General features: G+C 61.1%; 30 protein-coding genes and 1 pseudogene (1 of these 31 only partly in view). 9 read left to right on the forward strand and 22 right to left on the reverse strand.

Going from position 1 to position 57,671, the window contains the following annotated elements; all coding sequences use genetic code 11:
* Positions 1–122 precede the first annotated feature (122 nt).
* From truB to JAB6_RS14175, 13 genes are all read right to left on the reverse strand, one after another.
* On the reverse strand, positions 123–1,058 hold the full coding sequence (truB, locus tag JAB6_RS14115; RefSeq protein WP_070303331.1) for a tRNA pseudouridine(55) synthase TruB: 936 nt from the start codon (positions 1,056–1,058) through the stop codon (positions 123–125).
* A 2-nt stretch (positions 1,059–1,060) separates the two neighbouring features.
* Positions 1,061–1,477 (reverse strand): 30S ribosome-binding factor RbfA, encoded by a 417-nt coding sequence (rbfA, locus tag JAB6_RS14120; RefSeq protein ID WP_034760142.1) that lies wholly within the window; start codon positions 1,475–1,477, stop codon positions 1,061–1,063.
* 114 nt (positions 1,478–1,591) lie between these two features.
* On the reverse strand, positions 1,592–4,450 hold the full coding sequence (infB, locus tag JAB6_RS14125) for a translation initiation factor IF-2 (RefSeq protein WP_034760145.1): 2,859 nt from the start codon (positions 4,448–4,450) through the stop codon (positions 1,592–1,594).
* A gap of 46 nt (positions 4,451–4,496) precedes the next feature.
* Positions 4,497–6,062, reverse strand: a complete 1,566-nt coding sequence (gene nusA / locus JAB6_RS14130; RefSeq protein WP_034760148.1) for a transcription termination factor NusA — start codon at positions 6,060–6,062, stop codon at positions 4,497–4,499.
* The gene (gene rimP / locus JAB6_RS14135) at positions 6,059–6,547 is read right to left on the reverse strand and encodes a ribosome maturation factor RimP (protein ID WP_034760462.1); all 489 of its coding nucleotides are present in this window, start codon (positions 6,545–6,547) and stop codon (positions 6,059–6,061) included. Before rimP ends, nusA begins: the two co-directional genes overlap by 4 nt.
* Before the next feature lie 344 nt (positions 6,548–6,891).
* Positions 6,892–8,943: a 23S rRNA pseudouridine(2605) synthase RluB gene (gene rluB / locus JAB6_RS14140; RefSeq protein WP_070303332.1), complete on the reverse strand. Its 2,052-nt coding sequence runs from the start codon at positions 8,941–8,943 to the stop codon at positions 6,892–6,894.
* Complete coding sequence (gene scpB, locus JAB6_RS14145; protein ID WP_034760153.1) at positions 8,936–9,730, reverse strand: SMC-Scp complex subunit ScpB; 795 nt, start codon at positions 9,728–9,730, stop codon at positions 8,936–8,938. Before scpB ends, rluB begins: the two co-directional genes overlap by 8 nt.
* A 399-nt stretch (positions 9,731–10,129) precedes the next feature.
* Positions 10,130–11,149 (reverse strand): glucokinase, encoded by a 1,020-nt coding sequence (locus tag JAB6_RS14150; protein WP_034760157.1) that lies wholly within the window; start codon positions 11,147–11,149, stop codon positions 10,130–10,132.
* A gap of 377 nt (positions 11,150–11,526) precedes the next feature.
* Positions 11,527–12,489, reverse strand: coding sequence for a VTT domain-containing protein (locus JAB6_RS14155; protein ID WP_070303333.1), 963 nt, complete (start codon positions 12,487–12,489; stop codon positions 11,527–11,529).
* A 27-nt stretch (positions 12,490–12,516) separates the two neighbouring features.
* The gene (locus JAB6_RS14160; protein WP_070303334.1) at positions 12,517–14,208 is read right to left on the reverse strand and encodes an ABC transporter ATP-binding protein; all 1,692 of its coding nucleotides are present in this window, start codon (positions 14,206–14,208) and stop codon (positions 12,517–12,519) included.
* A 9-nt stretch (positions 14,209–14,217) separates the two neighbouring features.
* Positions 14,218–15,327 carry an ABC transporter permease gene (locus tag JAB6_RS14165; protein ID WP_070303335.1) on the reverse strand — a complete coding sequence of 370 codons (1,110 nt, stop codon included), beginning with the start codon at positions 15,325–15,327 and terminating at the stop codon, positions 14,218–14,220.
* A gap of 9 nt (positions 15,328–15,336) precedes the next feature.
* Positions 15,337–16,275, reverse strand: coding sequence for an ABC transporter permease (locus JAB6_RS14170; RefSeq protein WP_034760169.1), 939 nt, complete (start codon positions 16,273–16,275; stop codon positions 15,337–15,339).
* Between the two features lie 28 nt (positions 16,276–16,303).
* Positions 16,304–18,136: an ABC transporter substrate-binding protein gene (locus JAB6_RS14175; protein WP_070303336.1), complete on the reverse strand. Its 1,833-nt coding sequence runs from the start codon at positions 18,134–18,136 to the stop codon at positions 16,304–16,306.
* Between the two features lie 624 nt (positions 18,137–18,760).
* On the opposite strand from JAB6_RS14175, the gene JAB6_RS14180 reads away from it, so the two are divergent.
* From JAB6_RS14180 to JAB6_RS14190, 3 genes are all read left to right on the forward strand, one after another.
* Positions 18,761–21,541, forward strand: a complete 2,781-nt coding sequence (locus tag JAB6_RS14180) for a TonB-dependent receptor (protein ID WP_083292722.1) — start codon at positions 18,761–18,763, stop codon at positions 21,539–21,541.
* Positions 21,542–21,719: 178 nt separating this feature from the next.
* Positions 21,720–24,392, forward strand: a complete 2,673-nt coding sequence (locus JAB6_RS14185) for a TonB-dependent receptor (protein ID WP_083292723.1) — start codon at positions 21,720–21,722, stop codon at positions 24,390–24,392.
* Between the two features lie 355 nt (positions 24,393–24,747).
* Entirely contained in the window at positions 24,748–27,567 is a 2,820-nt protein-coding gene (locus JAB6_RS14190; RefSeq protein ID WP_070303337.1) for a TonB-dependent receptor, read from the forward strand.
* A gap of 88 nt (positions 27,568–27,655) precedes the next feature.
* Here JAB6_RS14190 and aroG read toward each other — a convergent pair whose 3' ends face one another.
* Positions 27,656–28,720, reverse strand: coding sequence for a 3-deoxy-7-phosphoheptulonate synthase AroG (aroG, locus tag JAB6_RS14195; RefSeq protein WP_034760477.1), 1,065 nt, complete (start codon positions 28,718–28,720; stop codon positions 27,656–27,658).
* A gap of 498 nt (positions 28,721–29,218) precedes the next feature.
* Between aroG and JAB6_RS14200 the strand changes: the two genes are divergently transcribed.
* The gene (locus tag JAB6_RS14200) at positions 29,219–32,065 is read left to right on the forward strand and encodes a TonB-dependent receptor (RefSeq protein ID WP_070303338.1); all 2,847 of its coding nucleotides are present in this window, start codon (positions 29,219–29,221) and stop codon (positions 32,063–32,065) included.
* Positions 32,066–32,203: 138 nt separating this feature from the next.
* Here the strand turns inward: JAB6_RS14200 and tldD are convergent, their stop codons facing one another.
* Genes tldD through JAB6_RS14215 form a run of 3 tightly spaced genes read right to left on the reverse strand, consistent with a single transcriptional unit; the run spans position 32,204 to position 38,674 of the window.
* Positions 32,204–33,664, reverse strand: a complete 1,461-nt coding sequence (gene tldD, locus JAB6_RS14205) for a metalloprotease TldD (RefSeq protein WP_058050878.1) — start codon at positions 33,662–33,664, stop codon at positions 32,204–32,206.
* Between the two features lie 21 nt (positions 33,665–33,685).
* On the reverse strand, positions 33,686–34,486 hold the full coding sequence (locus tag JAB6_RS14210; protein ID WP_034760185.1) for a carbon-nitrogen hydrolase family protein: 801 nt from the start codon (positions 34,484–34,486) through the stop codon (positions 33,686–33,688).
* 30 nt (positions 34,487–34,516) lie between these two features.
* Positions 34,517–38,674 (reverse strand): YhdP family protein, encoded by a 4,158-nt coding sequence (locus JAB6_RS14215; RefSeq protein ID WP_368072924.1) that lies wholly within the window; start codon positions 38,672–38,674, stop codon positions 34,517–34,519.
* Positions 38,675–38,892: 218 nt separating this feature from the next.
* Between JAB6_RS14215 and glnE the strand changes: the two are divergent.
* The 3 genes and pseudogenes from glnE to JAB6_RS14230 form a co-directional block, all read left to right on the forward strand.
* A pseudogene (gene glnE / locus JAB6_RS14220) lies at positions 38,893–41,685 on the forward strand (bifunctional [glutamate--ammonia ligase]-adenylyl-L-tyrosine phosphorylase/[glutamate--ammonia-ligase] adenylyltransferase); the annotation flags it as partial.
* A 13-nt stretch (positions 41,686–41,698) separates the two neighbouring features.
* Positions 41,699–42,475: a YoaK family protein gene (locus tag JAB6_RS14225; RefSeq protein WP_034760193.1), complete on the forward strand. Its 777-nt coding sequence runs from the start codon at positions 41,699–41,701 to the stop codon at positions 42,473–42,475.
* A 138-nt stretch (positions 42,476–42,613) separates the two neighbouring features.
* Entirely contained in the window at positions 42,614–42,808 is a 195-nt protein-coding gene (locus JAB6_RS14230) for a hypothetical protein (RefSeq protein WP_070303340.1), read from the forward strand.
* Between the two features lie 58 nt (positions 42,809–42,866).
* Here the strand turns inward: JAB6_RS14230 and gap are convergent, their stop codons facing one another.
* Both gap and tkt read right to left on the reverse strand, forming a co-directional pair.
* Positions 42,867–43,877, reverse strand: coding sequence for a type I glyceraldehyde-3-phosphate dehydrogenase (gene gap, locus JAB6_RS14235; RefSeq protein WP_010395244.1), 1,011 nt, complete (start codon positions 43,875–43,877; stop codon positions 42,867–42,869).
* A 77-nt stretch (positions 43,878–43,954) separates the two neighbouring features.
* Positions 43,955–45,952 (reverse strand): transketolase, encoded by a 1,998-nt coding sequence (gene tkt / locus JAB6_RS14240; protein WP_070303341.1) that lies wholly within the window; start codon positions 45,950–45,952, stop codon positions 43,955–43,957.
* Between the two features lie 196 nt (positions 45,953–46,148).
* Between tkt and JAB6_RS14245 the strand changes: the two genes are divergently transcribed.
* Positions 46,149–46,874: a 16S rRNA (uracil(1498)-N(3))-methyltransferase gene (locus JAB6_RS14245; protein WP_070303342.1), complete on the forward strand. Its 726-nt coding sequence runs from the start codon at positions 46,149–46,151 to the stop codon at positions 46,872–46,874.
* Between the two features lie 104 nt (positions 46,875–46,978).
* On the opposite strand, the gene JAB6_RS14250 is transcribed toward JAB6_RS14245, so the two are convergent.
* Positions 46,979–49,837 (reverse strand): TonB-dependent receptor, encoded by a 2,859-nt coding sequence (locus tag JAB6_RS14250; protein ID WP_139143388.1) that lies wholly within the window; start codon positions 49,835–49,837, stop codon positions 46,979–46,981.
* A gap of 656 nt (positions 49,838–50,493) precedes the next feature.
* Positions 50,494–53,490, reverse strand: a complete 2,997-nt coding sequence (locus tag JAB6_RS14255) for a carboxypeptidase regulatory-like domain-containing protein (RefSeq protein WP_051992113.1) — start codon at positions 53,488–53,490, stop codon at positions 50,494–50,496.
* Positions 53,491–54,581: 1,091 nt separating this feature from the next.
* On the opposite strand from JAB6_RS14255, the gene JAB6_RS14260 reads away from it, so the two are divergent.
* On the forward strand, positions 54,582–56,213 hold the full coding sequence (locus tag JAB6_RS14260; RefSeq protein ID WP_070303344.1) for an NAD(P)/FAD-dependent oxidoreductase: 1,632 nt from the start codon (positions 54,582–54,584) through the stop codon (positions 56,211–56,213).
* Positions 56,214–56,293: 80 nt separating this feature from the next.
* On the opposite strand, the gene JAB6_RS14265 is transcribed toward JAB6_RS14260, so the two are convergent.
* Positions 56,294–57,671: the 3' portion of a TonB-dependent siderophore receptor gene (locus tag JAB6_RS14265; protein ID WP_254671621.1), read on the reverse strand. Its footprint extends 1,439 nt past the window's final position; the window shows 1,378 of its 2,817 coding nt (coding positions 1,440–2,817); its start codon lies beyond the right edge, outside the window — the gene reads right to left on this strand; the stop codon is at positions 56,294–56,296.

The raw sequence follows: 57,671 nt of genomic DNA on the forward strand, positions 1-57,671 counted from the left end.
TATAGCATGTTGCGTTGCAACGCTATCTAAAAATGCTGGCGGCTCTTGCAGTCGGGGACGATTTGTTTAAAAAAGCGACACTGGTTGAAGAGTGTCGCTGGGTAATGTGACGTTGCTGTGACTTATTGGTGCGCCGTGGCAATGAGACGTTCCGGCGCCAGGATGCTGTATTCCTGCAACTGGCCCGTGCCCAGCAGTTTGCTGTCGTGATACACGCGCACCCTGCCCGGCTCGGCTGGCACGACGACGTCTTCCTTGCCCAGCGCGATGCGCTGGCCATGCAGGAAGCGCTTGGCCAATTCTTCCGTCAGCTGGACGGCAGGGAAACTCGACAGCAAGGCATCGACGGGAGCCAGCAAGCTCAGCGGCGCGGCATGCGCCGTCAACTCATCCAGGGTAACGACGCCGTCAAGCGTCAGGTTGCCCACGTGCGTGCGGCGCAAGGCGTTCAGATGGCCGCCGCAACCGAGGGCATGGCCGATGTCTTCGCCCAGCACGCGGATATACGTGCCCTTGCTGCACATCACGGACAATTTCAGGAACGGGGCTTCATAGCCGAGGAACTCGAGCTTGTGGATGGTCACCGGGCGCGCTTCGCGCTCCAGGGTGATGCCTGCCCTTGCATACTCATATAAGGGCTTGCCGTCCCTTTTCAAGGCCGAGTACATGGGCGGCGTCTGCAAAATCGGCCCGCGGAACTGCGCCAGCACAGCTTCGATCTGCTCTTCGGTGACGTTGACGTCGCGCGTTTCCAGCACGTCGCCTTCCGTATCGCCCGTATCCGTCGTCTGCCCCAGGTGCACCAGGGTTTCGTAGGTTTTGTCGGCTTCCAGCAAGTCCTGCGAGAACTTGGTCGCCTCGCCAAAGCACAGCGGCAACAAGCCCGTGGCGAACGGATCCAGGGTGCCCGTATGGCCCGCCTTTTTCGCGTTCAAGACGCGCTTGGCCTTGATCAGGGCGTCATTGCTGGACCAGCCGACAGGCTTATCCAACAGCAAGACGCCATCGACCAGGTCGCGCACCCGCTTGATGCCGGGCGGTTTCTTCGGACCCGCCACTGTTATTGCTCGTCCGCTTCTGGTTTAGCATCCGGCTCGGCGTCGGCCGCGCGCGTGGCGTTGGCCTTGTCGATCAGCAGCGACATTTCCATGCCGCGCGAGGTCGAGCTGTCGTGCACGAAATGCAGCATCGGCAGGGTGTGGATGTGCAGGCGCTTGCCTAGCAAGCCACGGATGAAGCCGGATGCGGCCATCAGGCCTTCGGTGGTGTTCTTGATGGCTTCCTTGCTGTCTTTCAACATCGTGAAAAACACCTTGGCGTGCGCGTAATCGGGCGTGATCTGCACTTCGGTGATGGTGATCATCGTGCCGACGCGCGGATCCTTCAATTCGTAGGCGACGATTTCAGCCAGATCGCGCTGGATCTGGTCAGCCACGCGCAAGCCGCGCGCTGGCATGGTTTTGCTATGTTTAGCCATGATTTTATGCTGTCCTAAGTGCCGCAGGGCGCATGGGTCAAACGGTTGCCCGTTGACCAATGCGCCCCACGTGTTTGCGCGGACATCACTATGTCCGCGCCATTACTTCTGTGATTACAGGGTACGAGCGATTTCCTGGACTTCGAAGACTTCCAGCGTGTCGCCAACCTGAATGTCGTTGTAGTTCTTCAGCGACAGGCCGCACTCCAGACCGGCGCGAACTTCTTTCGCATCGTCCTTGAAGCGTTTCAGGGAGTCGATCTCGCCGCTCCAGACCACGATGTTGTTGCGCAACAGGCGGACGGAAGAAGCACGCTTGACCACGCCATCGGTGACCAGGCAACCGGCAATCGCGCCCACTTTCGAGACCAGGATAACCTGGCGGATCTCGACTTGGCCGATAACGGTTTCGCGTTTCTCTGGTGCCAACATGCCCGACAACGCCGATTTGATCTCGTCGATCGCATCGTAAATGATGTTGTAGTAGCGAATGTCCACGCCATTCGACTCGGCCAGCTTGCGTGCCTGGGCATCAGCACGGGCGTTAAAGCCGATGATGACCGCTTTCGAGGCGACTGCCAGGTTGACGTCCGATTCCGTGATGCCACCGACGGCTGCGTGAACCACTTGTACGCGCACTTCGGAGGTCGACAGTTTCTGCAACGAGCCGACCAGCGCTTCTTGCGAACCTTGCACGTCGGTTTTGATGATCAATGGCAAGTTTTTCACTTCGCCTTCGGCCATCTGGTCGAACATGTTTTCCAGTTTCGCAGCTTGCTGTTTCGCCAGTTTCACGTCGCGGAACTTACCTTGACGGAACAGACCGATTTCACGCGCTTTGCGCTCGTCAGCCATGACGACGACTTCTTCACCGGCAACCGGCACTTCCGTCAGACCCTGGATTTCGACCGGAATCGAAGGACCCGCTTCAGCGATCGACTTGCCGTTCTCGTCCAGCATGGCGCGAACACGGCCATACGAAGAGCCAGCCAGAATCACGTCGCCGCGCTTCAGGGTACCGGACTGCACCAGGATCGTCGCGACAGGACCACGGCCCTTGTCCAGACGTGCCTCGACGACCAGGCCGCGCGCAGGCGCATCGACCGGTGCCGTCAGTTCCAGCACTTCGGCTTGCAACAGTACTTGTTCCAGCAGGTCGTCGATACCTTGACCCGTTTTCGCCGACACCGGCACGAATGGCGATTCGCCACCGTATTCTTCCGGCACGACTTGCTCTGCGACCAGTTCCTGCGTCACGCGGTCCACGTTGCCGCCTGGTTTGTCGACCTTGTTGATCGCCACCACCAGCGGTACGCCGGCTGCTTTCGCATGGGCAATCGCTTCTTTCGTTTGCGGCATCACGCCATCGTCGGCGGCAACCACCAGAATGACGATGTCGGTTGCCTTGGCGCCACGGGCACGCATCGCGGTAAACGCTTCGTGGCCCGGGGTGTCGAGGAAGGTGATCATGCCGCGTGGCGTATCGACGTGGTAAGCGCCGATATGCTGCGTAATGCCGCCCGCTTCGCCGGAGGCAACCTTGGCGCGACGGATGTAATCGAGCAGCGAGGTCTTGCCATGGTCGACGTGACCCATGACGGTGACCACCGGTGCGCGTGGCTTGGTTTCGAAGTGCGCGTGTTCGCCCACATCGGCCAGCAGCGCTTCCGGATCGTCCAGTTCGGCGGCGAACGCCTTGTGGCCCATTTCTTCCACCAGAATCATGGCGGTTTCCTGGTCCAGCACCTGGTTGATCGTGCACATCTGGCCCAATTTCATCAAATGCTTGATGACTTCGGAAGCCTTGACGGACATTTTGTGCGCCAGTTCGGCCACGGTGATCGTTTCCGGTACGTGCACGTCCTTGACGACGGCTTCCGTAGGAGCCTGGAAGTTCGATTCACGGTCGTCATGGTGCGTCGGGCGACGGCCCTTCGCGCCACCGCGCCAGCTGTCACGGCCGCCTGGGCCGCTATTGCCGCGTGGCTTCGGACCACCGGTGGTGCCGCGTTTTTTCGCGTCATCGGACCAGGTGGACGACACATTGGCCGACTTGATCGATTTTTTGTCTGCAACAGCAGGCTTCTTGTCGCCCGGCTTGTCGCCAGGTTTCTTGTCAGCAGGCTTGTGCAGGGTGCCTTCCGGCGCCTTCGGCTTGACGGGAACCGGTACGGGTTCCGGTGCCTTGATGGCGCGGCGTGGCGCGTTCATCATGGCCTTGATCTGGGCAACTTCGTCGGCAACGGCCTTGCGTGCACGCTCGGTGGCTTCCGCTTTGTCAGCGGCTTCCTTGGCGGCGACAGCAGCGGCAGCCGCTTTCTTCTTCGCTTCTTCAGCGGCAGCAGCTTTTTTCGCTTCGGCGGCGGCGTCGTCAACGACAGGCGCAGCGGCGCTGGCGGCAGGCGCGGCGGCAGCCTTGGCAGCGGCTTTCTTCGCTTCCGCTTCAGCTTCTTTCTTCGCAGCCAATTCAGCCTGTTGCGTGGCTTTCGCCTGGGCTTCTTTTTCCGCGTCGAGCTTGGCCAGACGTTCTTGCTTTTCGCGCAGATCGGCTTCCTGGCGGGCGATCAGTTCAGCCTGTTTACGGGCTTCTTCTTCACGGCGCGCCACGTCGGCGGGATCGATCACCGGTGCGGCAGGCGCGACCGGTTCTGCCGCGACCGGCGCAGCTTCGTCACGCTGGACGAAAGTGCGTTTCTTGCGCACTTCCACCTGGATGGTGCGCGATTTGCCGGTGGCGTCAGCTTGCTTGATTTCAGTCGTTTCCTTGCGGGTCACGGTGATTTTTTTCTTTTCTGTGTCAGCCGCTGCGCCGTGTGTGCGGCGCAGATGATCCAAAAGCTTGTCCTTATCATCTTTCGACAATGGATCTGACGTCGAACTTTTCTCGACGCCGGCAGAACGCAGCTGCGTCAGCAGCAAATCTGCAGGCATCTTCAGTTCGGTGGCAAATTGGGCTACGTTGTTACTCGCCATTCAGTCCTCTTTTCTATGTGTCGCGGAGATGATAAAGATACTCAAATTAAGCCTTTGCGGATTCGGCCAGACTCCATGCCTTGGCTTGCAACGCCTTGGCACGATCGTCGTATTTCGAGTCAACCAACTTCATCTCATCGTCGGTCACATCTTTAAATTCACTTGTAATCAGTTCACGCGCACGGTCCGCAGACAAGGCCAGGATTGCGCCAAATTCGTCGTATGCCAGTGCTGCAAATGCTTCAACGGTCTTGATACCAGCCAGACCCAGCTTGCCGGCGGTAATGCGGTCCATGCCTTCCAGACCCACCAACGCCTCGTCCATGCCTTCCAGACCCTCTTCCGAAGCAATCGCTTCGGTCACGAGCGCATCACGCGCACGGGTACGGAGTTCATTGACGGTATCTTCGTCAAACGATTCGATTTCCAGCATTTCGGAAATTGGCACGTAAGCGATTTCTTCCAGACTGGCGAAACCTTCTTCCACCAGAATATCGGCCACTTCCTGGTCGACATCGAGCTTTTCCATGAACAGGATGCGCACGGCAGCCGTTTCCTGGGCAGCTTTGTCAGCCGATTCTTCGGCCGTCATGATGTTGATCTTCCAGCCGGTCAGGTCCGAGGCCAGGCGCACGTTCTGGCCGGAACGGCCGATCGCGATTGCCAGGTTTTCTTCGTCCACGACGACATCCATCGCGTGTTTTTCTTCATCGACCATGATCGACGACACGTTCGCCGGCGCCAGGGCGCCGATGACGAACTGCGCCGGATCTTCCGACCACAGCACGATGTCGACACGTTCGCCACCGAGTTCGCCGGTCACGGCCTGCACGCGCGAACCGCGCATGCCGACGCAAGTACCGATCGGGTCGATGCGCTTGTCGGCCGTGTAGACGGCGATCTTGGCGCGGACGCCGGCATCGCGGGCTGCGGATTTGATTTCCAGCATGCCTTGCTCGATTTCCGGCACTTCCAGTTCGAACAGCTTCATGATGAATTCCGGCGCGGTGCGCGACAGAATCACTTGCGGGCCGCGCATGTTGCGGTCGATACGCAAGATGAAGGCACGCACACGGTCGCCGATGCGCAGATTCTCTTTCGGGATCATCTGGTCGCGTGGCAGACGCGCTTCGATCTTGCCCGATTCGACGATGGCGTCGCCGCGTTCCATGCGCTTGATGGTGCCGGTGACGAGCGAATCGCCGCGTTCCAGGAAGTCGACCAGGATCTGTTCGCGTTCGGCGTCACGTACGCGCTGCAGGACGACCTGTTTGGTATCCTGGGCGAAACGGCGGCCGAATTCGACGGATTCGATCGGTTCTTCGATATGGTCATCGACTTCGATATCGGCGATCTGTTCTTTTGCCTCGAAATGCAGGATCTCCTGATCCGGCAATTGCAGGCCCGCTTCATCGGGCACGACGTGCCAGCGGCGGAACGATTCGAATTCGCCCGTTTCGCGGTCGATCGAAACGCGGATGTCTACCTCACCCTCATACCGTTTCTTCGTGGCTTGCGCCAACGCGAATTCGAGGGCGCCGAAGACGACATCTTTATCGACGTTTTTTTCGCGCGCCAGCGCGTCAACCAATAATAAAACTTCGCGGCTCATGCTTTGCGTCCCTTAAAAACCACCTGCGGCACCAAGCGTGCCTTATCCACATCGGCGAGCGTAAACTCCAACATCGCCGGACCATCCTTACCTTCAAATTCCAACGACAATTTATCGCCCACGGGTTCTTGCAGAATCCCCTGGAACGATTTCCGGTTGTTCGTACCCGGCATCGCCACAGTCAGCTTGACGATGATTTCCTGGCCTGCGAAACGGACGAAGTCTTCCAGCTTGCGCACCGGACGATCGAGACCCGGGGAAGAAATCTCGAGACGCTCGTAAGGAACGTTCTCTACCGTCAACACATGCGATAACTGGTGACTCACCGTGGCACAGTCTTCGACCGTGATCGGACCTTTTTCAGCGGCATCGGCGGCGCTGAAATCAATAAAGACGCGCAGCAGCCCGCGCTCGGCACGTTCGACATCAACGAGCTCATAGCCCAGACCTGTAACTGTCTTTTCAATTAATCCCAACTGCTGCAAAAAATTCTCCAGAAATAAGGCCCGTTTTCGGCATGACAGCGCCGCAATGAGCGCCGACACCATGCAAAAACACGCATTCAAGTCATATATGGCCCCTTGCGGAGCCATTACAAACGGTTCAACAAAAAAAAAATGGGCATCTGCCCATCTTCTTGTATTTCCCCAACCAGATGAAAGCACTCCCCACCAAACAACCCTGCGGAGAACTTTTATTAGGCTGCAGATTATAACCTCTTATTAACTTCGCCGCAATGCCGCACACGAGGAGCGGCCCGGCTTACAACAGTTACAAGAGCGCGCACCCGCGGCAGATCGGCGGGCGCGCAAGAAGAAACTCTTCCCGATTAACCTTTGCTGCGGCGGCGCGGCATGCCATCCATGCCGCCACGCGGCTGGCCACCGGAACGCGCTTGCCCGCCGGCGCCACCACCCGTATTGCGGCGCGGACCCGTGTTGGCGAAGCCGAATGCCGTTTGCAGCGGATCGGGCTGACGCGGACCGCGCTGCGGCGCGCGGCCTTCGCCGCCACCGGCCGGACGGCCTTGACCCTGGCCTGCCGCACGCGGCGGACGGCCCTGGCCTTGCGGCGCGCCTTCGAACGAGGCCGACGAACGGGGCTGGCCGCCCTGGAACGGGCCTTGCGGCTGGCCACGGCCAGGACCACGGGCTTCACCTGGACGACCGGCGCCGCCTGGACGACCCTGGCCTTGCGGACGGGCAAACTGGCCTTGCGGCTGGCCACGGCGCGGCGCGACCGGGAATGGATCGGCGTTGCGGTTGCTTACATCGATGCGGTTGCCATTCGGCTCGTCATCGCGGCTCGCCTTGCGCGCTTCGCGGCCCTTGGCGGCGCCAGCGGCACGGGGGTCGCCCGATGCCGGCATTTTCTTTTCGATACCGTAGGCGGTCAGCAGGTCGCGCACGGTGTTTTCATCCATCTCTTCCCAGCGGCCGCGTTTCAGGCCGCTCGGCAGGGTCATGGCGCCGTAGCGGGTACGGATCAGGCGCGACACGGTCAGGCCGATCGCTTCGAACATGCGGCGCACTTCGCGGTTACGGCCTTCGCCGATCACCACGCGGTACCACTTGTTGATGCCTTCGCCGCCGCCATCGGCGATCTTCGAGAACTGCGCCAGGCCGTCTTCCAGCTCGACGCCGGCCAGCAGCTTCTGGCGCATGCCCTCTTCCAGCTCGCCCAGGGTACGCACGGCGTACTCGCGGTCGATGCCGTAGCGCGGGTGCATCAGACGGTTGGCCAGGTCACCGGAGGTGGTAAACAGCAGCAAGCCTTCCGTGTTGAAGTCGAGGCGGCCAACGGCCAGCCACTTGCCCGCCTTCATGGTCGGCAGGCGGTCGAACACGGATGGACGGCCGTCCGGGTCGTTGTGGCTGACGATTTCGCCGGCCGGCTTGTGGTAGACCAACACGCGCGGCGGCTTCTTGCTGACGCGGCGCTGGATCAACTTGCCGTTGATACGCACGTGGTCGCTCGGCAGGATGCGCTGGCCGATGTGGGCCGGCTCGCCATTGACGGACACGCGGCCCGAAATGATCAGGTCTTCCATGTCGCGGCGCGAACCGAGACCGGCTTCGGCCAGCACCTTGTGCAGCTTCGGCGCGTCGTCGTCGGACGTCAGGTCGCGGCGCACGGCCACTTTCTGTACGCGGCCCGTGCCGCCCTCTTCGCTGTCGAACGCGTCGGAGGTAACGAACGAGAAGACAGCGTCAGCGTCGCTGAGCTTGCCTGGCGCAGCCTGGCGGCCCTTGCCCTTTTTACGGCTCTTGCCGGCATTCTTGCCGGCGCCCGGCACGTCGTTGCGCGGACCGCGCGGCAGGCGCGGACCGGACACGAGGTTGCCTTCGGCATCGAACACATCGGCGACAGGCGCGGCGGCCTGCTCTGCGACAGGCGCGGCGTCGGCTGCCTGCGGCGCTTCGGCGCGTGGCGGCTGGCGCAGTGCGCGTTCCGCCTGCACGCCACGCATCTGGCGCGGACCACGGGTCGGGCGTGCTTCGGCCGGCTTGTCAGCAACGGCTTCGGGCGCCGTTTCAGCGACGGCGGCAGCAGCCTTGGCGGCAGCGCGGGCGCGCGGCGGACGCGGTGCAGGGGCGGCAACGGCTTCGGCAGCCGCTTCGGCGGCATCGGCCACGGCCTTCAAGGCTGGCTTGGCGCGGGTTTTCTTGGCGGCTGGCGCAGCTTCTGCTTCAGCAGCGACGGGCGCATCGGCGGCCACGTCGGCTTTCGTGCGGCGCTTCGGCTTGGCAGCGGCGGTGTCGCCTGCAGCAACGGCAGCGGCCGTATCAGCTTCGATCTGGGCCTTGGTGCGGCGCTTGGGCTTGGCAACGATGGCTTCGTCGCTGGCGGTAACTGTCTCGGGTGTGTTCGGATTATTCATTCTTCGTTTCTTGGCTGTGCTGACCTGGCGCAGCGTCAACCGTTAGTTCTGGCGCAGGGTCGTGAGTGTAGGCTTCGTCCGTGGGCGAAGCATCGGGGCCGGCATCAAGGCTTGCTGTCACATCTACATCTGTCACAGCCGTATTGCTACCTGCACCAAGCTGGGGGACAAGCTCATTGCTTGCCTTGTCAAAATTTTCCTGCAGGGCCGCTTCCAGGGCTTCGAGCCCATTGCCCTGCATCTCGCTGATTTGCTGCAAAGGCGGCAGCTGGGACAGCGATTGCAAACCCAGGTCATCCAAAAATTGCTTGGTGGTGGCCAGCAAGGCCGGCCGTCCCACCACGTCACGGTAGCCGATGGCATCGACCCAGCCACGGTCTTCCAGCATCTTGATCGTCTGCGAATTGACGGCAACGCCGCGAATTTCCTCGATATCGCCGCGCGTCACCGGCTGGCGGTAGGCGATGATGGCGAGGGTTTCCAAGGTTGCCCGTGAATACTTGGGCGGCCGCTCGGGCGTCAAACGGTCGAGATACATCTTCATTTCCGGGCGGCTTTGAAAGCGCCAGCCCGATGCGAGACTGACGATCTCGATGCCGCGCCCTTCCCATTCATCGCGCAACTCTTCCAGCAACTGCTTGATCGTATCGGCGCCAACGCCGACACCGCGCACGCGACCATTCTCGTCCGCATCGACGAACAGCTTCTTCAAGCTGTGGATCGTCAGCGATTCACGAGCGCACAGCAACGCGGTTTCGAGGACTTTTTTAGCCTCAATTGTATTCATAGCAATTCTGTGCGGATGTGTGTTGCAATTCGTATGCAGAGAAAGAAATCAAAAACGTTCATTTCAACGTAACAGATGGCAGACATCGATGATGACGCCGTGCTGGGTTACTAGTTGAGGCTGTTTTTCCGACGCCTTGGCCGATGCGCGCAAAGCGGGACTAAAGCGGATGCAGTGAAAGTCCTGCCATCCATGGTGCTGGCCTTAAATAACCAGCAATGAAACGAACTCCGGAGCAGCTGCTTTTCCCGTGGCGGCGAACCAGCCAGACAGGAGAGCGACAGTCGTCGTTTCATCCAACGATGCCAATTGTACCTGATAAAAAGCGGAAAAGCGCAAAACCGGGCAAAACACGCGTTTTACCCGGCCCTGGCGCGACACATCGCCCGCTTGCCCGCGTCACAGGGAGGCGAGTTTCTCCGAGAGAATGGCCGATGCGCCCAGGAACGCTGGGTATTGCGCCGTGATGACGAAGGTCGGCACTTGCGAGACGTAATTGGCGAAGCGGCCCTTGCGCTCGAAGCGGGCGCGGAAACCGGAGCGGTCGAAACGCGCGCCCAGGCGTGGCACGATGCCGCCGCCGATATAGATGCCGCCCAGCGCGCCCAGGGTCACGGCGACGTTGCCCGCCACCGTGCCGAGCATGCAGCAGAACGCTTCGATGACGTCGTCGCACAACTGGGATTCGCCGGCCAGCGCGCGGCGCGTGATTTCCGCCGCCGGCAAGTCTTCGGCCGGGACGCCCGCGCGGTCGGCCAGGGCGCGGTAGATCAGTTCCAGGCCATCGCCGGAAATCAGGCGTTCGGCCGAGACGTGCTCGTATTCGCGCCAGGCGAATTGCAGGATGCTCACTTCCACTTCATTGAACGGCGCAAAGCTGACGTGGCCGCCTTCGCTTTGCAGGGCGATCCAGCCGCCGTGCGATGGAATCAGACCCGACACGCCCAGGCCCGTGCCGGCGCCGATCAGGCCGATGGCCGTGTTCGGACGGGCCGTGCCCGCGCCCACCTGGTGCTTTTGCTCGCTCGACAGTTGCGGCAAGGAGCGCGCCAGCGCCGTGAAATCGTTGACCACGTCCAGGGTCGTGAAACCGCACTCTTCGCGCATGGCGCGGATCGAGAACGACCAGTGGTGGTTCGTCATGCTGAGGAAATCGCCGTCGACCGGGTTGGCGATGGCGATCACGGCATGGCGCACGGCTTGCCCGCCGGCGGCAGCGATGTGCGGCAAGGCCAGGTAGGCTTGCAGGGCGGCGGACAGGCTAGGGTAATCGGCACAGGGCAGCACTTCCACCAGGGTGATGTGGCCAGCGGCCACTTCCAAGGCGAAACGGGCATTGGTGCCGCCCACGTCGGCCAGCAGGCGCGGTCCATCGGCGAAGGCGGAAGTCGGCAGTACGGGAGAAGACGAAGCGCTCATGATTTTAAATGATGAAGTGGGACGCATGGGACGCCAAGCTTAAAGGATGAATGCGCCCGGAGGCAAGCAAAGTTTGTAGTTTAAGTACATCAAAACAAGCCTTTATTGGTAGTTCCACTCCAAATGCAACAGGCAACGCCAAAATTGCTTAGAAACAATGATTTATAGTAAGTGCTCGCACTCACCAGGCACACGAAAAGCATGCTGCACAGCAGCAGGAGCCGCCTTGAAAACACAGTATGCCGGAGTTTGCGCAAAGCCGCTTTGTACGCGGCGGCGCGGGTGCGGCGCCGCCGTCCTGACGCTGCCGCAAAGCGGTTTTCGTATTATTACTACCGGTTTTTGACTGCCCGCCTGGCGAGCAGGAAGCAGCGCAATCAGGAGGGCAAGCCTTCGCCCAGCAGGCTGGCGGGCGCCGGCTGGTCCGAGCGGTAGGCGGCATTCCAGGCGTCCAGGCCGCCATGCAGAGGCTTGGCGCGGTGAAAGCCGTGCTGGTGCAGCAGTTTGGCCACTTGCGCGGCCGTCACGTCGTTGGGACAGCTGCAATACACGATGATGTGGCGGTCCTTGTCCATGGCGATCATGGCGGGCACCGGCTCCTTGCCATTGAAGAACAAGGCGCCCGGTACGGCCGGTTCCAGCGCCTGGGCCGTGGCACTGCGCGCATCGACCATCAGCGGCTCCTCGCCCTGCTCTATGAGTTCGAGCAATTCATCGATGCCGATGCGCTCGATCTGCAAGGCCTGGCGGAAACGCCGGCGTTCGAGGAATTTGTACAGCAGGAACAAGCCCAGCAAGGTGGCCAGCATCAGCAAGGCCGTGCTGCCCATGGTGCTGAGCAAGTCGAGCACCTGCTGCACGCTGGCATGGAAGATCACGCCGACGACGATGCCCGTACCGCTCCACAGCAAGGCGCCCAGGCCCGCGTACAGGAAGAACAGACCAGGCGGCGTACCCAGCGCGCCCGACATCGGTGCGGCGACGGTATTGAAGCCCGGCACGAACTTGGACACGATTAAGGCTTTCGGGCCCCAGCGCTTGAATTTGTCTTCCGTCTGGCTGACGCAGTAATCGGGCGAGAGGGAGATGCGGCACAGCAGCCGCAGGATGCGCTTGCCGAAATGACGGCCCGCGCGGAACCACGTGAAGTCGCTGATCAGGCAGGCGCCCAGGGCGGCGGCCAGCACCAGCGCCCCATTCATGTCGCCATCGACGGCCAACGCCCCTGCCACCACGAGGATGGGAAAGGCGGGAATCGGCAGGCCGAGCTGCTCCACCAGCACGATGCCAAAGACGATCAGGACACCGTAATGTTCGAGCAGATAAATGAGGTTGGGCATGGTCGCTATCTTACCGTAAAAAGTCCCTTACAATTGCACGCCCTTCGGTATGGCGCTGAGCAGGGTACGCGTGTACGGATGCACGGGATTGCGGTACAGCTCATCCGAATCGGCCAGCTCCACCACTTGCCCCTTGTGCATCACCATCACCTGGTCGGCGATGTATTTCACCACCGATAAGTCGTGCGAAATGAAGATGTAGGACAGGCCGAATTCATCCTGCAAGTCCTGCAACAGATTGAGCACCTGCGCCTGCACCGACACGTCCAGCGCCGACACGGATTCGTCGCAGACGAGGATTTCCGGCTGCATGGTCAGGCAGCGGGCAATGGCGATGCGCTGGCGTTGACCACCCGAGAACTCGTGCGGATAGCGGTGGAAGGCCTGTTCCGGCAAGCCGACCTTATCGAGCAGCCAGTAGGCCTTGGCGATGCGTTCCTTGTCATCGGCGCCGATGCTGTGGATGCGCATCGGTTCGAGCAATATCTGTCCGACGGTAAACCTGGGATTCAAGGACGCATACGGATTCTGGAAGATGATCTGGATGCGGCGTTTATACGGCAAATACTCCTTGTTCGGCATGGCAATCAGGTCCTTGCCGTGGAACATGGCCGTGCCGCCCGTCGCCTGGTGCAGGCGCAGCAGGGTCAGGCCCACCGTCGTCTTGCCGGAGCCGGATTCGCCCACCACGCCCAGGGTCTTGCCGCGCGGCAAAGTGAACGACACATCCTTGACGGCCTGGAACTCGCGTTTGCCGAACAGGCCTTCGCGCGTATAAAAACTTTTGCTCAGGTTATTTACCACCAGCACCGGTTCGTCACCGGGCGTGTAGCCGCGCGTGCGCTGCTTCACCTCGACGCCGGGACCGGCCTTGCCTTCCATGTAATCGGCAATCACGGGCAGGCGCCACGGGCGCTCATCCAAGGACGGGCGGCAATGCAGCAGGGCCTTGGTATAACTGTCTTGCGGCGCTTCGAATACCTGGCGCACCTCGCCCGTTTCGCGCACTTCGCCATGGCGCATGACGATCACCTGGTCGGCGATCTCTCCCACCAGGCCCAGGTCATGGGTAATGAACAGCACGGACATCTGATGTTTCTTTTGCAGCGCCGCGATCAAGTCCATGATCTGCTTCTGGATCGTCACGTCCAGCGCCGTCGTCGGTTCGTCGGCGATCAAGAGTTTCGGTTCGCAGGCGATCGCCATGGCGATCATCACGCGCTGCTGCTGGCCGCCCGACATTTGGCTCGGGTAGGCATCGATCTTGGTGGCCGGGTCGGGAATGCCCACTTCCTCGAGCAGCGCCAGCGTACGCGCCCGCGCCTGCTTGCGGTTCATGCCCATGTGCTGGCGCAACACTTCCGCGATCTGGAAACCGACGGTGAACACGGGGTTCAGCGACGACATCGGCTCCTGGAAGATCATCGAAATGTCCTTGCCGCACATGGTGCGCCGCTCGGCGATAGACAATTTGAGCAGGTCGCGCCCGCCAAAATGGATGCTCGAGGCGGGATCGATGATGGTGTTATCCGGCGGCAGCAGGCCCATCACGGCCAGCGAACTGACGGACTTGCCGCTGCCCGATTCGCCCACCAGCGCGACAGTGCTGTTGCGCGGCACGTTGAACGAGATGCCCTTGACGGCTTCGAACGTGGTCTTCTTGTCCAGGCGGAAGGTGACGCGCAGATCGCGCACTTCCAACAGGTTATTCTGGTCCATGAGCAACTCCTATTTCACTTTGGGGTCGAGCGCATCGCGCAAGGCATCGGTAAACAGCGAGAACGCCGTCACCAGCACGGCCATCGCCGTGGCGGCGGCTGTCAGCTGCCACCATTTGCCCAGGATCAGTTCATTTTGTGCCTCGTTAAGCATGCTGCCCCACGAGACGGTACCCACCGGTACGCCAAAGCCGAGGAAGCTCAGAATCACTTCGGCCTTGATGAAGCCCACCACGAGGATGGACATCTGCACCAAAGCCACGTGGCTGACGTTGGGGAAGATGTGCGAGAACATCTTGCGCCAGTGCGAGGCGCCGATGGCGTCGGCCGCCATCACGTATTCACGCGCCTTGTGCTTGATGTATTCGGCGCGGATCAAGCGGTACGGCCCCGTCCAGCCCGTCAAGCCGAGGATCAGCACGATGGTCAGCACGCCCTTCTGTTGCAGCACGGCCGCCACCGTCAAGATCATCAGGATGGATGGAATCGACGTAAAGATGCTGTAAAACCAGTTGAAGAAATCATCGACAACGCCGCCGAAGTAGCCGGACACGGCGCCAAACAAGGTGCCCAGCACGACGGCCAGCAAGGCTGCCACCAGGCCCACGACGATCGACGTTTCGCCGCCCTTGATGGTTTTCTGGATGATGTCATGGCCCCACTTGTCGGCGCCGAACGGCAACGTTGCCGCCTTGTGCGTGACGAGTTTCTTGGCCTTGCCCATGCTGGCGCGCAAGGCCGTCAAGTCGTCGGCCAGCGGGTCTGCGACGCCGTACATTTCCACGCCGGCCGATGGATTGCTGCCCATCTGGGCGCGCAGTTCGGCGATGTCGTCGGCCAAAGGATCAAGCACGTTGACGGGTGTCGGCGCGCTGCGCTCGTCCGGCGCATGTATCGCGCCATCGGCGGCGCCGTCCTTGTCGGCGCCGACAAACGTGGGCGGCGCGTAGCTGACGGCCACTTCGTCTTCCCAGTTCGAGGCGACCAGGCCGCTGGCGGAGGCCAGCACCAGCAGGAAAAAGGCGCCGACCACGGCCAGCGATACCATTGCAATCTTGTCGCCGCGCAAACGGCGCCACGCCAGGGCCCACAGGCCGGGCGATGTATGAGGTTTCGACATCGTCTCTTTCTACTTCAGTTGTACGCGAGGATCGACCGCCTGGTACAGCAGGTCGGTGAGCAGGTTGAAGAGCATGGTGGCGGCGGCAACATACACGGTGATCGCCTTGATCACCGGAAAGTCGCTGCGCTCGACGGCCAGGATCACTTCACGCCCGATACCGGGTATGCCGAAGAAGCGCTCGAGCAGGAAAGCGCCGATCAGCAGGGCCGGCAAGTTCGACATCACATAGGTAATGATGGGAATGGCGGCGTTGCGCAGCACGTGCACCCACATGATGCGGCCTTCCTTGAGGCCCTTGGCGCGCGCCGTGCGCACGTAATCCTGGTTCGCCTCGTCCAGCACGAAGGTGCGGAACAGGCGCAGGGTCGGCGCGATCGAGACGGCCAGGCCGATCAGAATCGGCAAGGTCGAATAGCGCAGCAGGTTTTCCCAGAAGCTGTCGCCCCAGCCCTGCACGGGGAACAGGCCCAGTTTATAAGCAAAGCCATACTGGAAGACGATGATGTAGACGAGGATGGAAATCGACATGCCCACCGTGCAGGCGATCATGACGGCGCGGTCCGTCAGCGAACCGCGCACGAAAGCGATGGCCAGCGCCAGCGCCACGCCAAAAAATGTTTCCAGCACGGTCAGCGGGATCAGGACCATCATCGACGGGCCCAGGCGCGAGGTGATGATGTGCGACACGGATTCGCCCGTGGCCCAGCTCTGGCCGAAGTCGAACGTGACGATCTGCTTGATGAATATCCACAGTTGCACGTAATACGGCTGGTCGACGCCGAGCTGGCGGCGGATGTTGGCGATGCTTTCCGCACTCGACATCTTGCCCGCCAGGATATAGGCGGGGTCGCCGCCTACCCAGTTAAACAGGATAAACACCAGCAGGACGACGCCCAGCATGGTGGGCAGCATCTGCCACAGGCGGCGCAGGATATAAGCAAACATAATGATTCCCTAGCGTTATAAGCTGCGTTTATTTGGCGGCTGGCGCCGGAACCGGCGCACCGTTGCTGTCGATATCCATGTACGCCCACTCCTGGAACAGGATCGGGTGCTTCTTGTAGCCGAGCACCGACTTTTGCGCCAGCATGTTGCGGTAGCGCGCATAGCCGATCAGGGCGCCCGCGTTTACTTCCAGGCGGCGCGCCATCTTGTGGAACAGCTCGTCGCGCTCGGGGCTGGCCGGCATGGCCTGGCTGGCCGCGTACCACTTGTCGTATTCGGGATCTTGGTAGCAGCCATTGTTGTTCTGGTGCGTGTTCGGGCCGTAGAACAGCTGCATGAAGTTGTCGCCGTCCGGATAGTCGGCCAGCCACGGCGCCGTGCGCGTCTGCATCTTGCACTGCTTTTCCGTCTTTAAAATGTCGGAAAAGATCATGCGGTCGTTTTCCATGCGGATGCCCAGCGAGTTGTAGGTCTTGCGCCACATTTCCGCCTGCAGCACGCCATTGGCTTCATTGCGCGAAGCGTAGCGGATCAGCAGCGGCTTACCGTCCGGCAAAGTACGCCAGCCATCGGCGCCCTTCTTGTAGCCGAATTTGTCGAGCAATTTGTTTGCCAGCACGGGATCGTATTGCAGCAGGGATTTGTAGTGAGGATCGTAGCCGACGACGCCGGGCGGGATCGGATAGTCGAGGCGCTTGGCCTGGCCATTCCAGATGATGCGGATTTCTTCGTCAATATTGTGTGCCATGGCAATGGCACGGCGCAGGGCGATCTTTTCCTTGCTGAAACCGCCCAAGGTCGGATCTTCCATATTCCAGTAGTAATAGCTGATCTCGGGATCAAGCAGGCGCGACAGTTGCACGCCCTTCTCCGCCAGTTCGGGACGCAGCTTGCCGTTGAGCAGCGCTTTCGGCGCCAGCGGGCCATCGAGCCAGAACACGTCCGTGCCGCCGCTCTGGAACGACAGCCAGCGCGACTGGTCTTCGATCATGACGGAAATTTCAATGCGGTCGATGGCGGGAATGCGCTTGCCCTGCATCTGGCGCACGATGCGCTGGTCGTCCGGGTCGTCGCCAGCCAGGAAATTCCACGTTTCCGGCAAGTGCTGCGGGTTGCGGTTCAACACGATGCGGTTGCCGCGCGTCCATTCGCCCAAGGTGTAGTAGCCGGTACCGACGGGATTCGAACCCACTTCGCCCTTCACGTCGCCATACTTTTCCACCACTTCGCGCGCCACGGCGGACGTCGGCACGTAGGCGAGGATCATGGGGAAATTGAAATCGGTCTTGGTGAGGGTCACGCGCAGGGTGTACGGGTCGAGGATTTCCAGGCCGGCCACCTTCTTGCTGTAGTCGAGCTTGTTCGACTTGGCCGCATCCTTGGCCAGGTCGTCGAGTCCCACTACCTTGCCTTCGAACAGCCAGCTGTGCGGCGAGGCCAGGCGCGGGTCGAACAAACGCTTCCACGAATACACGTAGTCGGCCATCGTCAGTTCGCGGCGCTTGCCGCCGAATGCGGGGTCGGGCGTGTAATACATGCCTTTCTTCAGGCGGATGGTGTAGGTCTTGCCGTCGGCGGACACTTCCGGCATCGCGGCCGCCGCACCGGGCACCACCTTGACGGGGCGCGCCAGGTAATCATAGGTGTACAGGGTGTCGAAGACGGCCTGCGTGATGTGGTTCGAATACAGGTCGCGCGCGGTGGCCGGATCGAAGCCCGTCTCGGCGGCCGGCAGGATATAGCGCAAGGTTTTCACCGGCGCGGCTGCGGCAGCAGGGGTAGCATCGGCGGCAACGGCCGCCAGCGGCAGGGTGGCCAGGCAGGCGAGCAGCGCCACGCGCCGCATCCATGGTGACTTCATGTAATACCCTTCATCTCGATTATCTGTCGCACCGTATTGGTGCGCTTGTACTGGCTTCCCCCTGGGATACAGGATTCCACCGCCAAAACCAGTCCATCCTCGCAAGATCTATGCCTTGTTCATGGCCAGCCGCGTCTACATACGGGCGAGCCGGAAAAAGGCGTAACGATAACGCATATTCTGTTCGCCGGGCGAAAAGCCGCAGCGCTGGCGTGACGCGCAGCCACGGCCGCCAGCCTCGCGGGGAGAATCTTCCGCAGCGCAGCATAGACAGGCGGCGCCCATGAAAAATCGGCCTGCCAGTACCCCTTATGGTTGCCAATGACAGCTGTTTTTATGGCAGTACGGAAAATACGCATCGCACTGCAACATTAAAATAATTGCAATTATTGAAACGCATCAACATGATAAAAAACACTGTTGTTTCCATGCTGAAAGCAGATGTGTGCGCGTTGACAAGGTTTCTCGGCAAGTGGTCTTATCAATCACGACGGCTCACACGATATGCCGTTTGATCCATGGCGATTGCCGACGCAGCAATCTTTATCACCCTGGCAAAGCTGTGCCGCACAAGGGCCGGCCGAGCACACTTTCGGAGTTCTGAGAATGATGATGGAAACAGTGATGTCCCGCTCCGTACGCCTGATTTTTTCGGGTAGCGTAGCAGCGCTCAGCCTGGGCATGATGGCGGCGCCGGCAATGGCGCAAGACGCCAATGTACAACGTGTGGAAATTACAGGCTCGAGCATCAAACGGGCCACGGCCGAGACCGCATCGCCGGTCCAGGTCATCAGCCGCGACGACTTGATGAAATCGGGCAAGGCCACCGTCGCCGAATACCTGCAAACGCTGACCGCCGATGGCGCCGGCTCCCTGCCGACGGGCTTCGGCAACGGCTTTGCCGCCGGTTCCACGGCCATCTCGCTGCGCGGCCTGGGCGCCACCTCGACCCTGGTCCTGCTCAATGGCCGCCGCATGGCGCCGTTCGCGCGCGCCGATGACGGCCAGAAGAGCTTTACCGACCTGTCCACAGTGCCGATGCAGATCGTCGAGCGCATCGAGATCCTGAAAGACGGCGCCTCGTCGACCTATGGCGCGGACGCCATCGCCGGCGTCGTCAACATCATCCTGCGCAAGGACTTCGAGGGCCTGACCCTGAAAGGCGACACGGGCATCTCGGGAGACAGCGACGCCAAGCAGCACCGCGCCTCGCTGACTTTCGGCAAGGGCAACCTCGATACGGATAAATTCAACTTCGTCGTCAATGCCGAATACAGCAAATCGGACATGCTGATGAACAGCGACCGCGCCGGCCGCAAATGGATAGGCAAGGCCGACCTGCGCCCGTATGGCTATGCGATCAACACCCAGTTCGCCGGCGGCTACATCAATGGCAACAACGATGCGAATGCGGCACCGACAGGCCTGATCCGCGACCCCGTCACCAACAACTATGTGTCCCTGCCCGGCTGCTCGAGCTTGTCCGTGTCGTCGCCGCAAGATCCGAAAGGCGGCTGTTTGTGGCACCACGACCAGTTCCGCGCGATGCAGCCGAAGATCGAATCGATCAACCTGTACACGCGCGGCACCTGGCAAGTCAATGCCGACACCCAGGTGTATGCGGAAGCGGGCTACTCGAAGCGCGATACGGCGTTCGCCATGATACCGCCGTCGGTCACGCCCACCGTCGCCTTCCCGCCGAACGCCGGCAACAAGGCGGGCGTCATCAACTACGCCACCGGCACCGGCACCAGCATCGTGCTGGCCGCCAACCACCCGCAAAATCCGTATGGCGTGCCGGTGCGCGTGCGCTACCAGGCGTTCGACGTGGGCGCCAGCACGCGCACGGCCAACAACGAGTTCAACCGCATCGTACTCGGCGTCAAGGGCAACGCCATGGGCTGGGACTACGATGCCGGCTATACGCATTCGGAATCGAAACTGCACCTCGATTACAGCAACATGCTGAACATGGCCGTCGTCAAGGATGCGCTGGGCAATCCGAACAGCCAATATTTCCCTTACTACATCGGCGCGCAGGCGGGCAAGAATCCCGCATCGCTGTACGCGGCCATGGTGACGAACGCCACCTCCGATTCCACGACCAAGCTCGACATCATCGACTTCAAGGCCACGCGCGAACTGATGCAGTTGCCCGGTGGCGCCATGGGCCTGGCGATCGGCGCGGAACACCGCCGCGACAAGCTCGACAATCCATCGCTGACGGGCACGGAAGACGGTTCCATCAACGCCAGCTATGTGGCGGCCAAGGGCGACAGCAAGGTCTCGGCCGTGTTCCTCGAAGTGCTGGCGCCCGTCATCAAGACGGTGGAACTGTCGGGCGCCTTGCGTTACGACAAATACGACCGTTTCTCGTCGACCACGCCGAAACTGGGCGCCAAGTGGACGCCGCTGAAAACCTTCGCCGTGCGCGGCACGTATTCGGAAGGCTTCCGCGCACCGGGCCCGGCCGAAAGCAATGCCGATTCGCAATCGACGGGCACCTCGACCGTGAGCGATCCCGTGCGCTGCCCGGGCGGCACCCGCCTGCCGGGCGCCAATGCCAGCGACTGCGAACTGCAAGTGGCGGCCGTCAAGGTCGGCGACCCCAGCCTCAAGCCGGAAAAATCCAAGGGCTACACCCTGGGCCTCGTGTGGGATCCGTTCAACGATACCAGCCTGTCGCTCGATGCCTGGAAGATCAAGCGTGAAAACGAGATCAATCCGCTGCCGTACAACGAAGCAGCCGCCCTGCCGACAGCCATCCGCGCCGACAACAACCTGACCATCAACGGCGTCGTCACGCCGAACACGGGCACCTTGCTGATCACCAAGGCGCCGTACCGCAACTCCAGCTTCACGGAGATCAAGGGTATCGACCTGGATGTCAAGCAGCGCGTGCGCCTGGGCGACTACGGCCGCGCCACGTTCGGCCTGACCTGGACCCATATCGCTTCGTGGGTACGGGCCGAGTCGTCCACCGTGCGCTACCAATTCGCCGGCACGCATGGCAATTGCGACACGTCCAACTGCGCCGGCACGCCGAAGGACAAGATCAATCTGACCGGCTCGTGGGACCTGGGCAACTGGAACGTCAGCGGCGTGCTGAACTACCGTTCGGACATGAAGAACATCCTGTTTGAAGGCAAGCCGTGCGCTTCCAAGCTGGCCGACGGCACCGCGGCGCCGAACGGTTGCAAGCTCGCCTCGTTCACCACGCTCGACCTGTCGAGCCGCTGGAACGTCAACAAGCAGTTGCAATTGTTTGCCTCGATCAACAACGTGACCGACAAGATCGCGCCGCTCGACCCGCTGACCTACGGCGGCATGAGCTACAACCCGATGGATGCCAGCGGCGCCATCGGCCGCTACTTCAAACTGGGCGCCAGCTACAAGTTCTTCTAAGCCGACATCCGTATCCTGACGCAAGGCGGTGAGCAATCACCGCCTTTTTTTTCGCCCGGACTGTGGCGCCAGGTCGCTCATCCGCACAGCTCTTGTGCCAGCACAAACCTTAGCTGCTGCGCGCCTGTAAAACTCCCTTGCAGGCCACTTGGCCAAACCCACGCCACAGGAGTGTCAGATGACGCAAACCCGTAGTCCCTCCCCCACCTTGCGCCTGCTGTGCGCAGCCTTGCTCGGCGCGTATGGCCATGCGGCCATGGCGCAGGACACCGGCACCGCCGGCGAGCCCGCCGCCATGCAGAGAGTCGAAGTCACCGGTTCCTCCATCAAGCGCCTCGTCTCGGAAACGGCGACGCCCTTGTCCATCTTCAAGGCCGAGGATTTCGCCAAGCAGGGCTTGACGACGGCCCAGGAAGTGCTGAGCAAGATACCCTCGAACGCGTCGAGCATGGGCAGCGGCAATGCAGTCGGTGGCAATACCAGCGGCTTGCCCACGGGCGGTCAGGCCAGCGCCGACTTGCGCGGCCTGGGCGGCGACAAGACCCTGGTACTGCTCAACGGCCGGCGCATCGCCAACCATCCGTATGACGGCGCCAGCGTCGACCTGAACATCATCCCGATCGCCGCCCTGGAGCGTGTCGAAGTGCTGCGCGACGGCGCCTCGGCCATCTACGGCACGGACGCCATCGGCGGCGTCATCAACTTCATCACGAAGCGCTCCGTCAACGTCACGAATATCACCGCCGAGGTCGTCTCGCCCGAACACAAGGGCGGCGGCGAGCACCGCATCAACCTGTCAACGGGTTTCGGCAAGCTCGACACGGACGGCTACAATATTTTCGGCGTGCTCGACTACCATAAGCAAAAAGTGCTGACGTCGCAGGACCGTGACTTTTCCAAGACCGGCATCATCCCCTCGCGCGGGCTGTCCATTACCAGCGGCACGACTTTCCCCGGCAACTACTTCGATGCGGCGGCCAATGGCGGCGACGGCTTGGCCGGCAATCCCTACGCGGCCAGCGGTTGCCTGCCGCCCTTGTCGGTGGCAGCCGCCAACGGCACCTGCCGCCAGGATTACACGCGCCAGATCGACAACCTGCCCGCACAGGAACAGCTGGCATTCTTCGGCAAGGGCGCCTTCAAGCTCGGTGGCGGCCATTTGGCCACGGTGGAATACCTGCATTCGGAAAACAAGGTGAAGGCACGCACGGCGCCGCCGCCGCAAACGGGCTTGATCCTGCCCAGCACCAGTCCATACTATCCGGGCAATGCGGGCGGCGTGCCGGCCCAGCCGGGCCTGTCGGGCCAGCCACTGAGCGTCAACTGGCGCCCCGTGGAAGTAGGCCAGCGGCAGATCGATTCGGATGGCAAGGCGGACCGCTTGGTGCTGGCGCTCGAAGGCGAGCTGTCCGGCTGGGACTACAAGACGGGCCTGAGCCACGCGATCAGCAAGTCGTCGGAAAAGTTCACGGGCGGCTATGTGCAGGATGCGGGCTTTGCCGCCGGCGTGTTGAACGGCATCCTGAACCCGTTCGGCGTGCAGGACGCGGCCGGCAAGGCTTACCTGGACAGCACCGCCCTGCGCGGCGAGGTGCAGAACGCCAAGGTCACCACCACGGGCTTCGACATCAAGGGCAGCCGCGAACTGATGCAGCTGGCCGGCGGCCCGTTGGCCATCGCTTTGGGTGGCGAAGTACGGCACGAAAAGGCCGACTTCAATGTCAACCGCGATATCGCCGGCCAGGCCGCCAGTTCCGGCTTGTCCGGCTCGCTGTCGAAGAGCGGCTCGCGCACGATCCAGGCCGTCTTCGGCGAAGTCAACCTGCCCTTGATCAAGGATCTGGAAGTGCAGCTGGCCGCCCGCTTCGACCACTACAGCGACGTGGGCAGCACCACCAATCCGAAGCTGGCCCTGCGCTACCAGGCCAGCAGCGCGCTGGTGCTGCGCGGCTCGGCCAGCACGGGTTTCCGCGCTCCCACCTTGTTTGAAAAGAATGCGCCGCCATCGAAGAACGACACCAACGATACCTACGACGACCCCATCCTGTGCCCGGGCGGCGTGCCGCAGCCCGGCGCCAATCCCCTGCGCGATTGCGACTTGCAGCAATTCAAGCTGCAAGGCGGTAATGAAAACCTGAAACCGGAAAAATCCACCACCTTCGCCGTCGGCCTCGTGCTCGAACCGATCAAGGAAGTCACGCTCGCCATCGATTACTGGAACATCCATTTGAAGGACAAGATTTCGTCCTTGCCCGAGCAATCAATCTTCGGCAACTACGAAAAATACAAGGCTTTGTTCCTGCGCAATCCCGATGGTTCGCCCTACGCCATCCTGGACTTGAACGACAACCTCGGCGAAGTGAAAACGGACGGCATCGACGTCAGCCTGAATGCGCGCCTGGCCCGAGGCGCGTATGGCGATGTCAGCGTGTCGGTCGATGGCACGTGGACCCACAAGTATGACTATCAGAACGAGCGCGGCGGCGAATTCATTGCCAACGTGGGCCGCTACGCGGACAACAATCCCGTGTTCCGCTGGAAACATACGGCGGCGCTGAACTGGCGCCTGGGCAACTGGGGCGCCACCGTGTCGCAATCGTTCAAGTCCGGCTACACGGACCAGAATCTGGTCGAGCCGCCATACCGCCACGATGTGCCGCCATACAGCCTGCTCAACGTGTCGGGCAGTTACATGTGGAAAGGCTTGTTGCTGACGGCTGGCGTGAAAAACCTGCTGGACAGGGAACCGCCATTCTCGAACCAGGGCACCCTGTTCCAGAAAGGCTATGACCCGCGCTATACGGACCCGATCGGGCGCGCCTACTACTTGCGCGGCAGCTATACGTTTTAAGGAGAATGACGAAAGAAAGACAAACCAGACAGCGCTGGCCAGCGTGTGCCAGCCATGCCAAAGACGGCGCCATCAGCGATGATGTGCGCCGTTTTATTTTACGCATCTGAGCAGGGCTGACAAGGGTCCGCGATACTTTATTGCTGAAGGATTACAAAAAAAACAGGGAAATGTTGCATTTCGTCCAAAAAGTCCGCACGAAATTGACAATCTGAATCGTGAATGTTTTGATGAGGGCCCTGAAAATTTACAGAATTTTCATTGGTGGATTTGTAAAAAGGCAAATAAATTGTTAGTAAGCAACAAGTTATTTCAAAATAATTGCCGCCTTTATCACAATAACAAGGAATTTCAGATGATGATAGAAAATGTAATATCGCGGTCGCTGCGCCTGATGTTTGCAGGCGGCATGGCCCTGAGCATGCACGCCGCGTATGCACAAGAAACAACAGATGGCACCATGCAACGCGTGGAAGTCACCGGTTCGAGCATCAAGCGCATCGCTTCCGAAGCGTCGCTGCCGGTGCAGTCGTTCAACCAGAAAGACATCAAGAAAACCGGCGTCACCACGGTGACCGATTTCATCCAGCAAATTCCTGCGATGCAGGGCTTCTCCGTGGCCGCCGATTCGGTTGGCGGCGGCGGCGGCGGCGTCACCACAGCCTCGATCCACGATATCGGCGCAGCCTACACGCTGGTGCTGCTGAACGGCCGCCGTATTGCGCCATCCAATTCCGGCACCACCATCGACCTGAACTCGATCCCCCTGTCGGCCATCGAGCGCGTGGAAGTGCTGACGGACGGCGCCTCGGCACTGTATGGCGCCGACGCCATCGCCGGCGTGGTCAACTTCATCCTGAAAAAAGGCGCATCGCCGCTGGAAATCAATGCCAAGTACTCGCGTCCTGAAGAAAAAGGCGGCGCCAGCAACTCGATTTCCATCAGCAAGGGCTTCGGCGACATCGACGAAGACGGCTACAGCATCTTCGTGTCGGCCAGCCATGACGAACAAAAATCGCTGAAAGCATCGCAGCGCAGCTTCGCGAAAAGCGGCATCATCAATTTCAACGATCCGAAGAACGGCAAGGCACTGCAATTCATCAACGGTTCCTCGCGCTCCGCGCCAGGCAACGCAACTGTCGATTACGATGCCATCGATCCTGCCACCGGCAAGACAGTCAGCAAGTCCGTCAACCTGAACCCGTACGCACTGGCCCATGGCGGCAAATGCGCCGCCAGCAACATGGATTTCTATGGCGACGGCAACTGCTATTTCGATTCGCCATCGACCATCGAAATCAATCCCGAATCGAAGCGCGACGCCATCTTCAGCTCGGGTACCGTCAAACTGGGCAAAACCGGCTTCCAGGGTTTCTATGACCTCGCCTACACGGAAGCGCGCGTCGTCGCCAGCATTGCGCCATACCCAGCCGATTTCTCCGTCGATGTCGGCTCGCCGCTGTTCAACAAATATCTGGCGCCGAACCTGACGCCAGCGCAACTGGCCAACGCCACGGGCGCCGTCGCCAAATACCGCCTGTCGGAAATGGGCAACCGCGTCTACGACTACGGCACCAAAGCCACCCACATCGTCGCCGGCATCGATGGCAATGCATTCGGCTGGGACATCAACTCCGCCGTAACGTACTCGAAAAATAAGCAGACGCAAGAATACGTCAGCGGTTTCCCGCTGGCGGACAAATTCGACGCGCAAGTAGCCGCCGGCAATATCGACCCGTTCGCCTACCCGGTCGGTTCCATGCCGGATGCCATGCGCCAGGCACTGCTGGGCACGGGCTTCAGCGGCACCTACAACACGCAAACCGTGGAAATGAAGGGCATCGACGGCCGCGCTTCACGTCCTGTGTTCTCGCTGCCAGGCGGCACGGCCATGCTGGGCGTGGGCGCCGACTACCGCAACACCTCGTACAAGGTGCAGCAGGCGAATGTTGCCAAACAGGCGCAGATCCTGTTTGACAATGCACAAGTCGACAGCGAATACGCACGCGACAATGCCGGCGCCTACGCCGAGCTGATGATGCCGATCTCGAAAAAACTGGAAATGACCGGCTCGCTGCGTTACGACCAGATCGGATCCATCGACGACAAGCTGACGGGCAAGACGGTAGGCAAGAAAGAAAACGCCACCACCTGGAAAGTCAGCGGCAAGTATTCCGCCACCAAGAGCCTGATGTTCCGCGCCGCTGCCGGCACCGGCTTCCGCGCCGCCAGCATGCAGGAAATCGCCGGTCCACTGGAAGACTGGGGCGTCACGGGCGGTAACTATCAATGCCCATTGACGGCAGCAAACGGCATGGGCGGCCATCCGCTGGCCAGCTACTGCAGCGGCGTGGGACGCCAGCAATTCGAAGCCTTCCAGGGCGGCAACCCGGACCTGAAGCCGGAAACGTCGAAGCAATGGAGCATCGGTACCGTGTTCGAGCCGATCGACAGCCTGTCGATGTCGTTCGACCTGTGGAACGTGGAAATCCGGGACCAGGTGACCGCCGTGTCCGAAGGCCTGATCTTCAACGATCCTGCCAAGTACGCCAATCTGTTCACCACCAAGCACATCAGCTCGACGGGCAAGGACGTGCTGGCCATCAAGCTGCTGCCGATTAACATCGGAAAGGTGGAAAACCGCGGTATCGACTACGACTTCACCCACAAGATGAAGCTGCTGGACGGCCGCCTGACGAGCCGCCTGATGGGTACCTACCTGCTGCGTTCGCGCTACACGACGCCGGGCACCGATGATCAATGGGAAACCAGCCTGAATCGCTACGGTTCGAACGACAAGGTCAGCTTCCGCAACATCATCCGTGCCACCACCACGTATGAGACAGCCAAGTTCACGCATACGCTGAGCGCCAGCTACCGCAACGGCTATACGGACAAGGAACAGACGGCTGACGATTGCGCCGTGATCGTGGCTGGCAGCCCTGGCGAATGCTATGGCATCCAACTGGAAGTGCCGAGCTACACCACCTTCGACTTCCAGACGGCTTACCGTCCGATGAAGAACGTGGAAATCACGGGCGGCATCCTGAACCTGTTCGACCGCAATCCGCCGTTCACCCTGCGTAACACGGGTTCGCATCAAGTGGGCTACAACCCATCGTACTCGAGCGCCCTGGGCCGCCAGTTCTACCTGAGCGGTTCCTACAAGTTCTAAGCTGACGGCATCTGCTCTCGGCTGAAAACTGAAAAGCCCGGAAAGCTTAGCTTTCCGGGCTTTTTTTCATGCTGCGCGCCACGTCACTTTATTCCGCGTCGCCCTTCAAGCGGCGCTGCTTAACGGCTGCCGCCAGGTTTTCCAGCACGGCCACGCTGGCGCTCCAGTCGATGCAACCGTCCGTGACAGACTGGCCGTAGATCAATTCCTTGCCCGGGATCAAATCCTGGCGCCCCGCCACCAGGTGCGATTCCACCATCACGCCGACGATGCGGTCGTCGCCGCCCGCCACCTGGCTGGCGATGTCGGCGCACACGGGAATCTGGTTTTCCGGTTTTTTCGAGCTGTTCGCATGCGAGGCGTCGATCATCAGGCGCGCCGCCAGGCCTTGCGCCGCGATCGCCTTGCAAGCGTCGTCCACGCTGGCCGCGTCATAGTTCGGCGTTTTGCCGCCGCGCAGGATGATGTGGCAATCCTCGTTGCCGTTGGTCGAGACGATGGCCGAGTGGCCGCCCTTCGTGACGGAAAGGAAATGGTGCGGCTGCGAGGCGGCCTTGATGGCTTCCACGGCGATTTTCACATTGCCGTCCGTGCCATTCTTGAAGCCGACGGGACAGGACAATCCCGACGCCAGCTCGCGGTGCACCTGCGATTCCGTCGTGCGCGCGCCGATGGCGCCCCAGCTGATCAGGTCGGCGATATATTGCGGACTGATCACGTCGAGGAACTCGGTACCGGCCGGCAAGCCCAGCTCATTGATATCGCGCAACAGTTCGCGCGCCATGCGCAAGCCGTCGTTGATGCGGAAGCTGTTGTCCATGTACGGATCGTTGATCAGGCCCTTCCAGCCCACCGTGGTGCGCGGCTTCTCGAAGTAGACGCGCATGACGATTTCCAGTTCGCCCGCGAAACGCGCACGCTCCTTCACCAGCAGGCGCGCATATTCCATCGCCGCCTTGGTGTCGTGGATGGAGCAAGGCCCGATCACCACCATCAGGCGGTCGTCCTGGCCGTGCAGGATACGGTGCAGGGCAATGCGGGCGCTGGCGGCGGTCTGTTCGGCTTGCTCCGAGCAGGCGAATTCGCGGATCAGGTGGGACGGCGGGGTCAATTCCTTCATTTCGCGAATTCGCAAATCATCGGTGCGGGGCATCATTTTCTCCAAAATTTAAGGATGGGTAAAACATCTGGGTAAAAAAAAACCGCCATCAGTGGCGGTTTTTTAGAATTTGCTGGGATCTCGTTTTGCTGCTACGTGAACCGACCGCTACTCCACCGCCTTTGGGTTGGAATTGCTAAAGTAAAAATAAGCGGTAAAAAAGTGGCGAGCGAACATGCGAGTCATCCGTAAGTGATGAACGACTATAAACCTAAATTGCAAGGGTTGGCAAGCATATTTGTCGGCAAAGCCGCATGCCGCTGCCGTTTTACACTGCAAAGTACGTTAAAAAGCATAAAAAGTTGCGCGCTGCCCCTACCCGTTCGCAGGCCACTACCGCTGTGTCCGTCGTGGCAACCACGCCACGCCAGCCATTCTATCGACGACAAGCGGGGCACTTCTTGATCCAGATCTACTCCCGGCATCGCCGCACGGGCAAAACTCAAGGACGCATCGACGATTCCTGACTGCCTGACCTTTCCGGAGAACCGCATGAGCCCTACACCATCCTTACCATCCGCTGCTTTTTCACCACCCAGACTGGGCCTGGCGCTGGCCAGTGCGCTGCTGAGTCTACCCGTCCTGGCGCAGGATGCTGCCCCCGTTGCCCGCGTGGAAATCACCGGCTCGAACATCCGCCGCGCGCAGGCGGAAACGGCGTCGGCCGTGCAAACGCTGAACGCGGCCGACATTGAAAAATCGGGCAAGTCCAGCGTGGCCGAACTGCTGCAGACCCTGGCCGTCGACAACCAGGGCTCGGTGCCCACCACCTTCGGCAACGGCTTTGCCGCCGGCGCTTCCGGCGTATCGCTGCGAGGCCTGGGTACGGCCTCGACCCTGGTGCTGCTGAACGGGCGCCGCGTCGCGCCGTATGGCCTGGCCGACGATGGCCAGAAGGTATTCGCCGACCTGAACATCATTCCCCTGGAAGCGGTGGAACGGGTGGAAATCCTCAAGGATGGCGCCTCGGCCATCTACGGTTCGGACGCGATTGCCGGCGTTGTCAACGTGATCCTGCGGCGCGACTACCAGGGCACGGCCATCAAGGGCAATTACGGCAAGACGAAGGAGTGGGACGGGCGCGATGCGCGCGCCGCCATCACGCACGGCTTCGGCGACATCGACAGCGACCGCTACAACGTGCTGCTGAACCTCGAGTACAGCGAAAAGGCCGCCATCTGGAACCGCGACCGGGCCGGACGGGGCGCCGTGGGCCGCAGCGACTTGCGCGACCTGGGTTTCAGCGCGCAGGAGTCGCTCAGCGGTGCGGGCGCCATCACCACCAACAACGCGGCCGGCAGTGCCGTCAACGGCAATGTGCGCAATCCCGACACGCTCGACTACTACAACCGCGGCAACCTGTCCGGCGCGGATTTTACGCGCACCTTCCCCGGCGCCGCCTGCGGCAACTTCACCACGCATCCGCAAGGCGACCCGGGCGGCGGCTGCCTGACCGATGCCGCGCAGCAGTACGGGCAGATCCAGCCCAAGCAAAAGAACATCAATTTCTTCGGCCGCGCCGCCTGGCAACTGACGCCAGCACTGCAGACGTATGCGGAACTGAACGTGTATCACAGCGAATCAAACTCGGCCACCACGCCATCGACGGTCAGCGGCTCGGTCGGCTACCCGGGCGGGCCCGTCAGCAATGCGGGCGTGTCGCTCGGCGCAGCCCACCCGGACAATCCATATTTCGGCACGGCGGCGCGGCTGCGCTACCTGGCGGCCGACGTGGGACCGCGCCTGTCGGAAGTCAATTCGACCTTCACGCGCTTTGTGGCCGGCATCAAGGGCACGGTGGCGGGCTGGGATATCGACAGCGCCTTGCTGTACTCGCAGAACAAGGTGTCGAACGACTTGAACGGCTACCTACAGCGCGACGTCGCCTTCGCCCTGCTCAACCCGACCGCCGCGAACGTGGCGGCGGCCAGCCTGAACCCCACCTATGCGGCCCTGCCGGCCGGCAGCCTGTGGCGCATCGCGGAAAACGCGGGCCTCAATTCGCCCGAGCTGTACGCGGCCCTGTCGCCGCGCATCTCGAACGATGCCAAGACGCATATCGCGCAGATCGACTTCAAGGCCAGCCGCGAGGTGGCAAAGCTGGACGGCGGCGGCCTGGGCGTGGCCGTGGGTGCGGAATTCCGCCATGAATCGACGGAACTCAAGCCCACCACGGGCACGGAGCGGGGCAATATCATCGGCCTCGGCTATTCCGCCTACAAGGGCAGCCGCAACGCCTCGGCCATCTACGCCGAAGTGCTGGCGCCCGTGCTGAAAACCGTCGAGCTGTCAGGCGCCCTGCGCGCCGACCATTTCACCGACGTGGGCAATTCCTACACGCCGAAAGTGGGCGTGAAATGGACGCCCATGCGCGAACTGGCCCTGCGCGGCACCTTCGCCAAGGGCTTCCGCGCCCCCAGCGCGGCGGAAAACGGCGTCGGCGGCCTGGCCGCGTTTTCCACCGCCAGCGATCCGCTGCGCTGCGCGCTGGGCGTGGAAGTGGCGTGCGATCCCGCGCCGATCGCCGTCATCACCTCGCCCAATCCGAACCTGTCGCCGGAGCGTTCGCGCAGCTTTTCCGTCGGCGCCGTGTGGGACCCGCTGCCGCGCAGCAGCATTTCCGTGGACCTGTGGCAAATCCGCCGCAAGAATGAAATCAACCAGGAGCAAACGGATGCGGCCATTGCCGCCGGCAACGTAGCGCGCGACCCATCGACGGCCACCGGCATTGCCGGCGATCCGGGCGCCATCACGGCCGTGCTGGCCAACTATGTGAATTCGGCGCAAACGACGGTGCGCGGCATCGATATCGACGCCCGCCAGCGCTTCAACCTGGGCGGCGACTATGGCAACCTGACCTTCGACCTGAAGTGGACGCATCTGTACAAATGGCTGCGCACGGAACGCGATGGCACGCAGCGCGATTTTGCCGGCACGCATGGCAATTGCGACGTGTCCAACTGCATGGGTACGCCGGACGACCGCATCAACCTGGGCGCCACCTGGGAACGCCAGAACTGGCGGGTCACGGCCAACGTCAACTACCGTGCGCCGCTCGACAACATACTGTTCAAGAATGACCCGGACGGCTGCGCCACGCATTTCGCCGACGGCACCGACGCGCCGCGCGGCTGCCGCATCGCCTCGTTCACCACGGTGGACCTGACGGCCCGCTGGCTGGCCACGCCCAAGCTGGAAGTGTTTGCGACGATACAAAACCTGTTCGACAAGATCGCCCCGCTCGACCCGCTGACGTATGGCGCCACGGGCTACAACCCGCTCGACTACGCGGGCGCGGCAGGACGCTTTGTCAGTGCGGGGGTGAAGTATAAATTCTGAGAAATAGCGGTGGTGTCGGGTTGCGCCCTTCGGGCTAACCCGACCTACACGATCAGCTTGCCAGAAATGTAGGTCGGATTGCGCGGCGCAGCCGCGCGTAATCCGACACCGTTGTTGGCCGCGCAGTGCCCGAAAAGATCAGGCAGTCCCGCCAACCGTGATGCCATCGAGGCGCAAGGTCGGCTGCCCCACGCCCACGGGCACGCTCTGCCCTTCCTTGCCGCACACGCCCACGCCCGAATCGAGGCGCATGTCGTTGCCGATCATGGAGACACGGTTGAGCACGTCCGGGCCATTGCCGATCAGGGTCGCACCCTTCACCGGGTAGCTGAGCTTGCCGTTTTCGATCATGTACGCTTCGCTGGCCGAGAAGACGAACTTGCCGTTCGTGATGTCGACCTGGCCGCCGCCGAAGTTGACGGCATACAAGCCGTTCTTGACGGAAGCGAGGATCTCGCCCGGGTCCTTGTCGCCGCCCAGCATGTACGTATTTGTCATGCGCGGCATGGGCAGGTGGGCGAACGATTCGCGGCGCGCATTGCCCGTCACGGGCATCTTCATCAGGCGCGCGTTCATCGTGTCCTGGATGTAACCCTTGAGGATGCCGTCCTCGATCAGGGTCGTGCACTGTGTCGGGTTGCCCTCGTCGTCGATGTTCAGGGAACCGCGCCGGCCAGCCAGGGTGCCGTCATCGACCACGGTGACGCCCTTGGCAGCCACGCGCTCGCCGATGCGGCCCGAAAACGCGGACGAACCCTTGCGGTTGAAATCGCCTTCCAGGCCATGGCCGATCGCTTCGTGCAGCAGGATGCCGGGCCAGCCCGGTCCCAGCACGATGGTCATGGGGCCGGCGGGCGCGGGGCGCGCTTCCAGATTCACCAGCGCCGAATTGACGGCGTCCGTCGCGTATTGTTCCAGCACGGCATCGCTGAAATAGTCATAGCTGAAACGCCCGCCGCCACCGGCCGAGCCCGTTTCGCGGCGGCCATTCTGTTCCGCGATCACGGTCAGCGACACGCGTACCAGCGGGCGGATGTCGGCCGCCAGCACACCGTCGCTGCGCAGCACCAGCACCACATCGTATTCGCCAGCCAGGCCCGCCATCACTTGCACCACGCGAGGATCTTTCGCGCGCGCCATCTTTTCCACGCGCTCGAGCAGCTGCACCTTGGCCGTGGCATCGAGCGAGGCCAGTGGGTCGTTGGGCAGGTACAAGGAACGCCCGCCCTGCGGCTGCATCTGGCCCGCGATCTTGATTTTGCCGGCGCCCGCGCGCGCAATCGTGCGCGTGGCCGCCGCCGCTTCCAGCAGGGCCCGCTCGGAAATGTCGTCGGAATACGCAAACGCCGTCTTGTCGCCGGACACGGCGCGCACGCCCACGCCCTGGTCGATGGAAAAGCTGCCCGTCTTGACGATGCCCTCTTCCAGGCTCCAGCCTTCGCTCTTGGTCGACTGGAAATACAGGTCGGCATAGTCGACCTTGTGCGTAAACATCGTGCCCAGGGCCTTGAGCAGCTTGTCTTCGTCCAGGCCGAACGGCGTGAGCAGGATATCGCGTGCCACGGCCAGGCTGGACAGATTGGGTTCAAATGGGATCATGGCTTTTTCTCACAATTCAATTTACATGGTGCGGTGCGTGAGGGCCGGCAGCGACTCGCGCACGCCGGCCAAAAACACCAGGTCGATCTCGCCGCTGACCACGCCCTCGCCTTCGGGCAGCACGGCGATCACTTCGCCCCACGGGTCGATCAGCATGCTGTGGCCCCAGGTGCGCCGGCCGTTCGGATGCAGGCCGCCCTGCGCCGAGGCCAGCACATAGCACTGGTTTTCGATGGCGCGCGCGCGCAGCAGCACTTCCCAATGGGCGCTGCCCGTCGTATGGGTAAACGCGGCCGGCACGACGATCAGCGCGCAATCGCCCATGGCGCGGTACAGTTCGGGGAAGCGCAGGTCGTAGCAGATGGACAGGCCGACGCGGCCGAAAGGCGTCTCGATAGCGCGCACCTGCGCACCGGGCACGATGGTGCGCGATTCATTGTACGACTCGATGCCACGCGTAAAACCGAACAGGTGAATCTTGTCATAGCGGCCGGCCGGTTCGCCTTGCGGATCGTACACGAGCGTCGTATTCAAGACCTTGCCCTCCTGGCCCGAGATCAGGGGCAAGGTGCCGCCGATCAGCCAGATGCCGTGCTGGCGCGCCATCTGCGCCATGCCATCCTGGATGGGGCCACTGCCGGGCTGTTCCGCATGGGCCAGCTTGTCCGTTTCCTGCTTGCCCATGATGGCCCAGTATTCAGGCAGCACCACCAGTTGCGCGCCACCGGCGGCGGCCTGCGCCACCAGGCGCCGCGCCGTGGCCAGGTTGTCTTCCACGGAAGGCGAGGAAATCATTTGTACTGCTGCGACTGTATGCATCATTGCCACCTCTTATCCATTCGAACGCCTCGCCTATTTCGCCACGGCCTCCACCGCCGCAGCGGCAGGCACGGCGACAGGTTCCAATTTACCACCATCGAGTTTGGTCACGACGGGCGATTTCCACGGACCGGCGATCTGCATATGGTAAGTGAGCGCCTTCATCACGGGCGCACGCAGGAACAGCTGCGCCAGGAAACTGCCCAGGCCGATGACGGGATTGACGGCCAGCGCATACACGAGCGGTCCCGTTCCCAGGTTAAATTCGGGGATCACCACCACGTGCAGATTCGTCGTTTCATTGGCGATATCGGCCGTGCCATCCATCAGCACGGTGGCCGCCACGCCATGCATCTTGAGGTTGTTCGTCGTCACGACGCCGCGCTTGATGCTGGCGTTGGCCGTGATGCCGTCGAAAGCCAGGCCTTCGGAAAACACGTCGTGGAAATCGAGTTTCAGCAAGCGGGGCAAGGCTTGCAGGCTGAGCACGCCCAACAGCTTGGCCGCGCCCGGGTCCTGCTTGAGGAACTGGCCCGATTCCACGTTCATCTCGATCTGCCCCGACAAGGTGGGAATGTCGAGCGAATACGGCAAGCCGTTCCAGGCGATGTCGCCGCTCAGGCGCCCCTTGCCGCGGCGCACCGTGTCGGCAAAGCCGAAGCGGTCGAGCAGCTTGCCCGCATCGACGATGTCGAGGCCGAAACGCAAGCTGGTCGTGCTTTGCCCATCCTTGATGACCCATTTGCCACTGCCGCTCAGCGCGCCATCGGCGTTCGACAGTTGCAGCTTACCCACGCGCCACTCGCGCCCGCCCGCCGCCATGGTGTTATAGGCCTGCAACTCCAACCGGCCGATCTTCTTGTTGAACAGCTCGAATTGCTCGGCGACGATATCGAGCGAAGGAATCGACTGGGCGCCATTTTTTCCTTCCAGTAAATTTTTCACATCGTTGGCGGCCGACTCCGGAATGATCAGCGAGGACAGGCGCGCCGTCATCTTGCCCAGGCCGGATGGCGTTTCCAGCCACGTCACATAGCCCGACACCTGTTTCGCATCAATATTGGCTTGCCACACATCCTTTTGATGCGTGGCACCCACCACCACGTTTTCCAGCTTGCGCTCGCCCAGCATCAGTTCGCTGGCGCGGGCCGCCATCATGTCCGGCACCACGTATTGCGCGATATCGAGCGCATCGTCGGCGCCGCCGCTGTCGGCGGACGCCGTCGCGCTGCCGGCGATCTCGCTGCCGGCGGCAATCCAGCTGTCCACGTCCAGGGTTTTCATGTTGACGTTGAGCATCATGCCGCTCTCCGGTTCCGGCGCCGGCACGTTCACGCCGATGCCGCCGCGCACCAGGCGCCAGGCATCCTTGCCCTGCTTCTGGCGCTGGTAGCGCGCAGCGATGCCGGAGCCCAGCGCGATGCGGATATCGTCCGTGCGCAAGCCGGCGCCATTGGCCGCATTGCCCGTCAGGGTGAATTTCACGGGCAGGCTGTCGCCGGCCGGCTTTTTCAGGGGAGCGGGAAAATCCAGGCCCAGGCCCGTCAGCGGCGACTCGACATTGACCACCACCTGGTGGTCGCGCGCCGTGATCAAGCCGCTGTAACGGGCGCCGCCATTCAAATGTTTCGCCAGGCGCTGCAGCACGGGCGCCGGATAGGTTTTGCGCAAGCCGTCGATGGTCATGTTGCCGGCAATTTTCACCTGGATGGAGCTGTCCGGCTGCGTGCCGCCCGAGATGGCCAGCGGCCCGCCCAGCAGGCTGCCATTCAAACCATTCAGGTTGACGCCTTTTTCGTTGAATTCGATCTTGCCCTGCGTGCCCAGCACGGGCGGCATGTCATGGAACAGCACCACATCGTTGCCCGCCAGCTGCAAGCTGCCCTGTACGGTCGACTCGAGCATGCGCTCGATCGGCAAGTGCAATTTGAGGGCCAGCTTGGCGTTGCCCGTCGCCGTCGTTTCATCCGTGAAATGCTCGATCCAGCCCAGCACGGGACTGGCCGTCACGTACTTGAGAAATTCCTGCATGGGGCCGGCCGCGTTGCCGTCGATATCGAGCAAGGTGTCGAAGACGGTCAGGTCGGGGATCACGGCTTTGACATTCGTCAATGCCACGCCGCCTGTAGTGGCCGTGTCGCCGCGAATTTCCATGCGCGCGCGCTCGAACACAAAACTACCCTTGATCTTTTCCGCCTGCGGCCACAGGGGCGCCTTGCCCGCCAGCGGGCCGCTTTCCGCAAATTCGCCGGGCGCATAATTCAAGGTGCCGTTCTCGATCTTGCCGGCGATACGGAAGTCGCCACGGTTGCGCTGGGCAGGCGTGGCGGCCTTGAACGGGAAATGTTCGAGTTCGCCGCGCAGGCGCAGGCTGACATCGCGCGCCACGCCGCCTTCCAGCGCGCCCGTCAGCCAGTGGCGCAGGTGCTCGGGCGTTTGCAGCGGCAGATAGCGGCCGATGGTGTTGATCTGGAAATTATCGATCGTGCCCGTCAAGTCGACCTGGCCCAGGTTCTTGCCGTCGAGAGGCAAACGCTGCGAACCATGCAGGGCGACTCGCATGCCTTCTTGATTAAGATCAAGCCTGTCCAGGTCGACTTGTAGCATATTGTCTGCTTGGAAAGCCCAGCGCGCCTCCATTTCGAACTGTTCGAATGGCAAGGCCGGCTCACTCAAATAGGAGGCCAGTTGCAATACCAATCCCCGTGCATCGATATCGACCTTGCCGCCCTTGTCGCTGGCGTCGATACTGCCAGTCAAATGTTCGAAACCGGGGATAGCCGGTGCGGCTGCCTGCGCGGGGCCGGTCGCCGTCTTCGCCACGGCCAGGCGCACCGGCTGCGCGTTCAGGCCCAGATCGATGAACTTGCCGCGCAAACGGTAGCTGGCCGGTGTCGCCATTTCGCCTTCCCATTGCGCGGCAAAATCCTGCAAACGCCCGCGCGGCGCCAGGGCGTCGAGACGCTGGCGCTGCTGTTCGCCCAGCGGCAGCTTGTCGGCCAATGCGGCCAGGGTTTGCAAATCGAGCGACTTGGCCGCGATTTCCGTGCGCGCCGGCTTGCGCTTGGTGGCAGCAATGAAACGCTCGGACAAAGTCGTGGGCGGCAGGCTGAGGCCGTCTCGGGTTTCCACCGCGAAATTCGTCAACTCCACCTGGTGCCCATTCGCGCCAAACGTCGGTTTGCCGTCGGGTGTCTGCGAGAGCTCTTCTTTTGCCGAAATGCGTCCGCTGACCGACAGCAGATCGAGCGGCGCGATATGCTCGCCCAACTGCGCCGTCACATCCGTCAACCCCACGTCGGCCGTGAAGCCGGCCAGGCGCGCGTGATCCAGGCTCAGCCAGGCGCGCAGGGCGCCCTTGCCCTGGCTCAGTTCGAACGGGTAATCGAGGTAGCGGCGCCAGGCGGCCAGGTCGGCGTTTTTCAGGTCGGCGTACAGCTCGCCCTTCCACATCGACACATCGGAGATGCGCGTGCTGAAAGGCGTATGCGTGAAGTGAGCGCGCACATCGATGGGCGCGGCCAGACTGGCGGGTGGCGTGGCCTGCAAGCCCAGCCGGTGGCTGCGCCAGCGGTTGCGCAGCAGCAGATTGACCTGGGATAAGGCCAGCTCGGGTGTCCCACGCGCCTCGTCCGTCCAGCGCACCTTGCCATCGCGAATGATGATGTCATGTTGCGACAGCAGCCAGTCGGCGCCCTTGCCATCGCTGCCTTGCGTACTGTCGATCAACACCCCGGCCACGTACAGCTTGCCATCCTTACTGCGCCGCACGTCCAGGTCCGGCCGCGTGATTTCCAGGGTAGTAAAGCGCACTGAACCCAGCACGCTCCACCACGACACGGTGGCCGATATGCTCGGCAAGCTCAGCGCCTGGCGGCCCGCCTGGTCACGCAGGGTCACGTCGCCGAGGAAGAGATTGGGGCGAACGCCATGCCAGGAGGCATAAATACGCGCAATGCTGACGGGGTTGCCCAGCGCACGGCTGGCCGCCCGCTCGATATCGCCTTTGTAATAATCGATATTCGGCAGAATCGCGTAGCGCAGGAATAAAAACAGCACGGCGAAGGCGAAATACGCGAGCAGCACCAATTTGATGGTAAAACCCAACACATGGTGGGTGGCCAGGTTGGCCATGCGATAGGCGGCACGCAGCCGCTGCCAGCGCAGAGCCAATGGCACATGTTCTGTCACGCTTGCTTCTGGCGGTTTTTGCATCAATAAGCTAATAAACTGGCCCGGCGTCAAATAATGGCAAAAATCGTCTGCATTCGTGGTGCGCGCCTGCATCCTTGCGCTTGCGTCTGAGCAAAGCCTCCCTTACCATCGTCCGGAAGAGCACGCAATGCCGGCCGTGAGGCCAGCGGCATAATTTTACCGCATCCCCCGCCGTTCGCAGCCAAGTTAAACAAGAACATGCACGCCGCATCCACGAGACACTTACCGATACCATGAGCACACAGCCTTTGATTTCCGCCTCCCGTTTCTACCAGCGCTGGCTGGACGCCGCCCCCGAGCGCGCCGCGCAGGTAGCCCAACTGGTGCGCGCGCCGCTGGACGGGCTCGATTTTGCCGCCGAGCTGGCCGCCCAGGCGAGCGCCGCCACCCCGCCGCTGCCGCCCGAGCGGGCCATGCGCCGCCTGCGCAACCTGCTCGTTTGCGGCCTGATCGCGCGCGATCTGGAAGGCCAGGCTGACTTGAACGAAGTCGTCACGGCCATGACAGGCTTTGCCGATTTCGCCATCCGCACGCATGTGGACGCCATCATGGCCGAGATGGTGGCCCTGCACGGCATGCCTGTCGGCGAGGAATCGGGCGAGGAACAGGCCTTGATGGTGTTGGCGATGGGCAAGCAGGGCGGCGGCGAGCTCAATGTCTCGTCCGATATCGACCTGATCTTTGTGTATCCGGAAGATGGCGACACGCAAGTCACCGTACCGGGCCAGCGCAGCCTGTCCAACCACGAGTTTTTTATTCGCATGGGCAAGAAGCTGATCGCCGCCCTGGCTGAAATCACGCAAGACGGTTTTACTTTCCGCGTGGACATGGCACTGCGTCCGAACGGGAACTCGGGGCCGCTGGCCGCCAGCCTGGGCATGGTGGAGCAGTACCTGATCGTGCAGGGCCGCGAATGGGAGCGCTATGCCTGGGTCAAGGCGCGCGCCGTGACGGGCAAGCCGGAAGATATCGCGTCACTTGACGCCATCGTGCGCCCGTTCGTCTTCCGCCGCTACCTCGATTTCGGCGTCATTGATGCCATCCGCACCATGCACGGCCAAATCCGCGCCGAGGTCAACCGCCAGGAGCGGCTGCATCCGGACCGCAGCAACAACGTCAAGCTGGGCCGGGGTGGCATCCGTGAAATCGAATTCCTGGCCCAGGTATTCCAATTGATACGGGGCGGGCGCGACGCCGAGCTGCGCGAGCGTTCCACGCGCGCCACCCTGCGCACGGTAGCGGACAAGGGCTTATTGGAGCCGGTCATCGTGGAACAGCTGCTCGGTTCCTACACCTTCCTGCGCAACCTCGAACACCGGCTGCAGTATCTTGACGATGCGCAAACCCATACCCTGCCCGCCAACGACGCCGACCGCCTCACCGTGGCGCAGATGATGGGCTTGCCAGACACGCCCACCCTGCTGGCCCAACTGGAAGCGCACCGCGTGTTTGTCGCCGGCCAGTTCGACGAGATGTTCAGCGACAAGAGCAGCGGCACGCCGCCGGCCGACACGGGCATCGACCCGCAGACGTCGAACGATTGCGCCGCCTCGGACCAGCAGGAAGCCATCGAAGCGCGCTTTGCCGCCCTCGGTTTCCATGAGCCGGCCGCCTGCGCGCGCCGCCTGCTGGCCACGTGGCAGGCGCCCCGTTTGCAATCGTTGCCCGAGGCAAGCCGCACGCGCCTCGTCGCCCTCGTCAATTCCGCCCTGCCCCTGATCACCGATTGCTCCGTTTCCAACGGCAACGCCAGCCAGCTGGCCACCCTGGGCCGCCTGCTCGATTTCCTGGAAGCCATTGCGCGCCGCTCGGCCTATCTGTCGCTGCTGACGGAATACCCGCATACGCTCGAGCGCGTCGTGCGCATGGTGTGCGCCAGCGGCTGGGCCGCCACCTTCCTCACGCAGCACCCGATCCTGCTCGACGAACTGCTGGACGAGCGCATCCGCAATACGGTGCCGGACCCGGCCGCCCTGGCGCTCGACCTGCAGCGCCAGCTCGACGATGCGCCCGGCGACACGGAGCGCCAAATGGATATCCTGCGCGAAATGCACCACGCGCAGCTGTTCCAGTGCCTGGCGCAAGACCTGGCGGGCGACCTCAGCGTGGAAAAGCTGGCCGACTACCTGTCGCAGCTGGCCGACATCATCGTCGCCGCCACCGTGCAAGCCGTCTGGCAAACGTTACCGACGCGCCACCGCGAGGTGCCGAAATTCGCCGTCATCGCGTACGGCAAGCTGGGCGGCAAGGAACTCGGTTATGTCTCCGACCTCGACGTCATTTTCCTGTTCGACGATGACGACCAGGAAGCGCCCGGCCTGTACGCCAAGCTGGCGCAGCGCTTCATTACCTGGATGACTTCGCACACGTCGGCCGGCATCCTGTTCGACATCGACATCGCCCTGCGCCCCGACGGCGCCTCGGGCATGCTGGTCTCCAGCGTGCAGGCGTTCGAGCGCTACCAGGGCAGCGCGGCCTGGGTGTGGGAGCACCAGGCGCTCACGCGCGCGCGCTTCTGCGCGGGCGACGCCACCATCGGCAAGCATTTCGAACGCATCCGCGACACGATTTTGCGCAAGGAACGCCCGGAAAACGGCCCGCTCAAGGGCGAAGTGGTAGCCATGCGCAAGAAGATGCTCGACGCGCATCCGCCCCGCCCCGGCAGCTTCGATTTGAAACAGGATCCGGGCGGCATGATCGACATTGAATTCATGGTGCAATACCTGGTGCTCCAGCATGCGGCGCAGTATCCGCAGCTGACGGCCAACTCGGGCAATATCGCCCTGCTGCGCCTGTGCGGCGAACTGGGCCTGATCGACGCCCAGCTGGCCGCCCAGGTCGCCGACGCCTACCGCGCGCTGCGCAAGCTCCAGCACCAGCTGCGCCTGCAGGGGCAAGACCTGGCCCGCGTGGAACCGGAACGGGTGCGCGTGCATGCGGACAACGTGATGCGCCTGTGGCAAGCCATCTTCGGCGCCACCGCCTGAGGCTGGCCCGGGCATGCCGCTCCATTACCTGTCGCGCCTGAGCGGATCGGCGCGCGATACGCAAGCCAATCTGCAGCTGGGCTGCGTGCTGGCGCTGGTGGCCGGCGCCGTGAACGCGGGCGGCTTTCTTGCCATCGGCGGCTATACCTCGCACATGACGGGCATCGTCTCCGGCATGGCGGACGACCTGGCGCTGGGCAATATCACGGTGGCCCTGGCCGCGCTGGGCGCGTGGCTGGCCTTTGTCAGCGGCGCGGCTGTCACGGCCATCATGGTGAACTGGGGCAAGCGGCGGCGCCTGCACAGCCAGTTTGCCGCCAGCCTGCTGCTGGAAGCGGCATTACTGCTGCTGTTCGGCTTGACGGGCAATTACCTGGCCACCATGCCCGACGTGCTGGGCCCCGTCACCATCTTGCTGCTGTGCTTTGTCATGGGTTTACAGAACGCCATCATCACCAAGATTTCTGGCGCCGTCATCCGCACCACGCACGTGACGGGCCTGTCCACCGACATCGGCATCGAACTGGGCAAGATGGCGTATTACAACCGGCGCCACCTGCCGGACCGGATGGTCAAGGTCAACCGCGGCAAGCTCAGAACGCACAGCCTGCTGATCGCCTGCTTCTTCATCGGCGGCGTCAGCGGCGCCCTGGCCTTCAAGCACATCGGCTTTCCCGCCGCCACCATCCTGCTCGCCGGCGTGCTGACCCTGCTGTCGGGCGTACCCGTGCTGCGCGACTTGCGCCTTCTATGGCGCTTCTACCGCCGTCGCCTGCACACCCAACGTTGATAAAAATATTTTTCTTTAAGGCAATAACATTCTGATTTTAATGCTAATATTTTTCTGCGCTTGGCGAGCCCATCATGCCTGCCCAGGCGGCCTTTTGAGTTGACACCCTACCGTTGTCCAATTGTGAAAGCGAGAAAAATGATTTCCATTAAAAAAGCCCTGTTTGTCTTTGCCGCTGCGGTCGGTATCGCCGCCTCGTTTGCCAGCAACGCGACCGAACATGCACGCAGACCGCCGGATAGGTGCAACTACCTCCTGAACAGCTGCTATCAGGGCAATAGCAATGACTGCGAACTGTGGTACGCACAGTGCGCCAATCTCGACCCTGAATAAGCGGACGAAAAAAAACGCCCAGTTCAAACTGGGCGTTTTTTCTTATGCGGTTAAAAAATTACTTGGCCGACATCAGTGCAACGGTGGTGTCGAGCATGCGGTTCGAGAAACCCCACTCGTTGTCGTACCACGACGATACTTTCACCAAACGGCCCGACACTTTGGTCAGGGTCGAATCGAAGTTCGACGAAGCCGGGTTGTGGTTGAAGTCGATCGAGACCAGCGGTTCGGTCTGGTACGTCAGAATGCCTTCCAGGGCGCCTTCCGAAGCGGCCTTCATCAGCGCGTTGACTTCTTCCACGGTGGTGTCGCGCTTGGCGATGAACGACAGGTCGACCAGCGAAACGTTGATGGTCGGCACGCGGATGGCGAAGCCGTCCAGCTTGCCATTCAGCTCAGGCAACACCAGGCCCACGGCGGCAGCGGCGCCCGTCTTGGTCGGGATCATGCTCATGGTGGCCGAACGGGCGCGGCGCAGGTCTTCATGCATCACGTCGGACAGCACCTGGTCGTTGGTGTAGGCGTGCACGGTGGTCATCAGGCCCGTTTCGATGCCGATGGCGTCGTTCAGCGGCTTGACCAGCGGTGCCAGGCAGTTGGTGGTGCACGAAGCGTTCGAGATGACGGTGTCGGTCGATTTCAGTACCGAGTGGTTCACGCCGAACACGACGGTCGCATCGACGTCCTTGCCGCCGGGTGCCGAAATGATGACTTTTTTCGCGCCGCCCTTCAAGTGAGCCGAAGCTTTCTCTTTGGTGGTGAAGAAGCCCGTGCATTCCAGCACGACGTCCACGCCCAGCTCGCCCCATGGGATTTCAGCAGGATTGCGCTGTGCGAATACGCGGATCGGATCGCCATTGACGATCATGTTGTCGCCTTCGACGGTGACCGTGCCCGGGAACTTGCCGTGCGCGGTGTCGTAGCGGGTCAGGTGGGCGTTCGATTTGGCATCGCCCAGGTCGTTGATGGCAACGATCTGGATATCCTGTTTCTTGCCGCCTTCGTAGAAAGCGCGCAACACATTACGGCCGATGCGGCCGTAGCCATTGATTGCAACTTTGATCGTCATACTCTGCTCCTGATTAAAAAAAAGGTATCAGCACAGCACCCCGGCCAGCAATGGCAAGGGTCTGCTCAAAATCAATATTAGCCAGCGATAACGGCTTTCACCTTGGCGACGACGTTCTCGACCGTGAAGCCGAAGTGCTTGAACAGCACGCCGGCAGGCGCCGATTCGCCAAACGTGTCGATACCGACCACGGCGCCTTCCAGGCCCACGTATTTGTACCAGAAGCTGGTCACGCCCGCTTCGATGGCCACGCGCGGCACGCCTTTCGTCAGCACGCTGGCCTTGTAGGCAGCGTCCTGGCGATCATATACATCGGTCGACGGCATCGACACCACGCGCACGGCGATGCCTTCGGCAGCCAGCGCGCTGGCGGCGGCGACGGCCAGTTCCACTTCGGAACCGGTGGCGATCAGGATCGCCTTGGCGTCGGCCACGTCGTTCAGCACATAGCCACCGCGGTAGATGTTCTCGATCTGTTCGGCGCTACGTTCTTGATATGGCAGGTTCTGGCGCGAGAAGATCAGGGTCGACGGGCCATCCTTGCGGCGCACGGCGGCGCCCCAGGCTGCAGCCGACTCGACCGTGTCGCATGGACGCCAGTTGTCCAGGTTCGGGATCAAGCGCATCGACGAGACGTGCTCGACCGATTGGTGCGTCGGGCCGTCTTCGCCCAGGCCGATCGAATCGTGGGTGAACACGAAGATCGAACGCAGTTTCATCAGGGCGGCCATGCGCAGGGCATTGCGGCTGTAGTCGGAGAACGTCAGGAACGTGGCGCCGAACGGGATGTAGCCGCCGTGCAAGGTGATGCCGTTCATGATGGCGCTCATGCCGAATTCGCGCACGCCGTAGTTGATGTGGTTGCCAGGCTGGCCCGAACGCACGGCCACGCACTCTTTCCAGTTGGTCAGGTTCGAACCGGTCAGGTCGGCCGAGCCGCCCAGGAATTCCGGCAGGGACGAAGCCAGCGCCTGGATGGCGTTCTGGCTGGCCTTGCGGGTGGCGATGTTTTCTTTCTTTTCCACGCAGGAAGCGATGGCAGCCGACAGGGCCGTTTCAAATGCCTGTGGCAACTCGCCTTGCATGCGGCGGGTCAGTTCAGCGGCTTGCTGCGGGAATTCGCGGCTGTAGGCGGCAAAGCGCTCGTTCCAGTCCGCTTCCAGCAGGGCGCCCTGTTCCTTGGCATCCCAGGCCGCGTACACGTCGGCCGGCATCTCGAACGGAGCGGCATCCCAGCCGATGTATTCGCGCACGGCAGCGATTTCCTTGTCGCCCAGCGCGGCGCCGTGGACCTTGTCGCCGCCTTGCAGGTTCGGCGAACCCTTGCCGATGATGGTCTTGCAGCAGATCAGGGTTGGCTTCGATGCGGTCTTGGCGGCGGCGATGGCTGCAGCCACGGCGGCAACATCGTGGCCGTCGACGGCGCGGATGACGTTCCAGCCGTACGCTTCGAAGCGCGCCGGGGTGTCGTCCGTGAACCAGCCTTCGACCTTGCCGTCGATGGAAATGCCGTTGTCGTCGTACAGGGCGATCAGCTTGTTCAGGCCCAGGGTGCCGGCCAGTGCGCACACTTCGTGCGAAATGCCTTCCATCAGGCAACCATCGCCGACGAAGGCGTAGGTGTAATGGTTGACGATGTCGTGGCCGGGCTTGTTGAATTCAGCGGCCAGCAATTGTTCCGACAGCGCCATGCCGACGGCGTTGGCGATGCCCTGACCCAGCGGGCCGGTGGTCGTTTCCACGCCTGGCGTGATGTCGACTTCCGGGTGGCCCGGGGTTTTCGAATGCATCTGGCGGAAGGCCTTGATGTCATCCATCGACAGCTCGTAGCCGGTCAGGTGCAGCAGCGCGTAGTGCAGCATGGAGCCGTGACCGTTCGACAGCAGGAAGCGGTCGCGGTTCTGCCATTTCGGGTTCGCGGGATTGTGGCGATAGTGACCACTCCACAGGGCAACTGCGATCTCGGCCATGCCCATCGGCATGCCTGGATGGCCGGAGTTGGCCTTTTGTACAGCGTCCATTGCCAGTGCGCGGATCGCATTGGCCATTTTGGTAGTCGGGAGCGTAGTTGTCATGATGGTGTGGGTCAGTCGCGAGTTTGGGATTCGTTTGCAACAGCACGGACAAGAAAGAACCCAGGCCGGCTGCTTTATGTAGTCAACTATTTTACCAGACTAGGGGGCCGCAAATTAGAATTGCGGCGTACTGGCCAGCCAAATGGCTATACTTTGACGTCTTTCCACCCCACATATACCCCCGTTGAGGATTTGCATGCCGCGTTTTTTCTGCCCCCAGCCGCTCGTTGCCGGCACCACCATCGCCCTGCCGGAGGCTGTCGCCCACCATGTCCAGGTCGTGCGCCTGGCGCCGGGCGACGTCATCACCCTGTTCAATGGCGAAGGCGGCGAAGTGCAGGCGAGTCTGGTGGCGGTCGCCAAGCGCAGCGTAACGGCGCAAATCCAGGCGCACGTGGCGCGTGAAGCGGAGCTGCCCTACGCCGTGACCCTGGCGCAGGCGCTGCCGGAAGCGTCGAAAATGGACTGGATCATCGAAAAAGCCATCGAACTGGGCGCGGCCGGCATCGTGCCGCTGTCGGCGCAGCGCTGCGTGGTACGCCTGTCCGCCGAGCGGGCCGAGAAAAAACTCGCGCATTGGCAAGGCATCATCGTATCCGCATCGGAACAATGCGGACGCAACCGGCTGACACAGCTGGCGCCATTGCAAGACTTCAATAGCTGGAGCAGCCAGCAAGATTTACATAAACGCATCATCCTGACGCCGCGCGCGCAGCAATCGCTGGCCGACTGGGCGCGTCACCAGCCGCCGCAGGCGATCACCGTGATGGTGGGGCCGGAAGGGGGATTTTCGGAAGCGGAAGAAAAGGCGGCCCTGGCCGCCGGCGCCATCGGCTTGAGCATGGGGCCGCGCATCCTGCGCACGGAAACGGCGGGACTGACGGCGCTGGCGACGCTGAGTGCCTTGTGGGGCGGGATGTAAGACGCCAGCGGCGCCATCATGAAAAAGCCACCCGAAAAATCCGGGTGGCTTTTTATGCCAGACATGCAGGTCTGCCAGCGTGCTGACACGCCGGCAGGTACTGATTACATGAAGTGGTAGTTGGCGCTGACGCGGAAATAACGGCCTTGACCATTGTGCAGCTGGGTGTTGAAGCCTTCCACTGGGTAACGCGGATCGTATGGCGCTTTGATATCAAAGACGTTCTTGATATTGAACGACAGCGTCAAATCCTTGAAGCCCGTGTACGAATAGGCCAGATTGGTCGTAGTCCAGCTCTTCACGCTGCAGTTGGTGATGTAGTTGCTGAACTTCGGCAAGCCACCCAGTTGATACGCGGTTGATGGCTGTCCCGAGCCGTACTGGCAGTATGGCTTCTCGTAGAACACATCGTTGTCGCTGCGGCGCAGCAACGATACGGCCCCCACGAAATCAACCGACGTGGTCAGCGAGTGATCACCACGCGTCCAATTGACCGATGCACTAGCACGGTTTTTCGGATTGTCGCCAACCGACGTTGACCAGTCGGAAATTCCGCCAGCAGAACCCGAGGTGTCGGTCGCTACGTCGCCGGGACGCTCGGCACGCTTGAAGCTCATCAGATAGCTCCAGTTCACATTGGCGGTCAGACGGCCCATGTCGCCCAGCGATTTGCGGAAGGCGACTTCAACGTCCACACCCTTCACTTCGGTGCTGCCCTGGTTCACATACGAACGGTTGACCTGATAGATCGGGCCGCTATTTGCGATAGGCTTGCCGCTACCATCAACCAATTGGTTGGCCGCGCTATTGTCGCGCACCACGTTGGCGGGGTAGCGATCAGCATGGTCGATCATGTACTGTGCGCTGAACAAGGCGGTCTCATCGACTTTTTTGATACGATAGTAGTCGATCAGCACGTCGATATCTTTGGTCGGCGCGAGGATCAGGCCAAGCGAGTAGCTCTTCGACTTTTCAGGACGCAGGTCAGGCGTTGCCGACGACAGGCTGGAAATACCCTTGGCGCAATCGCTCTTGTCAGCGCCAGGGACTGGATTGACACCGTCCGGGCAGCGCAGCGAATCGGTTACCGTCTGGAACGACTGCACACCGCCTGGCGACACTTGCGTCAGCGCAGGAGCACGGAAACCTTCCGCGTACGTGCTGCGAATGGCAACTTGATCGTTGACCGTCAGCTTGCCGCCCACTTTCGGAACAAAATTGCCCTTCAAGTTAGGGTATTTGTCGTAACGGCCAGCAAAGTCCATCTCGAAATTCTTGGTCCACGGCGTACGCACCTCAAAGAAGGCGGAGCTAACGTTGCGGCGGCCGTCGGCAACCGAGTTGGCCAGACCAATGATATCGCCACGCTGTACTGCCAAGTCTGGCGTCAGGCCGATTTTCTCTTGACGGAATTCAGCACCAAACGCCACACCTACCTGGCCGCCGCCCAGCTGACCGAAGGCCGAACTGGCCTTGGCGTCAATCTGACTTACTTGCGCGAAACCGCGGTTGGTCAGGTCGCGCGTGACGCTAGGATCGGCGTTGGCCTGGGCCAGGGTCCACCCCTGGGTCATGACTTTTTGCAGGGTCGGACGATACAGCATGCCGAGCGTCTCTTCCTTGCGCTCGGCGCGGTTCCACAGGAAACCGGTTTCCCAGTCCCACTCGCCGACGGTGCCACGCAAGCCAGCCAGCAAACGGTAGGTTTCATTGGTATTGACTGCGCCACCGTCCGCGCTGACACGGTATCCGACCGCCGCGCGCTGTGTCGGGAACGGATTGTCAGGATGGCCAACCGGCAAAATCATCTGAAATTGCTGAGGAGCGCCGTCCAGCAGGAAGACGGTCGTGGACGCCGTACCGCGGAATGCCGTAGGCGCACGCAGGTAGGTACGTTCCGAACGGCTATAGCCAGCCTCCGCAAACGCAGTCATGCTCGGCGTGATTTCATACGTGGCGCGCGACAGCACATTGGCGTCCTTGCCTGCGCTTTGCACTTCCGAATAATCGTTGGTATTGAAATTACAGAACGTACGGCCCACCAGGGTATCGGTTGCCGTCAGATTATGCGCCACACGGTCGCCTGTAATCTGTTGCGAGGTAGGGCAATCGAGCCGATTCTTGACCAGGTCGCGCAAGGCGTAGGTATTGGCGAAGTTCTTGCCGCCAGGCGTGCGCTCGGCATAGAAGAACGGCGACGTGCTCAGGCTGCTCGAAAACGGGTTCAGGCGGGCGTTGATGTCCGCGTACATGCCTTTTTGGACGTCGTTGACGTTCTTGATCAGGGTGCTGTCGCGCTTGGCAACGTCAAAGCTGACGAAAGCGTTGAAACGGTCCTTGCCGAAGCCGAAGATACCACTGAGATTCTGGCGTGCAAACTCGCCATCATCGTTGGCACTGACGCTGGCAGTCAGTTCAGCACCCGTGTAATTGGTCTTGGTAATAAAATTGACCACGCCGGCGATCGCGTCGGAACCATATACGGCCGAGGCACCATCCTTGAATACTTCAACGCGTTCGATGGCCGAAACAGGAATACTGTTCAAGTCATATACAGCCGATTTACCCTGGTTCGGATCGGCATACGCGGAAGCCGTGATGCGGCGGCCGTTCAGCAATACCAGCGTGGAAGAGGAGCCCAGGCCACGCAAGGAAGCCGTTGCCGCGCCGCGCGAAAAACCACCATCAGTCACGTCAACCGAAGAGCCCGAGCCAAAAGCGGGGATCGAGTGCAGCAGCTCGGCCACCGTATTGGCGCCCGTCGCAGCGATCTGCTTGGCATTCAGGGTCTGGATCGGCGACGAACCTTCTTTTTCGGAACGCTTGATGTTCGACCCTGTCACCAGGACTTTTTGCACAGCAGGTTCGGCGGACACTTCTTGCGCCATGACTACCATGTGGGACGATGCCAAGGTGAGCGCTACTGCGATGACACTGCGCTTCAGTACAATTTTATTATCCAATTATTTTCTCCGTACAAGCCACTCTCACAGCCTGCTCTTATGCAACTGACTGTTGACCAAGGAAATTTTGGGTTCAATTTCCTTGGCAACCCGGTCTAGGTTCGCCGTTCACCTCCCGGCTTGTTTGCACAAAATGCGATAAACATTTTGCCTAGAAGACATATAAAAACATTTATCATCATAAAGTGTCAAATATATGTAGCACAGTTACACTTAATTACAACAGTAAGGAAATTTTTCACATTTTCGGACGCAAAAACAGCGTGGCGACATGTACGAGAACGTGGCGCTGAGGAGAGGCGGCAGGAGACACAATGCAGATGAGACAGACGCCAGGATAAGACTATCCAAACGGAAGTCATTGCAGGATCACAGTTGAGCACAGCAATGCCACATTGTCAATCTAGAACATATATCTGACATGACTATGTACACAAAACAACATTCTTATGGCATTTATAGCAGGACGTTTTCCGATCGCCAGAAACGTTATTGGAGCGTGTCCGATCTGACAGTACACCATTAAGGCGGTGACACCACCCAAGAAAACGCCCCGCAAGCTTTGCAGCTTGCGGGGCGCCAGAAACTTCCAGACTTGCCTGTACATCCCAGCCTACGCCAGCTGACCAAGGTCAGCCGGCGAGGTGGGAGTCACATCAGAACTTGTGGCTGTACTGTGCCGACAAGCGCACGGTGCGCGGGCTCGAATACGCATTGACCATGCCGGCGGTTGGGCTGACTGCAGTACCGGCGGCGCTAGTGTTGTAAGCCTCGTCGATCGATTGCGCCACTTGACGGTTGGTTGCGTTCAGCACGTCGACTTTCAGCACGATGCCCTTGATTTGCTCTGGCTTGTAGATGAAGTTCAAGTCCAGGCGCATTTCCGTTGGCAGCGTACCGTAAGCGCCGCGGCCGTTCGGGCCGGTTGGGCACAGGAAGAAGATCGAGCCGTATTGCGACAAGCCCAAGCCCTGTTGATCCATGGACGCTGGGATATTGCAAGTACGCGACATTGGACGACCCGTTGCCACCAGCAAGTTGCCACCGACGCCGAACTGGCTCGTGAACTCATAGTAGCCGTAGGTTTTCAACTGATGCGCACGGTTGTTCGGCAACAAGCCGCTGCCGTTGACCATCGTTTCAGGGAAGTCCCAGCCCGAGCTGAAGCCCACGTCGGCCTGGCCGTTATCCGACTTGGTCTGGCCTTCCTGATTGCCTTCGCTGCGCGACCACGTGTAGTTCATCTTGCCATACCAGCCATTGCGCATCGGATGTTCGAGCATGAATTCCAGCGCCGTGTAGGTACGCTTGGCTTTTTCCGGGAAGCCTGCATCGGCAGCCGAAATCGTCACCGCGCGCTGTGCACCGTTTGGTCCCACTGGGATCATGAAGGTGTTGTCCTTGCCTGGATTGAACAGGGCGCCGTTCCAGCCATGATCGTCGAAGTACTCTTTTTCAGCGCCCGTCAGCTTGGCCGAGATGGCACGTGGATCCGAGTAGTCATCGATCGTGTTTTTCAGCTTACGGTAGGTAAACTTGATACCGCCGTTGAAATCAGGCGTCAGGGCCTTCTCGAAGCCCAGGTTGATCTCGTCCTGGAAGTGAGCCTTCAAGTTGGTCGCAGCCAATTCATTGGCGCGTTTTTCCTGGCCAAATTCATTGTTAGCCGACACGACATTGCTGATCGGGTTCAAGCCCAGCGGTGCGCCGGTGGTTGGGTTGACGCCGGTGTAGGTGTAGAAGCGGTCGGTGTTCAGCGAAGCGCCGGCAAAACGTACGGCCATGTTGGCAGGCAATTGCATGAAGTAGCGGCCAGCCGTACCGAAGACTTTCAGGGAACCGTCGCCGTACACATTCCAGGCCGCATTCAAGCGCGGTGCCAGCATGTTTTTCTGTTCCACGAAGGTTTCGCCGATACCGTTCATGTTCTTGAACGACTCATTGCGCAAGCCCAGTGTCACGACCAGGTTTTCAGTAGCTTGATAGCGGTCCTCGATGTACTGCGCCGATTGCTCGACGGTCGGGGTGGAGCCGCCGCGCTGCAGATTTTCACGCACGTAGTAACCTTGGGTACCATAACCGCCGCCAGCTGCCGGCGACATATTGTGGCCAGACAATACCGTGTTCGGATTGGTCTTCAGGTACGTCCAGGTACCGCCGCCAGCCGCTTCCGTGCCGTTCAGGGCATTGATCTTGTTGTGATCCAGACCGCCGCGTATCGTATGCTGCTTGGCCAGTTTGTATTCCAGATCCAGGCGATAGCCGCGGTTGGTATCTTGCGCACCATCACGCAACAGGGCCGAGCTGAAACCTTGCACCTGGCTAGGCTGGTAATTCACGCCTGGCACCTGGTTATCCGGGGAGGCAACGACAGGACGCAAGCCTGGAATGTAGCCAAACGGATTTTGCTCGCGTTGCGTCTTGGCCTGGCCGATCAGGGCTTGCACGGTCAGATCATCGGTCACATAGCTGGTCAGCTTGAGGATGTCGATGTTGGAGCCCTGGGCTGCCGCCAGCGCAGCGCCGGTGGCGTTCAGGAACAGCACACCTGCCGAATAGTTCTTGAATTTGGCGCCACCGTTCTGCACATAGCCGCGCTTCTTGGTGTCATAGTTGAAGCCGTAGTATTGATCGTTAACATTCGACTCGTCCGAAATATGCGTGTATTCGAGGCGGTTGTTGTCGGTGATATTCCAGTCGATCTTGGCGATATAGCGCGGCACCTCGGATTTTTGCACCAGCCAGCCGGTCTGGTTGTTCACGGTGCTGGTCGAGGCCAGGCGTGCCGTTTCGCGGTCCATCTTGGTAAATTCGCCACCCAGATAGATGAACAGCTTGTCCTTGATCAGCGGGCCGCTGACGTAGGCGTTGTAGACCTTCTCGGTCAGCTTGTCGCCTTCGCGGTAGTTGTAGATCTTGCCATCCGTCTTGGGATTGGCGCCCGTGTTCGGGAACATGATGTTCTTGGCTTTACCGCGCAGCGAATCAGGCGCGTAGGTAAAGCCGGCACCGAATTCCCAATTATTGGTACCGCTCTTGGTGGTGATATTGACCACGCCACCCGTCGAACGTCCAAACTCGGCGCCGTAGCCGCCGGTGATGATTTGCGCTTCAGCAATCGAGCCGAAAGGCAGGGAAGAGTAGCCAACCTGGTACAGGCTGTTGGTGACGGGGAAACCGTTGATATACGCCGCATTTTCCGATGCGCTGGAGCCGCCGAAGCTGGCGGCGTTGTTGCCGTAGCGCGAGTCGGCGCGCGTGGTGCCGCCTGCCAATTGCACAATGTTGGCAACCGTAGGCGCCAGTGGCAGGGTAGCCAGCTCGCGCGAATTGAAGGAGGAACCGGAGTTGGAGCTGGTGACATCGATCGCGCGGCGGCGGCTCGTCACGTTCACGGTTTGCACTTGCTGCAGCGCTACTTCGCTTTCCTGGCCGATGCGTACTTCCACGTCCTGCGTGCTGACGACGGAAGAACCTTTCAGCAGCGTTACCTTGTAGTTACCGACTGGCAGGGAGGTGATGCGGAAAGTACCGCTTGCATCGGGCGAAATGGTCCGCTTGAAACCATTGTCGGAACCGACGATCTGCACCGACGCGCTGGCATCCGGCGCAATCTTGCCGATGATGTTGCCCGTGGCATTCGACTGTGCCATTACCGCTGGAACAATCGCAACGCTCAATACCGATGCGCTGAAAGCGATCGTTAATGCACGTGCTATTACAGTTTTTCTCAACATGTCATTCCCTATTTATTTATGAGCGCAGTATTACTGCTTTGGTAAAGGAGTTTATCACTCACACTTATGCGTTTTTGAACGCTTTTTACTCTCATCACCTTGCAATCCCGTCACACAAGGCATCCTCTCGGTCCACTTTGCATAGGCAAAGAAAACAGAATGACACATCGGAACATATTGAAACGGACTGGTCAATAAAATTAGGAAAACTGTTCTGTTGGCGCAACACTTCAATTTATCCAGGAAACAGGCACGCGGAAACGCATCCAGGCTGAATGAAAACATTCGCGGACGATAATCAAACTTGCTTGGAATGCCTGCAAACAGTGGCTTTGCACCAATGGAATCAGAATACTGCAGGAAGAGTTGTTTCTAAAAAGATGGATATAAAGAGCCCGCAAAATAAATGACGCACAAGACGAAATTATTTTACGGAACGAGGCCGAATATATTGCAGATCCATCCCGCAATAAATCAATCAGATTTTTTCAGAATAGTTCTGTATAAAAAGAAATTCCTCGTCATCATCTTAAAATAAAAATCCCGCACTCCATTGAGGAAGTGGCAGCGGCAAGAGACAACGCTGCTCATTTCCTTAAATGCGTGCGAAACAAAGATACGGAATTGCACCTGCGAGTAACAAAACACTATCAAATCACACGCAATGGCAAGGCGTCAACAAAATCAAGCGGCCACAACAAAAAAGCAACACAAATTTACCCGAAAAATTAGGTCCGGATTTGCGCGCCCCAACAAGGGGCGGCGGATGCACCAGCAGCGCACTGGTTTGCACCAGTTTGTGGCAGCAAGGAAACATCTCCAGATTCCCTCACGGCACGGTGGCAAGCATGCGCACAGACGGTATGCCTGCCTTTTTCGTCCCCAAAAAAGTCCGGATAAACGAGGCAGCGAGCATTGTGGAGGTAAAATAGCGGCCGGATGCCCTCACGCGTCACCACACACTCTCCGCTAGATACGGAGCCCGGCAATTTTTAAAAATACACACCATGTTGCGACTCAACGAAGTAAAACTCCCCCTCGAACACGACGAAGCGGCACTGCCCGCCGCCATCCTGGCGCGCCTCGGCATTGCCGCCGATGAGCTGCTCGGCTTTACCGTCTTCAAGCGCAGCTATGACGCGCGCAAGCGCAGTGCCGTGGTGTTGATTTACTCGCTGCACGTGGACGTCAAGAATGAAGCGGCCGTGCTGGCGCGCCTGGGCCACGATATCCATCTGATGCCCGCGCCCGACACCGACTATAAATTCGTCGCCGGCGGCGAACAGCTGGCCGGCCATACCAATGAACCGCGCCCCATCGTCATCGGCACGGGCCCGTGCGGCCTGTTCGTGGCGCTGATCCTGGCACAGATGGGCTTGCGCCCCCTCATCCTGGAACGGGGCAAGCAGGTGCGCGAGCGCACGGTCGACACCTTCGGCTTCTGGCGCAAGCGCGAGCTGAACCCGGAATCGAACGTGCAGTTTGGCGAAGGCGGCGCCGGCACCTTCTCGGACGGCAAGCTGTACAGCCAGATCAAGGATCCCAAGCACTATGGCCGCAAGGTACTGACGGAATTCGTCAAGGCCGGCGCGCCTGAAGAAATCATGTATGTGAGCAAGCCGCACATCGGCACCTTCCGCCTGGTCAAGATGGTGGAAGAAATGCGCGCCAATATCGAACAGCTGGGCGGCGAATACCGCTTCAGCAGCAAAGTGGTCGATCTCGACATCGAGCCAGGCAGCGATGGCGGCCAGGTGCGCGGCGTGGTGCTGGACAATGGCGAAACCATCGCCAGCAACCACGTCGTGCTGGCCATCGGCCACAGCGCGCGCGACACCTTCGAGATGCTGCACCGCCGCGGCGTGTACATCGAAGCGAAACCGTTCTCGATCGGCTTCCGCGTGGAACACCCGCAATCGCTGATCGACAGCTGCCGCTTCGGCCCCAGCGCCGGCCACCCGATCCTGGGCGCGGCCGACTACAAGCTCGTGCACCACGCCAGCAATGGCCGCTCCGTGTACAGCTTCTGCATGTGCCCGGGCGGCACGGTGGTGGCGGCCGCCTCGGAACCGGGCCGCCTGGTGACGAACGGCATGAGCCAGTACTCGCGCAACGAGCGCAACGCCAACAGCGCCATCGTCGTCGGCATCACGCCGGCCGACTACCCGGGCGACCCGCTGGCCGGCATCGCCCTGCAGCGCGAACTGGAAGAGCGCGCATTTGCCTTGGGTGGCGGCAACTACGATGCCCCAGGACAATTGGTCGGCGACTTCGTGGCCGGCCGCGCCTCGACGGAATTTGGCAGCGTGGTGCCGTCGTACAAACCGGCCGTGCACCTGACGGACCTGGCGCCATCCTTGCCCGAATACGCGATCACGGCCCTGCGCGAAGCGTTTCCGGCGTTCAACAAGCAAATCAAGGGCTATTACAAGGCCGATGCCGTGCTGACGGGCGTGGAAACGCGTACCTCGTCGCCGATCCGCATCAAGCGCCGCGACGATGACCTGCAAAGCCTGAACACGCGGGGGCTGTTCCCCGCCGGCGAAGGCGCCGGCTATGCGGGTGGCATCCTGTCGGCGGCCGTCGACGGCATCAAGGTGGCCGAGGCGGTGGCCCTGTCGATGGCGGCGCGCCGCTAGGCCCTGCCCTCCCCCGCCCTGCGGCGGGACGAAAAAAAACCGGCACTCAGTGCCGGTTTTTTGATGCCTGCGTACCTTGCTTAAAACTTGTACGAAGCATTCAGGTAGCCCGTACGGCCGCGCGGATCGTAGTAGCGGTCGTCATAGCCGAATTGCTGGCCGCGGTTCGCGCCGGCCGTCGATGGCACGAATGGCGGGCTCTTGTCGGTCAGGTTCAGCAGGCCGGCGGTCAGGACCCAGCTCTTGCTTGGGGTCCATACCGTTTGCCAGTCGAGGGTCGAATAGAAACCTACCTGCATGCGGATCTTTTCCTGGCCCGTCACGGCGCCCGACGCGTCGAGCACGTCGACCGACGTTTCCTGGTCCTTGTAGCCGGACAGGAAGTTGACGGTCAGCGAGTTGGACCAATTGCCCGTTTTCAGGGTGTTCGTCCACTGGCCGCGCGTGCGGAACGTCACCGAGCCCAGATCAGCGAAGTTGCCCAGCGCCGAATAATACCTGCCATTGCGTTCCAGCTGCACGTCCTCGCGCAGCATCTGCGTCGCGTTCAGCTGCGACGTGAACAGGCCGATGCCGGAGCGGTAACGGGCGCTGACATCGATATCGACACCGGTGGCAAACGACTTGCCCAAGTTCTGGTTGTCAGCCAGGAAGGCCAGGTAGGTAGTCCCCGTGCCCACGTCCTTGTTGACGCCCCACGATTTCGGGAAGTTGGCCGGATTGGCAAATACCAGCTGTTCGGTCAGTTGGCCGAAGGAATCGCGGATCTGCACATGCCACAGGTCGGCGCCCAGGGTGATGGCGCTGATCGGCTCGTAACGGAAGCCGATGGTTGCCTGTTTCGATTTCTCAGGCTGCAATTCGCGGTTGCCGCCGGCCAGCTGGTCGTACTGGCGGTTGCCTGGCTGGCATTGCGCATTGAGACGCGTGGCGATCGCCTGCAAGGCTGGCGAGCACGTGTACTTGTCGCTGGTGACGCCGTAGCCGCGCTGCAAGGCGTTGACTTGTGGCACTGTCGGCGCATGGAAACCATTGCCGACCGAACCGCGGATCAGCAAGGTGGGGGCCGGCGTCCACTTGAAGCTGGCCTTGGCCGTGGTTGCACCACCAAAGTCCGAGAATTCATCGAAACGCAAGGCGGCGCCCAATTCCAGCTCTTTCAGCACAGGCGCGATGACTTCGCCAAAAATGCCCTTCGACGTACGGCTGGCGCTGTACGGCTGGCTGCTGGCCGCGTCGCCGAAACGCTGGTCGCATTCCAGCCCCGTCGTGCCGCCGCACAAGGTGCCCTTCACGGGATCGGCCAGGATGCCTTGCGCAAACGGACTTGGCTTGGCGGAGAATTCCTCGCGGTTGATGTTCACGCCCATGCCCAGCATCATTGCACCGCCAGGCAGTCGCCGCAGTTCCGTCGAGCCATTCAGGTTAATCGTCTGCAGGCGCGAAGTGCCGCCGTCC

Origin of the sequence: Janthinobacterium sp. HH104, from assembly GCF_001758715.1 — a bacterium.
GTDB lineage: Bacteria > Pseudomonadota > Gammaproteobacteria > Burkholderiales > Burkholderiaceae_D > Janthinobacterium > Janthinobacterium aestuarii.

Bases quoted from the DNA above. Each gene is read 5' to 3' on its own strand.
- rbfA (WP_034760142.1), bottom strand. From the start codon at position 1,477: ATGGCTAAACATAGCAAAACCATGCCAGCGCGCGGCTTGCGCGTGGCT.
- infB (WP_034760145.1), bottom strand. From the start codon at position 4,450: ATGGCGAGTAACAACGTAGCCCAATTTGCCACCGAACTGAAGATGCCT.
- nusA (WP_034760148.1), bottom strand. From the start codon at position 6,062: ATGAGCCGCGAAGTTTTATTATTGGTTGACGCGCTGGCGCGCGAAAAA.
- rluB (WP_070303332.1), bottom strand. From the start codon at position 8,943: ATGAATAATCCGAACACACCCGAGACAGTTACCGCCAGCGACGAAGCC.
- scpB (WP_034760153.1), bottom strand. From the start codon at position 9,730: ATGAATACAATTGAGGCTAAAAAAGTCCTCGAAACCGCGTTGCTGTGC.
- JAB6_RS14150 (WP_034760157.1), bottom strand. From the start codon at position 11,149: ATGAGCGCTTCGTCTTCTCCCGTACTGCCGACTTCCGCCTTCGCCGAT.
- JAB6_RS14155 (WP_070303333.1), bottom strand. From the start codon at position 12,489: ATGCCCAACCTCATTTATCTGCTCGAACATTACGGTGTCCTGATCGTC.
- JAB6_RS14160 (WP_070303334.1), bottom strand. From the start codon at position 14,208: ATGGACCAGAATAACCTGTTGGAAGTGCGCGATCTGCGCGTCACCTTC.
- JAB6_RS14165 (WP_070303335.1), bottom strand. From the start codon at position 15,327: ATGTCGAAACCTCATACATCGCCCGGCCTGTGGGCCCTGGCGTGGCGC.
- JAB6_RS14170 (WP_034760169.1), bottom strand. From the start codon at position 16,275: ATGTTTGCTTATATCCTGCGCCGCCTGTGGCAGATGCTGCCCACCATG.
- JAB6_RS14175 (WP_070303336.1), bottom strand. From the start codon at position 18,136: ATGAAGTCACCATGGATGCGGCGCGTGGCGCTGCTCGCCTGCCTGGCC.
- JAB6_RS14180 (WP_083292722.1), top strand. From the start codon at position 18,761: ATGTCCCGCTCCGTACGCCTGATTTTTTCGGGTAGCGTAGCAGCGCTC.
- JAB6_RS14185 (WP_083292723.1), top strand. From the start codon at position 21,720: ATGACGCAAACCCGTAGTCCCTCCCCCACCTTGCGCCTGCTGTGCGCA.
- JAB6_RS14190 (WP_070303337.1), top strand. From the start codon at position 24,748: ATGATGATAGAAAATGTAATATCGCGGTCGCTGCGCCTGATGTTTGCA.
- aroG (WP_034760477.1), bottom strand. From the start codon at position 28,720: ATGCCCCGCACCGATGATTTGCGAATTCGCGAAATGAAGGAATTGACC.
- JAB6_RS14200 (WP_070303338.1), top strand. From the start codon at position 29,219: ATGAGCCCTACACCATCCTTACCATCCGCTGCTTTTTCACCACCCAGA.
- tldD (WP_058050878.1), bottom strand. From the start codon at position 33,664: ATGATCCCATTTGAACCCAATCTGTCCAGCCTGGCCGTGGCACGCGAT.
- JAB6_RS14210 (WP_034760185.1), bottom strand. From the start codon at position 34,486: ATGATGCATACAGTCGCAGCAGTACAAATGATTTCCTCGCCTTCCGTG.
- JAB6_RS14225 (WP_034760193.1), top strand. From the start codon at position 41,699: ATGCCGCTCCATTACCTGTCGCGCCTGAGCGGATCGGCGCGCGATACG.
- JAB6_RS14230 (WP_070303340.1), top strand. From the start codon at position 42,614: ATGATTTCCATTAAAAAAGCCCTGTTTGTCTTTGCCGCTGCGGTCGGT.
- gap (WP_010395244.1), bottom strand. From the start codon at position 43,877: ATGACGATCAAAGTTGCAATCAATGGCTACGGCCGCATCGGCCGTAAT.
- tkt (WP_070303341.1), bottom strand. From the start codon at position 45,952: ATGACAACTACGCTCCCGACTACCAAAATGGCCAATGCGATCCGCGCA.
- JAB6_RS14245 (WP_070303342.1), top strand. From the start codon at position 46,149: ATGCCGCGTTTTTTCTGCCCCCAGCCGCTCGTTGCCGGCACCACCATC.
- JAB6_RS14255 (WP_051992113.1), bottom strand. From the start codon at position 53,490: ATGGCACAGTCGAATGCCACGGGCAACATCATCGGCAAGATTGCGCCG.
- JAB6_RS14260 (WP_070303344.1), top strand. From the start codon at position 54,582: ATGTTGCGACTCAACGAAGTAAAACTCCCCCTCGAACACGACGAAGCG.